The organism is Bradyrhizobium sp. 154, from assembly GCF_023073875.1.
Taxonomy (GTDB): Bacteria; Pseudomonadota; Alphaproteobacteria; order Rhizobiales; family Xanthobacteraceae; genus Bradyrhizobium.
In genome coordinates, this window is the sequence record NZ_JADPKG010000083.1 from 1 (window position 1) to 47,160 (window position 47,160).

38 protein-coding genes, 1 tRNA gene and 2 pseudogenes are annotated in these 47,160 nt (G+C 60.2%); 25 read left to right on the forward strand and 16 right to left on the reverse strand.

Features of this window, described 5'->3' with window-relative positions:
• Positions 1-190 (forward strand): annotated as a pseudogene (locus IVA92_RS19280) (YncE family protein); the annotation flags it as partial.
• A 437-nt stretch (positions 191-627) separates the two neighbouring features.
• On the opposite strand, the pseudogene IVA92_RS19285 reads toward IVA92_RS19280, so the two are convergent.
• From IVA92_RS19285 to IVA92_RS19295, 3 genes and pseudogenes are all read right to left on the reverse strand, one after another.
• A pseudogene (locus tag IVA92_RS19285) lies at positions 628-1,573 on the reverse strand (IS110 family transposase).
• 129 nt (positions 1,574-1,702) lie between these two features.
• The gene (locus IVA92_RS19290) at positions 1,703-2,137 is read right to left on the reverse strand and encodes a nuclear transport factor 2 family protein (RefSeq protein WP_247276710.1); all 435 of its coding nucleotides are present in this window, start codon (positions 2,135-2,137) and stop codon (positions 1,703-1,705) included.
• Between the two features lie 1,830 nt (positions 2,138-3,967).
• The gene (locus tag IVA92_RS19295) at positions 3,968-4,192 is read right to left on the reverse strand and encodes a hypothetical protein (protein ID WP_247276711.1); all 225 of its coding nucleotides are present in this window, start codon (positions 4,190-4,192) and stop codon (positions 3,968-3,970) included.
• A gap of 198 nt (positions 4,193-4,390) precedes the next feature.
• Between IVA92_RS19295 and IVA92_RS19300 the strand changes: the two genes are divergently transcribed.
• Entirely contained in the window at positions 4,391-4,816 is a 426-nt protein-coding gene (locus IVA92_RS19300; protein ID WP_247276712.1) for a hypothetical protein, read from the forward strand.
• A 668-nt stretch (positions 4,817-5,484) separates the two neighbouring features.
• Here IVA92_RS19300 and IVA92_RS19305 read toward each other — a convergent pair.
• The gene (locus tag IVA92_RS19305) at positions 5,485-5,673 is read right to left on the reverse strand and encodes a DUF3606 domain-containing protein (RefSeq protein ID WP_247276746.1); all 189 of its coding nucleotides are present in this window, start codon (positions 5,671-5,673) and stop codon (positions 5,485-5,487) included.
• Positions 5,674-5,823: 150 nt separating this feature from the next.
• On the opposite strand from IVA92_RS19305, the gene ligD reads away from it, so the two are divergent.
• From ligD to IVA92_RS19325, 4 genes are all read left to right on the forward strand, one after another.
• Positions 5,824-7,632 carry a DNA ligase D gene (ligD, locus tag IVA92_RS19310; protein WP_247276713.1) on the forward strand — a complete coding sequence of 603 codons (1,809 nt, stop codon included), beginning with the start codon at positions 5,824-5,826 and terminating at the stop codon, positions 7,630-7,632.
• A gap of 14 nt (positions 7,633-7,646) precedes the next feature.
• Positions 7,647-8,144 (forward strand): hypothetical protein, encoded by a 498-nt coding sequence (locus tag IVA92_RS19315; protein WP_247276714.1) that lies wholly within the window; start codon positions 7,647-7,649, stop codon positions 8,142-8,144.
• Between the two features lie 5 nt (positions 8,145-8,149).
• Positions 8,150-8,893 carry a PIN domain-containing protein gene (locus IVA92_RS19320; RefSeq protein ID WP_247276715.1) on the forward strand — a complete coding sequence of 248 codons (744 nt, stop codon included), beginning with the start codon at positions 8,150-8,152 and terminating at the stop codon, positions 8,891-8,893.
• A gap of 242 nt (positions 8,894-9,135) precedes the next feature.
• Positions 9,136-9,381, forward strand: coding sequence for a hypothetical protein (locus IVA92_RS19325; protein WP_247276716.1), 246 nt, complete (start codon positions 9,136-9,138; stop codon positions 9,379-9,381).
• A 13-nt stretch (positions 9,382-9,394) separates the two neighbouring features.
• On the opposite strand, the gene IVA92_RS19330 is transcribed toward IVA92_RS19325, so the two are convergent.
• A complete protein-coding gene (locus IVA92_RS19330) occupies positions 9,395-10,333 on the reverse strand; it encodes a metallophosphoesterase (RefSeq protein ID WP_247276717.1) in 939 nt (312 codons plus the stop codon).
• A 310-nt stretch (positions 10,334-10,643) separates the two neighbouring features.
• On the opposite strand from IVA92_RS19330, the gene IVA92_RS19335 reads away from it, so the two are divergent.
• Positions 10,644-11,132, forward strand: a complete 489-nt coding sequence (locus IVA92_RS19335; protein WP_247276718.1) for a CDP-archaeol synthase — start codon at positions 10,644-10,646, stop codon at positions 11,130-11,132.
• 7 nt (positions 11,133-11,139) lie between these two features.
• On the opposite strand, the gene IVA92_RS19340 is transcribed toward IVA92_RS19335, so the two are convergent.
• Positions 11,140-12,078 (reverse strand): metallophosphoesterase, encoded by a 939-nt coding sequence (locus IVA92_RS19340; protein WP_247276719.1) that lies wholly within the window; start codon positions 12,076-12,078, stop codon positions 11,140-11,142.
• A 522-nt stretch (positions 12,079-12,600) separates the two neighbouring features.
• On the opposite strand from IVA92_RS19340, the gene IVA92_RS19345 reads away from it, so the two are divergent.
• Complete coding sequence (locus IVA92_RS19345; protein WP_247276720.1) at positions 12,601-14,004, forward strand: DUF4041 domain-containing protein; 1,404 nt, start codon at positions 12,601-12,603, stop codon at positions 14,002-14,004.
• 35 nt (positions 14,005-14,039) lie between these two features.
• On the opposite strand, the gene IVA92_RS19350 is transcribed toward IVA92_RS19345, so the two are convergent.
• From IVA92_RS19350 to IVA92_RS19360, 3 genes are all read right to left on the reverse strand, one after another.
• Complete coding sequence (locus IVA92_RS19350; RefSeq protein ID WP_247276721.1) at positions 14,040-14,498, reverse strand: phage terminase small subunit P27 family; 459 nt, start codon at positions 14,496-14,498, stop codon at positions 14,040-14,042.
• 11 nt (positions 14,499-14,509) lie between these two features.
• Positions 14,510-15,829, reverse strand: a complete 1,320-nt coding sequence (locus IVA92_RS19355; RefSeq protein ID WP_247276722.1) for a site-specific DNA-methyltransferase — start codon at positions 15,827-15,829, stop codon at positions 14,510-14,512.
• A 378-nt stretch (positions 15,830-16,207) separates the two neighbouring features.
• The gene (locus IVA92_RS19360) at positions 16,208-17,107 is read right to left on the reverse strand and encodes a helix-turn-helix domain-containing protein (RefSeq protein WP_247276723.1); all 900 of its coding nucleotides are present in this window, start codon (positions 17,105-17,107) and stop codon (positions 16,208-16,210) included.
• A 124-nt stretch (positions 17,108-17,231) separates the two neighbouring features.
• On the opposite strand from IVA92_RS19360, the gene IVA92_RS19365 reads away from it, so the two are divergent.
• From IVA92_RS19365 to IVA92_RS19405, 9 genes are all read left to right on the forward strand, one after another.
• The gene (locus IVA92_RS19365) at positions 17,232-17,948 is read left to right on the forward strand and encodes a hypothetical protein (protein WP_247276724.1); all 717 of its coding nucleotides are present in this window, start codon (positions 17,232-17,234) and stop codon (positions 17,946-17,948) included.
• Between the two features lie 160 nt (positions 17,949-18,108).
• Positions 18,109-18,294, forward strand: coding sequence for a helix-turn-helix domain-containing protein (locus IVA92_RS19370; RefSeq protein WP_247276725.1), 186 nt, complete (start codon positions 18,109-18,111; stop codon positions 18,292-18,294).
• A gap of 196 nt (positions 18,295-18,490) precedes the next feature.
• Complete coding sequence (locus IVA92_RS19375) at positions 18,491-18,934, forward strand: DUF2924 domain-containing protein (RefSeq protein WP_247276726.1); 444 nt, start codon at positions 18,491-18,493, stop codon at positions 18,932-18,934.
• Positions 18,931-20,310, forward strand: a complete 1,380-nt coding sequence (locus IVA92_RS19380) for a recombinase family protein (RefSeq protein ID WP_256464962.1) — start codon at positions 18,931-18,933, stop codon at positions 20,308-20,310. Before IVA92_RS19375 ends, IVA92_RS19380 begins: the two co-directional genes overlap by 4 nt.
• A gap of 65 nt (positions 20,311-20,375) precedes the next feature.
• Positions 20,376-20,759 carry a hypothetical protein gene (locus IVA92_RS19385; RefSeq protein ID WP_247276728.1) on the forward strand — a complete coding sequence of 128 codons (384 nt, stop codon included), beginning with the start codon at positions 20,376-20,378 and terminating at the stop codon, positions 20,757-20,759.
• 436 nt (positions 20,760-21,195) lie between these two features.
• Positions 21,196-22,152: an Abi family protein gene (locus tag IVA92_RS19390; RefSeq protein WP_247276729.1), complete on the forward strand. Its 957-nt coding sequence runs from the start codon at positions 21,196-21,198 to the stop codon at positions 22,150-22,152.
• A gap of 332 nt (positions 22,153-22,484) precedes the next feature.
• The gene (locus tag IVA92_RS19395; protein WP_247276730.1) at positions 22,485-24,584 is read left to right on the forward strand and encodes a class I SAM-dependent DNA methyltransferase; all 2,100 of its coding nucleotides are present in this window, start codon (positions 22,485-22,487) and stop codon (positions 24,582-24,584) included.
• Positions 24,581-25,744 (forward strand): restriction endonuclease subunit S, encoded by a 1,164-nt coding sequence (locus IVA92_RS36065; RefSeq protein ID WP_247276731.1) that lies wholly within the window; start codon positions 24,581-24,583, stop codon positions 25,742-25,744. Before IVA92_RS19395 ends, IVA92_RS36065 begins: the two co-directional genes overlap by 4 nt.
• Positions 25,745-25,768: 24 nt before the next feature.
• Positions 25,769-29,191, forward strand: coding sequence for a type I restriction endonuclease subunit R (locus IVA92_RS19405; RefSeq protein WP_247276732.1), 3,423 nt, complete (start codon positions 25,769-25,771; stop codon positions 29,189-29,191).
• A gap of 441 nt (positions 29,192-29,632) precedes the next feature.
• Here the strand turns inward: IVA92_RS19405 and IVA92_RS19410 are convergent.
• Positions 29,633-29,722 (reverse strand) — tRNA-Ser (locus IVA92_RS19410).
• Between the two features lie 195 nt (positions 29,723-29,917).
• Here IVA92_RS19410 and IVA92_RS19415 point away from each other — a divergent pair.
• A complete protein-coding gene (locus IVA92_RS19415; protein WP_247276733.1) occupies positions 29,918-30,259 on the forward strand; it encodes a hypothetical protein in 342 nt (113 codons plus the stop codon).
• Positions 30,260-30,373: 114 nt separating this feature from the next.
• Here IVA92_RS19415 and IVA92_RS19420 read toward each other — a convergent pair whose 3' ends face one another.
• The 3 genes from IVA92_RS19420 to IVA92_RS19430 form a co-directional block, all read right to left on the reverse strand.
• Positions 30,374-31,837, reverse strand: a complete 1,464-nt coding sequence (locus IVA92_RS19420; RefSeq protein ID WP_247276734.1) for a trehalose-6-phosphate synthase — start codon at positions 31,835-31,837, stop codon at positions 30,374-30,376.
• Positions 31,838-32,076: 239 nt separating this feature from the next.
• Entirely contained in the window at positions 32,077-32,898 is an 822-nt protein-coding gene (gene otsB, locus IVA92_RS19425) for a trehalose-phosphatase (protein ID WP_247276735.1), read from the reverse strand.
• A gap of 3 nt (positions 32,899-32,901) precedes the next feature.
• Complete coding sequence (locus tag IVA92_RS19430; RefSeq protein WP_247276747.1) at positions 32,902-34,386, reverse strand: MFS transporter; 1,485 nt, start codon at positions 34,384-34,386, stop codon at positions 32,902-32,904.
• A 179-nt stretch (positions 34,387-34,565) separates the two neighbouring features.
• Between IVA92_RS19430 and IVA92_RS19435 the strand changes: the two genes are divergently transcribed.
• Entirely contained in the window at positions 34,566-34,940 is a 375-nt protein-coding gene (locus tag IVA92_RS19435; RefSeq protein WP_247276736.1) for a DUF3175 domain-containing protein, read from the forward strand.
• Between the two features lie 176 nt (positions 34,941-35,116).
• Here IVA92_RS19435 and IVA92_RS19440 read toward each other — a convergent pair whose 3' ends face one another.
• Both IVA92_RS19440 and IVA92_RS19445 read right to left on the reverse strand, forming a co-directional pair.
• Positions 35,117-37,150 (reverse strand): HAMP domain-containing methyl-accepting chemotaxis protein, encoded by a 2,034-nt coding sequence (locus IVA92_RS19440; RefSeq protein ID WP_247276737.1) that lies wholly within the window; start codon positions 37,148-37,150, stop codon positions 35,117-35,119.
• A 254-nt stretch (positions 37,151-37,404) separates the two neighbouring features.
• The gene (locus IVA92_RS19445; protein WP_247276738.1) at positions 37,405-39,444 is read right to left on the reverse strand and encodes a HAMP domain-containing methyl-accepting chemotaxis protein; all 2,040 of its coding nucleotides are present in this window, start codon (positions 39,442-39,444) and stop codon (positions 37,405-37,407) included.
• Between the two features lie 341 nt (positions 39,445-39,785).
• On the opposite strand from IVA92_RS19445, the gene IVA92_RS19450 reads away from it, so the two are divergent.
• The 4 genes from IVA92_RS19450 (at position 39,786) to IVA92_RS19465 (ending at position 44,827) form a co-directional block, all read left to right on the forward strand.
• Positions 39,786-40,271, forward strand: coding sequence for a (2Fe-2S)-binding protein (locus tag IVA92_RS19450; protein WP_247276739.1), 486 nt, complete (start codon positions 39,786-39,788; stop codon positions 40,269-40,271).
• Positions 40,272-40,350: 79 nt separating this feature from the next.
• The gene (locus IVA92_RS19455) at positions 40,351-42,693 is read left to right on the forward strand and encodes a xanthine dehydrogenase family protein molybdopterin-binding subunit (protein WP_247276740.1); all 2,343 of its coding nucleotides are present in this window, start codon (positions 40,351-40,353) and stop codon (positions 42,691-42,693) included.
• Between the two features lie 15 nt (positions 42,694-42,708).
• Positions 42,709-43,509 carry a xanthine dehydrogenase family protein subunit M gene (locus IVA92_RS19460; protein ID WP_247276741.1) on the forward strand — a complete coding sequence of 267 codons (801 nt, stop codon included), beginning with the start codon at positions 42,709-42,711 and terminating at the stop codon, positions 43,507-43,509.
• A 205-nt stretch (positions 43,510-43,714) separates the two neighbouring features.
• On the forward strand, positions 43,715-44,827 hold the full coding sequence (locus IVA92_RS19465) for a CaiB/BaiF CoA-transferase family protein (protein ID WP_247276742.1): 1,113 nt from the start codon (positions 43,715-43,717) through the stop codon (positions 44,825-44,827).
• A gap of 116 nt (positions 44,828-44,943) precedes the next feature.
• Here the strand turns inward: IVA92_RS19465 and hppD are convergent, their stop codons facing one another.
• The gene (gene hppD / locus IVA92_RS19470; RefSeq protein ID WP_247276743.1) at positions 44,944-46,062 is read right to left on the reverse strand and encodes a 4-hydroxyphenylpyruvate dioxygenase; all 1,119 of its coding nucleotides are present in this window, start codon (positions 46,060-46,062) and stop codon (positions 44,944-44,946) included.
• Between the two features lie 121 nt (positions 46,063-46,183).
• On the opposite strand from hppD, the gene IVA92_RS19475 reads away from it, so the two are divergent.
• On the forward strand, positions 46,184-46,663 hold the full coding sequence (locus tag IVA92_RS19475; RefSeq protein WP_247276744.1) for an Lrp/AsnC family transcriptional regulator: 480 nt from the start codon (positions 46,184-46,186) through the stop codon (positions 46,661-46,663).
• A 74-nt stretch (positions 46,664-46,737) separates the two neighbouring features.
• A complete protein-coding gene (locus tag IVA92_RS19480) occupies positions 46,738-47,049 on the forward strand; it encodes a DUF1272 domain-containing protein (RefSeq protein ID WP_247276745.1) in 312 nt (103 codons plus the stop codon).
• Positions 47,050-47,160: the final 111 nt, after the last annotated feature.

Sequence of the window (47,160 nt, forward strand, 5' to 3'; positions counted from 1 at the left end):
GACCGCAGACATTGAGGTCGGCGGCTTGCCCGAGGCTGCAGTCTTCACGCCCGACGGCAAGTACCTTCTCATCGGCAACTATCTGACGCAGGACTTCTCGATTCTGAAGGTCGATGGCAGTAACATCACGGACACAGGCAAGCGCTTCCAGGTGCCCGGACATCCCGCTTCGGCGAGGATGGGACCGTAAAGCCTTCGTCCATCCGTCGAGGGCCCGCTCATCGTGGGCCTTCAGGTTTCGTTGGCGATAGTAATTAGCTGTTGAGCTGGGCAGTTTGCGGTCGACCCACGATCCGGCCCTCGGACGCGAACGCCCGGCCTGTCTCTGTGAACGGGCTCCTAGCTACACCGCGTCAAAGGGTGCGATGGGCCATGTGTGGACGGCTCCGGGTTGGCAAGGAGAATCTTCACTTTGCGGCGTTGGTCGGTGCGGCCATGTGTTCGGCCTGTTTGCGCGGCCGCTGGCCATAATGTCCTCCGCGGATCAGGTCCCGATCAAAAGCACGCATTCAAAGATGCCGTGGCCCGTGTGGGTTGTCCTGATCGCCGGATCGACCGGCGCTGCATTAAGTGCTGTTCGCCCTTCCAACCGTTACGTCACACCGGCATGTCCGACGTGATCTCGTTTTACGCCATGAGAGCGGCGGGTTCCTTGTAGCGTTCGTTCCTCGCCATCATCGCCCAGGCTATCCTGGCGAGTTTGTTGGCGAGCGCGATGGCGGCGACCATGGTTGCTCGCCGCGCCAGCAATGCGGAGAGCCAGGGTCGATGCCCCGTTCCATGGATCTTGGCATGCCTCCGCTCGAGTTCTGCTTCGGCACGAGTCCAACCCAGGCCGAGAAGTCCCGACCTGATCGGAAGGCCTTGGCATCAGCAACGCTCGCGACCAGCGCCGTTGCCAGCGCCGGACCGACACCAGGGATCGCATCCAGCCGTTTGCTCGTCGCGCTTGATCTGTGCCAGGCGATGATGCGTCTGTCGAACTCCAGGATTTTGGCCTTCAGTGCCCGCAACTGACTGCCGAGAGCCTCAAGACACGCGCGGGCCACCTCCGGGAGCCGGCGGTCAGCTGTATCGGCGACGACTTCCAGCAGTTGCTCGACACCTCGGCGACCGACCGGGGCGACAATCCCGAACTCGGCAAGATAGGCCCGGATTAAATTGATGACGGCAGTCTGCTGGCGGATAAAGAGATGGCGCGCGCGATGAAGCATCAGACAGCTCTGTTGCTCGACCGTCTTGGTCGGCACGAACCGCCTGTTGGGTCTCGTGACCGCCTCGCAAATCGCCTCTGCGTCCGTGGTGTCGTTCTTCTGCCGCTTGACGTAGGGCTTCACGCACGCCGGAGGCATCAACCGCACCGTATGCCCCAACGCCTGCAGTTCGCGGGACCAATAGTGGGATGACCGCAAGCCTCGATCCCCACTAGGCATGGCGGCAACTTCTCAAAAAACGACAGCATGAAACGGCTCTTGAGTTGGCGCCGGATCACCACCTGGCCGGCTGCATCGACGCCATGCACTTGAAAAACCGACTTCGAGATATCCAGACCGATCGTCGAAATTGACTGCATAGGCTGCTCCTCCGAATCGTGGGAGCCTCAATCGGCGCCCAATCCTTGGCACTCTCGTGCCCGTGGAGGAGCCGTCCACAGCATCACAAGCGGAATGCTGTAGTCCCGCTTCTGCGGGATCACGGCGGGTCAGGGGGCGGCAACTGCAACCGTTTCTTCGATTATCTTCGGCTGTCCACCTTCGCTAGCAAGGATGGATGAGTAATAACCGTAAAAAGACCGATCTCCTATCTTGGCCTGCCATGTTCCTGCGTTGAAAACGAATTTGCCTTCGGCACGCGAGATGGTTCTTTGAACCGAATAGTCACGCAGTCCCAGCTTGAGGGCGTCGCTGAAGCTTCGGCGAATGGCGTCCCGCCCCTGGAAGATACCGCTGGGCGTCACGCGCACCGCGTTCTCTGCAAATGTCCCGGCCATAGCATCCAGATCACCCCGATTGTACGCTTCTGAAAAATGCTTGTGCATCTCGTCCATGGCAGCATCAGAAAGCGTCTCTCCCGCAATCGAGTTGCATGGAATGGCAAACAGCAAGCAAACTATAAAGGTCGCCAATCTGAATGCCATCTTCCCTCCGTTGCCTTAGCTATTGGTCGCCTCAGCATCTCTTTGCCTACCACGCAGGCGCAATTCGATCGCGATGGAACGTCAGCAGCAAAGAGGGCCGAAGCCCCCTTCAAGATTAGTACCGGCGATAGCCGCGATGGTATCCGTAGCCGCGACGTACATAGGGGCGGCGGACGACGTAGGCCCCACGCCGATACACGGGCCTTGTGCGGACGCAACCGCGCGGACCGCAGACCACTGCAACGCTCTCGACGTTCGAAGACTGGAACTGTCCCAAGGGGGCGAGCGGCATGGCTGAAGCGGCTCCGGTCGAAATTGCTGCACCGCCTAAAGTGGCCAATGCGAGAAGTGCGAATTTGAATCCCATCTGGTTTTCTCCCGTTGAGTGTAGTCGCCTCAGGCAGCATAGAGGTTCCTTGCTGAACGAGGTATGACTGCGAAGATTGAATCGCGGTAAGAAAGCGGCGACTGAAGAGTTCGCTCTTGCTTCGACTGCGAGCATCTATCTCTGCGCCAATTGGTTTGGGGCCAACTCCGGACATTTTCGAGCCGCTCTCGTCGCCGTCGGACAGGACGTCAATGGTGCGTGGCGCACTTGTCGCCGACCGGACCAGCGAGGCAGGTCAGGCGCGCTGACTTGCTATCGAATGCGGTTCTCGGGCGCTGGGTCATGTATAGTGAAGTTGCCCTAACTGGATAACCGAAATTGCGGTCCGGGCTCGAACGAGCAGCCACTGATGCCATCGGCAGGCGTGCTCACTTTGGAAACTGATTCTTTTTCTTCGGTTCGCAGCACGGTTCACCTTCCACAACTGCGCGGGGTCGCTTTCGCGGCGGCTTGTTGCGTGACCTACGGGAGAAGAGCGATGAATAGAATCGATCGAACGTCAGCATTGGGAATCGGGCTGGCCGCGGTCTCTGTGGCCCACGATGAGGCGAGCCGCCGCTCAAACCACGTCCTACAAGGACGAGACGTCTTGGCCCAGGCGTGGTAGTGCGTGCTTACGAGGGCGAGACACCGTCTCTCATCCGTGGCTTCAGGATAGTTTCAATGCGCGACATCATCATGCAGCCGGGATCGAAGATCCATGGGGTCCTCCGATGATGAATGGCATGATCTGCCACATCCCGAGGGGAGCTTCGGATCGGGCAGGAGAGAAAAACTTTTACGGTTAGGAAGAATTTTATGTGGACCTGCAACAAGGACACAAAGGAGCAGGCGTTCAACGATGGGAACGTCGTGGCGATCATGCGCATCACGGACCTGAAGGCTTAAGGGAGAAGCGATCGAGCGAGGGCGCGCTGCGCTTCATGCGTTAGCACGTAGCGCTCGCCTGCTATGCGGTTTACCCTGTGTGGCTACGTGTCAAACCCACTTCGGCAGCATGCGGAATCTTTATCGACTGCTCGGCTACACTCCGAAGCGCAATTACGAATTTCTAGAAGCGCGTCCTCTTTGGTCTGAGCAAAAGACGCAGCTTGCCACTCGCATTGGAGCCGCCATCAGGAGGTCAGGCGGTCGCACAAGCACTGGCAGTTGGACCGATTCGTTGCGTGTGAATGGCACGGTTTGCGTCTCCGTGAGAGCGGCGCGCTGGACGCCAAGAAAAGTGGCGGCTCATTATCCACATTGGACCATCCAATACGATGCACACGTGCCTGCGGGCTGGATCGCTGCCATCAGACTATCGGAGCATAACGAGACTGTGCTTGACTACGTTTTGCTGCCCACAGATGGAAGGGTGAAGAGAACCATTAGATTTTCGGAGAAAGCCCGGGAGCGCCGTCAGATCAGCTGCTTCAAAACGGCTGACGGTCCTGTTCGCGCGATCACCCGGAGGTTAGCCAGGCAAAGCCATACTTCCCGAGCCATGCCAACGCTGCTGAGCAAGCGACCGAAAGCAGGCCAACCCAAAAAATAGAGCGGCCGCGGGCGGCGCTGATCGATCGCAAGTAAAGGAACGCGCCCAGCACCGTCCCATAGTTCCTCTTAAAATCTCCATTGAGCTTTGCAATCTTCGACAGCTCTGAAGACGCCCCGGTTTCATCGGCCATTGACGCTGGTCCTCTCGCGGTTAGAGCCAGCGCCTTATGAACCACTGTTTTGCCCGACGGAGCAAGTCAAATTTCGGGAATTCAAAATTTAGCATTGGCGGGACCGTTGGTCCTTGACCAAGCATTTGGCGCTGTGTGGCGGTAGGCCTCTAGGGCTAGCGGCTTGCCTCTCGCTCGGTTCGCCGGAATCTATCTCGCATGAGCACTAAGTCGCGAGAGGTAATCTGGGGCGGCCGGATCATGGGGGCGAAGATCCATGCTGAGGGAGCGCGAGAGCGTGCCGACCAGGCCATCCGCGCCGCCGACCGGGCCGAGGCCGAGGCTTGGTCCGTCCGCATGGAGGGCTACGGCGGCCCTGCCCGGCCCTCCCCGACGATCGGTCAGTGCCTGAATGGCGGTCTCGCCTGGCTGGAGGTCGAATGCGCCCGCTGCAAGACGCGAGCAAGCCTGCCTCTCGACGCCATCCGCCGTCCTCGCGATACGCCGCTCTGGAAACTCGAAGCTTCGCTGAAATGCCGCTCCTGCCGCACCAACCGCTACGCGCCCCCAGCTCGCGTGATCAAACTGACTGAGACGAGGCAGATCACGCCCTACAAGTGGGTGCACCCGACTGAAGAGCGGTAGGTTGGACCGCGAATCGGGTTAGGTGGAAAAATGTGCAACCTATATTCGATCACTACCAACCAAGCCGCGATCAGCGCGCTGTTCCGCGTGGTCAGCGGCCGCTACCGGACGGGACGCTGCGCCTCGTTGCTCGCGGGGTGAAGGAAGACTTGGCTCCCGGAACGTAGAGTACTGCACGGTGCACTGCGGAAGCTGGACCTACTCGAAGGCAGCTGCTTGCACGAGCATCCACTTCCTGAATTAGGAACGTCGGCTTTCGCTGCGGAATTGGTGATGCGTCGGCTCTTCCCGGAGCCGGCGGAGCGGCCCCGGCCCGTACCTCCAGCCTCCCTTGAGAGCCGGGGCCGTCTGGACGCGAATAGAGCGCCAACATGAACCAGCCCACACCAGGGATGGTGAAGCCAATTAGACACGTCCAGCTTTACGGGTACCTGGTCGAGCGAAATCGAAAGCTATTCCATCCGCGTGGCACGCAGCCCCTGTGCGGAGCCGAGATGGCGAGCCGAATGATCGAGGCAGGGTGGCTAGTCAAAACCGGCGACCGTTACGTGCTGACACCGGAAGCTCAGCGATGGCTCGCTTGATACGGTTCTTGAACGCCTGAGCTCACCCTCATTTCGGTGTGACGTGGCTCAGGCCGCAGACAGAGCGAGCAACAGCAAGAATACCTATTTAGACTGCAGCTGCCACTCTACCTTCTTGCGACTGCTGCCGGCTCTCTTGACGGCCTTCTTCATTGCCGAGGCAGATTTGCGGGTTTTCTTTGCTTCGTAGCGGACCTCGTAGTCCTGCCCGCTCGCGACGCTGGCACGATCCTGCTTGCGGCCCCGGCTCGTTTGCTTCTTCGCTTTGGCGATCTGAGAAGTCCTCCTGGTTCGCCAACGCAGGAAGAAAGGTCGCAGTTCCGGCGCGTCAGGGCGCAGCGCCATCCCCACGGGTTCAGCGTGCCCCTCTGGCCAAAGTGTACGCAATTGCGGAACGAATCCGCCGGCCCGTGTTGAATCGACATGTGTGCCGTGGCGTTGCGTCAGTCTCGTTGGGGAGTATCGCGTGTTCATGGCGCCATCAAAGCCGCTGTTCCTGGTTACATCGAGCCGTGTGATCCCACGCTGCGCGAGAAGCCGCCGCGCGGCGAAGACTGGGTCTACGAGATCAAGGCCGACGGCTACCGCGCACAGCTGCACCTGCAAGATGAGGACGCCAAGGTGTATTCGCGTAACGGCCTGGACTGGACCGAACAGTTCTCCTCGATCGCAGCCGGCGCCCACCTGCTCAAGGCAAACAGCGCGATCATCGACGGCGAAGCGGTGGTGTACGGCCTTGGCGGCCTACCGGACTTCCAGCAGCTCCGGCGAGAACTGGGACCCAAACAAAGCGAGCGCGTGCGCTACCACGCCTTCGACCTCCTCTACTTGGACGGCTACGACCTGCGCGCGGTCGTGTATGAGGATCGCAAGCGCCTGCTGGAGCGCCTCCTGAAGGACGCACCGGAAACTTTTATCTACGTCGAGGCGCTTGCGGCCGACGGCAACGAGGTCTTCGAGGAGGGCTGCAAGCTGGGGCTGGAAGGGCTGATCGCCAAACGACTCGGCGAGCCCTACCGCTCGGGGCGGCAAGAGACGTGGGCCAAGCTCAAGTGCAAGAAGAGCGAAACTTTCCCGATTGTCGCATTCGTGGAGAAGCTCGGAGCTCGCCCGCGCAAGGTCGCCTCCCTGTATGTCGGCCGGCGCGAGAACGGACAGCTGCTGTATGCCGGTAAGGTTCGCACTGGCTACACCGAGACGACGGCGCGAGAATTGCGCGAGCGGCTGGATCCGTTGATCCGCAAGACTTCTCCGCTCGATGTGGCGATCAAGAAGCCGAAGGCCACCTGGGTCGACCCGACCGTTGCAATCGAGGTCCAATATGGCGCCCTGACCGATGATGGCCTCCTCCGCGAAGCTGTATTCAAGGGCTTTCGGGATGATCTCGCGGTGCGCAAGGTCAAGGCGCCGCGACTGGTGCCGTCCGTAACCGGCCGCCCGAAGCTGGGCGTCCCCCGAGAGAACATCCTGCAGCTGCTGCCCGAAGCCGCAGCTCCGTCGAAGGAAGAACTCGCCGACTATTGGACCCGGGTCTGGAAGAAGGCGCTGCCGCACCTCGGGCATCGGCCGCTCAAGCTGGTACGTCACGTGCACGGCACGACCTTCTATCACAAGGGGTCGCTGCCGAAGGACATTCCGGCCGCCGTGCACCAGCTCCGTATTCAGAAGCGCGAGGGCGGCCAAGGAACGCGCCTGTGGGTCGACAGCCTGAATGGCTTCCTAGGGCTCGTCGAGATCGGGGCCGTGGAGCTGCACCCGTGGAATGCGACCGTCGAGGACTTCGAATATGCCGACCGCATCGTGATCGACCTCGATCCCGGAGAGGGCGTTGACTGGGATGCCGTCGTGGAGACCGCACTCGATCTGCGCAACCTGATGAAGCGCGAGGGTTTCGAGACCTGGCCCAAGCTCACCGGCGGCAAGGGCATCCACCTGATGGCCCCGCTGGATCACCCGGTGTTGCACGACAAGGCGCATCGGGTGGCGCATCAGCTGGTCACCGCCCTCGCCGCGCGCCATCCAGACCGCTACCTGCTGTCTGCGCAGGCAAAGCGTCGTGACCGCATCTTCCTCGACTACCTGCGCAACGGCCGCGGCACCACGGCGATCGGCACCTATTCCCCGCGAGCCCGAGAAGGATTTCCGATCGCAGCGCCTGTGACCTGGAAGCGCATCGAGAGCGGGATCGCGCCGGACGCCTTCACCATCCACAGTCCATTCCGTGCCAAATAAAAAAGGTAAACCACATGTCGGATGCGTTCGATCAATGGGTGGAATGGCGCCACAAACCCGCCGGCAATAGGCGCAGCATTCCCGCCGAACTCTACGCCGCGGTGATGTCGCTGCCTGAAAACGACCGCGCTGACCGGCAGAAGGTGAACGAGACGGTGCGCAGGAATGATGAGGCTCGTCGGGAGGGCAGAACCGTATGGCTCTACCTCGACGAGTATCAGGACGGCGAATCGCGCATGATCGGCGATCCCGAGTGGGTGAGGGTGTTTGCATCTGCCGAGGTCGCCGATAGGTGGTTCAAGGAAAACGACCCAGAAGGCGTTGCCTGGGAATACCGAGTGGAAGGCGGCCCAGCCGAAGGATCGGTTTGGCTCTACTCGCCCGATCCGGCGTCCAGAGCGATCGGAGACCCCGATTGGCTCACGCTCTTTGCGTCGAAGGAAGCCGCCAAAAAATGGTTTGAGCAGAACGATTCAAGCGGCGAGATAGGGGAATATCCGGTTCAGGAGTGAGGCGCATGACTGCATTCGTCGACACGTCCGTGTGGTTCGCGGCCGCCGCCAAGCGGGACGCACAGAATGAGCGCGCCAAGTCGATCCTTCGGAGCATCGGCCAGCACATTACCACGGATCTGGTACTGACCGAGACGTGGCAACTGCTCAAGGCAAAATTCGGCAAGGACGTTGCGGACAATTTCTGGGAGCGGCTGCGCGATAGCGGAGTCCAGATCGAACTTGTTATTCGCGCCGATCTAGATGCGGCTTCGGAGATAGAGGCTAGCTTCCCGAACCAGAGCTTTTCCTTCATCGACCGCACGAGTTTTGCGCTGATGGAGCGCCTGGGGATCACCCGAGCAGCGACGTTCAGCCCGGACTTCGCAGCGTACCGACCCCGCCGCGGTCGCAAGCGACCGTTCCAGATCCTGAGCGAAGGCCACAGCGAAGTCTTCACTGCGCTCAGAGAGGCGCTTCTTGAACGCCGGCCCGTTCACGTGAGCAATGACGGCGAACGCCAGACCGTCTGCCCCTACATCGTGGGCCACGCCGCCGGCGAGGAGCGCGCGTTCGCCCTCCTTGTGGAGGCAAGTTCGAGCACGAAGCGTCCCGACCAGGACAGGTGGATCTGCCTTCGGCTGTCGAAGATCGAGGACGTTCGCCCCGCCGATGAGCGCTGGATCGAGCGAGACTATCCGGGACCGGTCCAAAGATGTGTCGATCAGGTGCACTTGGAGTGGAAGCGATTAACGACAGCTCGAGGATGAGCGTCGCTTCCTGTAAATAGTGGACGAACAAGACCCGCGCCATGGCTCACGAATGCCGGACAGGGTCAAAACGGACGGTAAGCTCGCGGCGACGGGCGTCCGCTTTCTCGCCAAGACCTGGCATCATTCGGATATCAGATGTTATGGAAGAAGTTGGCCAACGGCCGACCACGACCGCTCAGTACTTTCGTCGAGTTCAACGCCCCACATCTCATGGGGGCGTCCCCGCAATTGGGAATTGCATGCTTGAGCTCGACAGAATCCTTCAAAACTACGTTGCGACTTCAGAAGAAGAAAATGGAGGCGTGAAGTCAAGACATCTGAGCTCTGCCAAGCTCTCTCCGCTCTGCCAAACTTCCATCGACATCACCATTGCCAAAGAACCACCGGAACTGATCAAGCGCTTCGTTTCGAGCTCAGGAAGAGACCGGGCGAGCGACTTCTCTCTCCGGCTCTGCTGCGGGCTCATGTACGTAATGACGCATTAGGTCAGTGTCAGCGTCAGGCGCGTCGTAAATGGTGCAAGGTAACTTCCGGCGGGCAATTGAGGCGCACAGGAACGACGCTCGAGCCCGCACCCACGGAAGTATAGCCGGTCATATAGCCGTACTGCCAAGGCCCCGCCCCCATCCGTCTTGGCAGCACCGCCTCGAGTTTGATGGGAATGGATCCGGGGAGACAAATCTGACCGCCATGGGTGTGGCCGCTCAGCATGAGATCAAAGTTGGCATGGGCAGCCTGACGATAAACCTCCGGCGTGTGAGACAGTAAGATCGAGAATTCACCGCGAGGTATCGAGAGAGCGGCTTTTTCGATATTATCCACTCTGAAAAAATGTGCATCGTCGATCCCCGCTAGAAAGATCCGTTCGTCCTTGCGAACGATTGTCTCGCATTCGTTGAGCAGCACGCGGATGCCGATGGCTTCGAGACCCGGAACCATCTGAATCGTATCGTGGTTGCCGAGCACGGCATAGATCGGCTGTTTCAGATGAGCTCCCAATCGCGCGACGCCATCCAGCGCGAGCTGGAACGGCCCAAACGTCCGCCCCCGATAATCGCCAGTTAGGACGCACACATCGTACTGCATTTCGCCAACCAGCTCGATGAGTCTGTTCATGGCACCTTCATTCATATCCACGTGAAGGTCGCTAACGTGGAGAATGGTGAAGCCCTCAAAGAGGGGCGGTAATGTCTTGAACCTCATTTCGTTTCGTTTGACGAGAATGCGTTCTGCATTCTGTCGTGCACGCCAGTAGAGCCCCGTTGCCTTCAGAACATTTCGAATGATCCACTCGGCCCAAGATGAGTTTTCAAGGTGGAAAAATGTGAGGCCCTGGCCAAATACCTGAGCTTCGTGATCTCTCTCAATCCCCAATCGCTGCCGGGCATGGAGCGGCCCGAGACGGATCTCGAGCTTGCGCAGAATGTCTTCGTCCACCAGCTAGTCCTTTTGAACGGCCTTCGGATAGATATAGCGTATTCTCATGAGGCCAAGGTCAACCCGACAGTGGCTAATTCCCACGCTTCCACTAAATGTCGCGCTGGGTCATATAGCTCGTGCACTGCAGCAAACTGCATCGCTATTCGATCACGTCGGCGCGGCCGAGCAGCGACAGCGACTTCAGGTTATGGATGAGGCACGACGGGGAGCCTTGGATGACCGGCGCAAGACGTTCCACTGAAGGGGCCCGCAATGGTCGATGAAGATCGAAATACCCTCGGATGCAACTATAAGCTAACCTGAAGAAATGCAATTTCTGCATATTCTGCAATTATTGGTTTTAATGACGTTGGCGAACGGCACACCGATCGTTGCAAAGAAGATTTTTGGCCCACGTTTTTCCTTTCCGGTGGATGCCGGCATCGTATTTTTTGATGGGAGGCCGTTGTTTGGGCCATCGAAAACCATCCGCGGTATTTTGATTTCAGTCCTCATCACGACAGCAAGCGCTCCGCTTATCGGTCTGGATATGATGATCGGTGCAATCGTAGCGGGCGCGGCTATGGCGGGCGATTTGTTCTCCAGCTTCCTGAAGCGCCGCCTAAACTATCCGCCGAGCAGCCAGGCACTCGGGCTCGATCAGATTCCCGAATCCCTATTTCCGATGCTGGCATGCCGCGACGCGCTTTCATTGACGATCGCAGACATAGCGCTCGGTGTCGGGATCTTTTTTATCGGCGCGCTAATTCTGTCTCGTTTTCTATTCCGAGCCAACCTGCGCGACGAACCATATTAGCCCGCCGTCAGCCCGAACGAAGCCGGTGCAGGGTGATTTCTGGTGGACAGTTGAGACGAACAGGAATGACGCTCGATCCAGCACCCACAGAGGTGTAGCCGGTCATGTCGTGATACTGCCAAGCTCCTGCCCCCATCCGTCGAGGCAAGTCTGCATCAAGAATGATCGGAATAGATCCTGGCAGACAGATCTGCCCACCGTGCGTATGCCCGCTCAGCAACAAATTAAAACCGGCATGAGCCGCCTGACGATAGATCTCCGGTGTGTGCGACAATAAAATGGAGAACTCGCCATACGGGATCTGCAACGCAGCTTTTTCGATATCGTCGGACTTGAAGCAGTGGGCGTCATCGATCCCGGCTAGATAGATTTGCTGATCGCCGCGCACAATCGCCTCACTCTCGTTGAGCAGCATACGTATCCCCATGGCTTCCAGCCCCGGAACCATTTGGATGGTATCGTGGTCGCCCAGAACTCCATAAACGGGCTCCTTTAGAAGAGCTCGCACTCGTGCGAGGCCGTTCAAGGTTGCCTCGAACGGTCCAAAGTTCTTCCCCCGATAGTCGCCGGTTAGAACACATAGATCGTAACGCATGTCGCCGACGAGTTCGATCAGGCGCTGCATGGCACCCTCATTCATGTCGACATGCATGTCGCTAAGGTGGAGGATGGTGAAGCCGTCGAAAAGCCGTGGCAATTCTTCGAATACAACATCATTGCGTTTGACGAGAATGTTTCCTGTATTTCGGCGTCCACGCCAGTAGAGACCGGCCAGCTTAAGTGCATTTCGAATGACAGAATGGACCGGATACCAGTTCTCAATGTGAAAGGAGAGAAGGCCGTGGCCGAAGATCCGTGCCTCATGATCCGTCTCGATGGCCAATCGCTGTCTCGCACGGAGCGGTCCGAGACGCCCCTCCAATTTGCGCAGAATATCTTCGTCCATGGAACGACTTCCTCCGAATCGGCTCAACCTTCCATGGGAGCACCAGGCTTGCCAGACTTTCAGAGTATTCCTTTCGGCCGGCTGGCTGGGAGCATCAAGTCCTGGAAGATCTTCCGGCTTTCTTATCAACCTGTTGGGCATAGTGGAAATTGACCATCAGCTCGATGTCGCATTTGGCTCATAAGCGGAGATCAGCTCCCGGCACCTGCTTTCCGGCTCGGGCCAGAAGCGGTCATCGCTCGGCGGCAGGGCTTGCCAGTCGCATATGGTAAGCTGCTATTCGATTGTTGCATCGGCACGCAGCAGATTCGGGTACGAGATGTTATGGAAGACATCGGCCAATGAACGACGTCATGGTCACATTCGGCTGACCCGGCGTTGGACGAAGAAGCTGCTCCAAACAATTTGAAAAACCTTTTGCGTTGAACGCACCATCAGCTGTCGCCCCCGCAATCTGTAGTTACAACCCGCTGTTAATGCGAGCGGCCTACAGTTCGGTAGTATCCGGTCGAGGGCAGTCCCATGTCGCACTTAAAGAGCAGCGAAAGCGCCGCCATACCCTTCTTTGGCGCGCGAAAGTTTGCCGAAAAGCTCATGAGAGAAAAAGAACAATTGAAGCAAGAGCGTGATGACGCCCTGTTACGCTGCCAAGAGTTGAGCGGCTTCGTTACACAGGTCACGGACCGATACGAAGAGGCAGTGAAGCAACTGGAGCAAATCGGAGGGGCCTCCCTGCTGGAAATTGAAGCTCGCCGAAAGTACCTTGAAGCCGAAGCCGAGATATTGAATGAACACATAAGCGAGGAACGTGCGCGGGCCGAGGCAGGAAAGCGCGCGATTGCCGCCGAGCTTGCTGAAGCACGCCGCGCCATTGTCGAGACAAGAGAGATCGCACTTCTTCAGGAAGTTGGCGTTTACGAATATAACCATCCGCTCACCAATGCTGTCGCATACCAGGCTGCGCTCGACCGCCTGCAAGACGCCATCAAGGCAGCAGTCAAAAAGGATGGCGGCGCGATCTTGGCAAGCACCGATTGGCAGGTGAACGGATCCGCCTCCGAGGGTGAAAAGATGGTTCGTGAAGCCTCTAAGCTGATGCTGAGAGCCTTCAATGCTGAGGCGGACAATCTAGTTCGCACTCTAAAGCCCTATAAACTCGACAGCGCAGTTGATCGCTTAAGCAAGGTCGAGGAGACAATACGCAAACTTGGCAAGACCATGCAGCTGCAGGTCTCTCCGGCGTACTTTCAATTGCGTGTTGACGAACTTCGCCTTACTGCCGATTTCCTTCAGAAGCAGTCAGAAGAAAAAGAGGAGGAGAGGCAGCAACGCGAGCGCATGCGCGAAGAGCGGAAAGCTCAACAAGAAATCGAACGGGAGCGGGCGAAGCTGGAAAAAGAGAAGCTTCATTATGAGAATGCTTTTCAGGCGCTGGAAGCTAAGGGCGATCAAGATGCAATGCAGCGGCTGCGCTTGCAGATAGCAGAGGTTAGCAACGCGATCGAGAGCGTCGAGGCACGGGCGGCCAACACGAAGGCCGGATATGTCTACGTCATCTCCAACATTGGCTCCTTCGGCGAAGAGATGGTCAAAGTCGGAATGACGCGGAGGCTCGATCCTATGGAGCGCATACGAGAACTGAGTGACGCATCGGTGCCGTTCAACTTCGACGTCCACGCACTCTTCTTCTCAAATGACGCTGTCGGTATCGAGACTGCCATGCATGAGCGCCTTGGGGACTCGAGAGTGAATGCGGTAAATCGCCGCCGCGAGTTTTTCCGCGCACGCCCGTCGGCCGTCAAAGCACTCCTCTGCGAATTGGCTGGAGAACTTCTGGAGTTCCGTGAGGCTGCCGAGGCTCTCGAATATAGGCAAACGCTCAACTTGCGAGGAGCGGTCTGGCAGTTGCCGCGCCTAAGCAACTAACATAATGGCTTACTGACCTAAATTCGAGAGAGCATTCAGCTCTCCCCATCCTCGCCATCAAAAAGTGGAAGCTGATCTCGCGACGGCAAGGATATTCTACTCCGACTTGCGGGCGTGAAACCGAACTCCGACGCAATGCGCATCATGATCTCCGCCTGTCGATTCGAAATTGCCAGGTAGGGCGACTGTATCGGATATCCTGTCGGCGATTTGACCATCGTACCAAATTTCTGAATCTGCTCCATCGCTTCCGCCCACATTGCATAAGCGCCGCAGTAGGTGGCCAGCGCGCCGCGATCGAGGTGAGTTATGAGACTGAGCTTTGCAAGCTCCCCGGTCAGCCGCGCCCATTCCCGTCTGGCAACCGAATTGAGCTCCGGTGGACACTCGGGTAGCGCAGGTTCAGGCCGCGGCTCGTGCATGTTGAGGGGACGCTTCCCCGGATTACCAGTCAAAGCTTTGATCCTTGTTGGTTTTGGACGACGGCCACGCATGTCCGTTCCGATCAGACCAGCGGACCACGAGCGCCGCCCGCTGATTGCGTCTCCTGCTCCAGCATTTCAAAGACGACGGCATCTCGTTCGCGAATTGCCTTCTCCCCTGTGAAGGCTTGCCATCGGCGGATCGCAACGTCGACGAACAACGGGTCGATCTCGGATGCCAAGCAGATACGCCCGCACGATTGCGCCGCGATCAGGGTCGTTCCGCTTCCAAGGAAGGGTTCATACACCGCCTGTCCGGGACTGGAATTGTTCAGCATCGGCCGGCGCATGCATTCGACCGGCTTTTGGGTCGAATGCTTGGTTTCGGCGTCCTGCCCGCCACTGCTGATATTCCAGACGGTTGTTTGCTTGCGATCGCCGGTCCAGTTTCCCTTCTTCCGGACCGCATACCAACAGGGCTCATGCTGCCAGTGATAGTCTCCCTGACTCATGACTAAGCGGTCCTTGGCCCAGATGATTTGCGCGCGAATCGAAAAGCCGCTCTTGAGAAGGCTTTCGGCTACGATGGTCGACCGTAAAGCACCATGCCAGACATAAGCGATCTCGCCTGGATATAAGGCCCAGGTAGGCGCCCAGTCGGCGATCTCGTCGTTGCGGATTTTGCCAGTCCGCTTCGAATTGTTGACGCCGCGACGATGGCGCCATTCCGGGTCATAGTCGACGCCATAAGGCGGATCGGTGACCATCAATTGGGGCAAGGCACCAGCCAGCAGTGAACGGACGAGAGCTGCATCTCGGCTATCGCCGCAAGCAACGCGATGAGGGCCGAGCTGCCAGATGTCACCGGGCCGGGAGACTGCGACCTCGACGATCGAGGGGGTGTCGTTTTCGTCCGTCAAGCCGTTTTCGATCCGGGACAGCGCGGCCGCCAACTCTTTCTTGCTGAAGCCGATAGATGCGAGATCGGCTCCCAACGCAGACAAGTCGGCCAGCTCGAGGCTTAGCATTTTGCTGTCCCAACCTGAATTTAGCGCAATCCTGTTGTCGGCAAGCACCAACTGGCGGCGTTGCACCTCCGTCAATCCACGGAGGACCACGACCGGCGCCTCCGTCAGGCCGAGCTTGCGAGCAGCGGCAAGCCGGCCGTGACCCGCAATGATATCTGCGTCTTCGCTGACGAGGATCGGATTCGAAAAGCCGAAGGCGCGAATGCTGCCGGCGATCTCGGCGACCTGGGCTGGGCTATGGGTGCGCGCATTGCGCGCATAGGGGATCAGCCGATCAAGCGGCCAGTATTCGATTTGAAGTCGTACGTTCGCTTCTTCTGGGTACGTCGCCTGTGTCATGTCGCGGCCTTTGCACATCGCGCTGTCATCGGGCACCCCCTCCCCCTAGGGAATTTCGCGACATTTTTTCGAAACCAGCGCCATTGAATTGACTCACCTTTTTAAGCGGGGCCGCGCGTGAACATCCTAGGCGCTCAAAGGAAAATAATGGTCGGTTTTGCCTGCTGCTGACTGCGTTGAGGCAGACACGAAGGGCAACAGAACCACCAGTGTACAAATTGTGTTGCGTCTTCAGAGTGTTGCGGTCGGTCGCCGCATGGCTAGCTGCTTGGGAGGGTGAGGCCCCCGAAATGCGCCCCTTTCCAGGCCCGAAAATTCGCCTGCGCCGGAAAAAAATCCCTGAATGAGAGAGGGGCCGGTCTGCCCGCTGCAGATCGACCGACTTTTGACCCGCCCCCCGGTTTGGCCCGAACATCACTGTTCATCCCAACGCGCTATGCGCGAACCCATACCCGCCGCGAACTCAAGGTACTGTTCAACAATAAGCGTGCCGCCAAGGCCTCGGCTGCGAAGCTCCGCCTCTGTTGCCGCAATTCGCAACGCCTCGTCTATGAAATCGACCACGTCCGCATAGACAGCAGGCTGACCCGCGAACTCCCGTAAGAGATCGTCGCTCCAGCGACGCTCAGCTGCACATCTGGCTACATCTGCTGATTGTTGAGATGGCTTAGGAGGTCTGGCTGTCGCATACAACGTCGGCCGGGATGTCCCGGCTGCCGAGCCGTTACGATTTCCAGACATGACTGCGGCGTGAGAGCGAGATTCCAACGAGGTTAGTTTAGATTGGTTATTACGACAGGTTTGGGTGACGGCTTGATCACCAGCACTGTGGCTTGCCGGCCCTGCTGAAGATGACATTCCTGCCCGACGCTTGCGGGCGGCGGCCTCGAAGCGGCTGCGCCATCTGACTTCGAGATCAGCGAACCTGGACCAGATTGGTTCATAGTGGTTTCGGTGTGAATGACCACCATGACGGATCTTACGGAACAACCCACGAGCTTCGAGCTTCGCGGTAGCGCGAATAACCGTGCGGCGGTGGACACTCAAAAGACTCGCGACTCTATCAAGGCTGGGATCGCATTGCCCGGTTTTCCGATTGAAGCTGTCGAGCAGGGTTGCACCGACTCGGCGCTCTACTGCCGACATGTCGTCCGTCAGCGCGAGTACCTTGAAGGCTATTAGTATCGGGAAAGCCCCCGCCCGATTTATGCGATCCATGTTGGCCATTCCTGTTGCACGCATACAGAAGGATTTCGGCACACTGATTGCAAGGTCGCGTGACGGAATGGAGTAGTTGCGGGTAAGGGAGCGCAACCGAATATCCACAATGACATGGGGCAGCCGGCCCCAATGACATATCAACGGCGGGCTAAGATGACGAAAAGGCCCGAATCACCGACGCTGTAAGCCGGTGAAGGGTTAGGCTGAGGAAAAGGCTATGTCGTTGATCCCCAATCGTCCAAAGCGAGGGCTTGATCCGGAAAGCGCCTTCAGGAAATGGACTGACGAAGCGCAGTTTACTCAATTGGTAAGGCTGTCAGGTCAGGCTGAGCCACCCTCTGACATCGCCGCCCATCGCGTCATTGGAGATCCAGTAGCGCTGCGCGAATATCAGAAGCTTCGCGAGGCAGCCGACCAAGCATTCAAGGAACTGCTGTCGAACGCGGACATCATCGGGTCCGGAATTCCGGAAGGTGGCTCCGGGCGTATTCCTATCGAGCCTAGCCTCTGGGATATTCTTGAAATTGACTATGAATTCTTCGAAGCCATTGGAGAACATCGCAAGTTTGAAAAGATCGAGTTTTTCGAGCTTCCGGTCGTGCCCTCCAACGTCAGGACAACCCCGAAATGGCTAGATAACGCGCTCGGTCAACGGGGCCACCACGCTTTTCGCCATGACCGCGACTACCGCCACATATCGCTGCATGGGACAGACTACAGGTTGTCGCCGCAGTTGGCCAAGATCGTGCGAATTCTGCATGATGCCCGTGTCGAAGACGGCAACGGCTGGCGCAATGGCAAGAAACTATTGGAAGCGGTCGGCTCCTCTCAGAGCAAAATGAGCGATGTGTTGAAGACCAAAAAAGGCGGCCGATCGATAATTGAGTCGGACGGTAATGGGATGTATCGGCTGGCGATTGATCCTCCTCCGTAGCCTCCGACCAGCCTCCAGCCGAGTAACAAACAAAGAAAACTCCTTGAGTTTTCAGCGTTTACGTTTCCCGCTAGATGACCTCCTTAGGCTCGCCGACAATAACTCCGCGAATCAACAAACTCCGCTGCGTAGTCACAGGTACTAACACGGAGATTTGGCAATGAATGCGCACCTCAGCGAAAAGGCATTGGCACGGCGCCTCTCGATTTCGCACCGCACCCTGCAGCGTTGGCGGCAAGAGGGCATCGGCCCCGGGTACCTCAAAATTGGCCACCGGGTGGTCTATCCATTGGACATGGTCGAGGCATGGGAGAAGAGCTGCAGCAAGTCGCCCTCTTTCTCATGATCAAAGCCCCAGATTCGAGTCCCATTTCGGATCGCTCGGAACATCTCACAGATATCGCCGAGATATTGGCAGCCGGCCTACTGCGCCTTGACGCCAGGAAGTCCAGTGGAAAATTCGCGAACTCCGGAGAAAGTTCGCTTCACTTCTCGCCCAGCCAGAGCGGTGTTCGACCCGTATTGGAGAATGGAAATCGGCCATGAAATCATCCGTGCTGGCGCAGCTGGCGGCCGTGAAAGGCGCCTCCGCCCCCGCTTTGAAGGCCCGCTGGCGTGAGCTTTTCGATACCGAGGCCCCCGCCTACAACCGCCGTTTCCTAGAGAGCCGGCTCGCCTACCGCATCCAGGAATTGGCCTATGGCGGCCTGTCTCGCGAAACCACCGAGCGGCTTAAGGCCATGGCCAAGCAGTATGCCGACCAGAAGCCGGCGGACCGGAAGGCCAGACCGCTTTTGCGCCCCGTCGCCGGGACAAAGCTGATCCGCGAATGGGAAGGCGTGGAGCACTGCGTGACCGTGCGCCACGACGATTTCGAGTATCTCGGCCGCCCCTACAAGTCCCTCTCCTCGGTCGCCCACCAGATCACGGGCACCAAATGGAATGGCTGGGTCTTCTTCGGCTTAAAGAACTCGGTGGGCAAATGACTTCCCGTAGACCAGCGAAGGGCCGGACTAGCCCATTCGCGAATTCCTTCGAGGCAGCCCGCTCAGCCCCCGGCTCGGTCCGTAAACTCCGCTGCGCGGTGTATACCCGCAAGTCGAGCGAAGAAGGTCTCGATATGGACTTCAACTCTCTGGATGCTCAGAGAGAATCTTGTGAAGCTTATATCGTGAGCCAGCGGGCTGAAGGTTGGACCGCTGTTTCCGATCGCTACGATGATGGCGGATTCTCGGGCGGCACACTCGAACGACCCGCCCTGAAACGACTTCTCGCAGACGTCCAGGCCAGCAAGATAGACGTCATTGTCGTCTACAAGATCGACCGACTTTCGCGCTCAATGCTCGACTTCCTCAATCTTGTCGAGATGTTCGAACGCCATGGGGTGACGTTCGTGTCCGTCACGCAGTCTTTCAACACCAAAGACGCCATGGGCCGTATGGCGCTGAACATCCTGGTGACATTCGCCCAGTTCGAGCGCGAGCTGATTGGCGAGCGGATCCGTGACAAGGTCGCAGCCTCTCGCAAGCGCGGCAAGTGGATGGGCGGCTGGACGCCGCTCGGCTATGAAGTCCGCGATCGCAAATTGCTGATTCACGAAGCCGATGCCGAACGGGTCAGAGCTATTTTTCGGCGCTTCGTGCAGCTCAAGTCCGCGACCCTGCTGGCTCGCGAGCTTGTTGCCGCCAATGAACGCACTCGATACGGACACCTCCTGGATAAGGGGGTTCTCTATAAGATCCTCCACAACCGGGTCTATCTAGGCGAGGCCGTTCACAAAGGTACCTCATACCCGGGCGAGCACAAAGCGATCATCGATCGAAAGCTCTGGGATCAGGTCCACGCGATTCTCAAGGAAAGCCCGCGCAAGCGCGCGAACAACAGCCGGGCACAAACCCCTGCCCTTCTGAAAGGTTTGCTGTTTGGGCCTGACGGCGCGGCGATGTCGCCGACGCACACCCGCAAATCCGGCCGCCTTTATCGCTACTACATCAGCCAGACCGCAATGAAACAGGGGAGATCAGACTGTCCCGTCAAGTTGGTGCCCGCGGCCGAGTTGGAGCGGATTATCATCGATCAGCTTCGCCTACTGCTGCAGACTCCAGAAGTGATCGTCCAGACCTGGCGCGTCCTACGCAAACAAAATGCTAACGTCACCGAGGGCGAGGTACGGAGCGCGCTGCTCGGCTTTGACGAGCTCTGGGATGAGCTATTCCCAGCGGAACAGGCGCGTATTGTCGAGCTGCTCGTCGAGCGCATCGACATGCATGCCGAGCGGATGGACATCACCTTGAAGATCCAAGGCTTGACCTCGCTCTCTTCCGAATTACAACCGCCGCCCTTCCAGCAGGCCGCCGAATGAACCGACCGACTACCCTCACCCTTGGACCTTTTGGCCGACCCAAGCTCAGTCGGGATAGCCGAACAATGGTCGTGAGCATCCCGATCTCGTTCCGCCGGCAGGGCGGACGCAAACGCGTCGTAACTCCTGCGACTGCGGAGGCCTGGTCACCGCCGAAGCCGCAGGTCGACAACACGTTGATTAAAGCCGTGGTGCGGGCCCATCGCTGGCGTCACATGCTGGAGTCGAGCCTGTTTGGTTCGGTGCGAGAACTGGCCAAGGCGGAGAAGATCAACGAGTCCTATCTCTGCCGGGTGCTTCGCCTCACCCTGCTCTCCCCCACCATCACCGAAGCCATCCTGAATGGGCTGCAACCGGAAGGTCTCGAGCTGGCGCAGCTCTTGAGATCCATTCCCGCCGCGTGGGACGAGCAACAGGCTCTGATCAGCTCCCTGGCCCGCGAAGCCTGAAACCACCTAACGCCCCTCTACGGCACCAGGTGGAAGCGGAATTCGCTGATCGAATGTTATGGAATTTGCCTCGTGTTGGTGAGCCGATCGCATGGGGGCGCTATCGACAAGTGCCCATCTCGCTGCCCGAGGGAGGGATCGCGATAAAACAACGCATGCTATTGATACTAAATGGTTTTTCCTGATATGCACTATCTGAAATCGTGCGGCCTGAGCGACGCTAAGCCCACGCAAAAGGTCTCGGATTGCAATTAGTTCTCGACACAACTGTTCACTAGCCCAATAATTAGTCTTAAGGCCAAGTTTAAGAGTTCCGAGTCTATAAAAAAGATACCCCATTGACAGTGATTCCAGCATGACTCATATAAGCAGCAACACGGCCGGCCCCTCTGCATTGAAAGATGTACGGGTCGGTCTTCGTTTTTGAAGCCCTATTGTGGCTTACGCGAAGCCCTTTCTAACGCTGAACCAGCAAATCGCTCTTATAAAAGGGCGAGGCTTGGCCATTTCAGATGATGCGAAGGCGAGTTCTTACCTCGGTAAAATCGGGTACTACAGGTTAAGTGGCTACTGGTACCCCTACCGTCAGTCGAACGTAGCCGCTGGAAAACTTATCGTTGGCGACAATTTCAAGCCTGGTTCCGAGCTTGCAGAAATCGTCGACCTCTACGTCTTCGATAAGAAGTTCCGGTTATTGCTATTGGATGTGATCGAGCGAATCGAAATCGCTCTTCGAGTCCAGATAACACTGCAGCTCGGCCAGATGTCGGCAGATGCGCATCGCGATCCTGCCCTCCTGCATGGCAATTTTGCGCGACGACCGAACCCAAAAACGGGGCTCGTGAAGCATCGCGAATGGATCCGCCGGCAAGACGAAGCTTTTGACAAATCAAAAGAAGAGTTCGCCAAACACTTCCGGAGCAAATACCCCGGTGAAAATCCACCTATTTGGATAGCAGCAGAGGTTTGGGATTTTGGCGCGATGTCCATGCTCTTCAGTGGGCTGAACAAGATTGATCAGTCGGCGATAGCTTCAGTGTTTAACGTGCGCTCATTCGACATCATGGAGAACTGGCTCCACGCAATCAACGTTGCAAGGAATGTCTGCGCTCATCACAGCAGACTCTGGAACAAACCAAGCCCTGTCCAGCCGAAATGGCCTTCAAAGCAAGACTGCCCAGATTTGGCGCATCTGCTCGGTAATACGCATGCGCAGACGCGCGTCTATGGCATGGCTTGCATTTGTGCGTTTCTACTGAAATCAATAAACCCGGGCTCCGGCTGGACCAGCCGGTTCACGCAACTGGTTGGCGGATTTCCGAAATCAAACATTGTCTCACTTTCTGGAGCCGGCTTCCCGGCTGGGTGGGAAAGAGAATCGATTTGGCAATAGCCGTCCGAATTCCATCCAAACAGCGCTGGCCGCAAGAGGCGAGCTTGCCGTTCGACATTGCGTTTGTCTTCTCCACCAAAGCCTGCAGGCGGGCCCGTTCCCATTCACCGAACAGCGTCCCCTATCCCCAAGCTCGTTACTACCAAGACGATGCCACAAGCGGCCGCGCGTGCTGGTCGGCAATATCCAGGATCTGCTAAACGACCGGACGTCTACGGCCTTGAAACCGAGGCGCGCCCGATAAAATCGTCGAAAATATTAGGGAAAAAAGCTGAGAAATGGACGTTAGCGTAAGGAACCCGAACCCTGCCAACATCAATCCAGGCGCGTCGGTGGCTGACCATCTGGAGGGACTCGGAAAGTTTGAAGCCGGGCTCTGGAAGATCGCCGACAATCTACGGGCGAACTCCAATCTGGCGTCAAACGAGTATTTCATGCCCATCATGGGGCTGATCTTCCTGCGCCATGCGACGAACCGCTTCTATCAGGCGGAGGCCTCCATCGAGGCCGATAAGGCCGCCGGCAAGATGCCGGACCGGGCGCTGGTCGACGCCGACTTCACTCGCCGTCGCGCCCTGAACCTGCCCGAAAGCGCACTGTTCGACGTGATTCTGAAGACGCCGAAAGACGGGAATCTCGGCGCGGCGCTCAATGCCGCCATGGAAGCAATCGAAGCCGCCTTCCCGCCGCTCGCCGGCCAACTACCAAAGGATTACGCACGATTCGAGGGTGGCGTGCTGGAAGACATGATGCGCATGTTCGACTCGGAAGGCTTGCGTAAAGCGTCCGGCGATGTGTTTGGCCGCATCTACGAATACTTTCTTGCCGAGTTCTCCAAGCAGGGCGCGCATGACAACGGAGAGTTTTTCACCCCGCCCTCAATCGTGCAGACCATCGTCAACGTCATCGAGCCGGATCACGGGACCATCCTTGATCCAGCCTGCGGCTCGGGCGGCATGTTCGTGCAATCGAGCCACTTCATCGAGGACGAAGGCTTGGATACGATGAAGCGCGTCACCTTCTATGGCCACGAAAAAAACGAAACGACTGCGCGGCTCGCCCAGATCAACCTCGCGGTCCACGGCCTAGAGGGCACGATCCGGGCCGGCAATGAAGCCATCACCTACTACAAGGACCCCCACGAACTCACGGGGAAATGCGATTTCGTGATGGCCAATCCACCGTTCAACGTGGACGAAGTGGACGCAGACAAGATCAAGAGCGACAAGCGCTTGCCGTTCGGTCTGCCCAGCGTCAACAAGGCGAAGAAGGTCTCAAACGCGAACTTTCTCTGGCTATCCTATTTCTACAGCTATCTGAACGAGACTGGCCGCGCTGGCGTCGTGATGTCCTCGCAGGCATCGAGTGCTGGAGGCGGCGAGGCAATCGTGCGGCAGAAGATGGTCGAGACCGGCGCGGTCGACGCGATGATCGATATCCGCGGTAACTTCTTCTATACGCGCACGGTTCCCTGCCAGCTCTGGTTTTTTGATCGCGCGAAGGAGAAAGAAGAAGCGAGGGCCGACCATGTGTTGATGCTCGATGCGCGGAACATCTTCCGCAAGGTGTCGCGCTCAGTCTGCGATTTCAGTCCGGAGCAGCAGAAAAACATCGCGGCCATCGTCTGGCTCTATCGCGGTCAGGCGAACCGCTTCCTCGAGCTCGTCGAATCCTATTTGGCGCAGGCGATCAAGGGCGGCCAAGCGGCAACTGAGCCGCTCGCTAACTTCGAGGAGACAATCGGCAAGCTCATCACCCAGATTTCTCCCTTTGCCAAGCTCAAGCGCGAGAACGATCCGCTGGCGGAGCCGTGGGCCGAACTAACCGCCACCTGCAGAACTTTGGCGGAGGATATCGGGACCTTCGGCGAAGAGTCGACGGCGCAAGTGACCGCTTGGCCGGCTATTAGCCGTGACAATACTGGTCTCAATGCGGCGCGCCTCGCCCTGCATCCACTGGCGGACCGATGCCGCGACCTGACCAAGCAGATCGACCTTGCGGCGAAGCTCGCGGGTCGCGCGATCGATATCGCCGTGAAGGAGCTCGATGCGCGAGATTCAGAGGCATGGGACAATGCCGACGTGACCAAGGCCCGAAAGGCGCTGGAGGGGGCGCGCGCCGACGCTGTCGAGGCGCTGCGGCTCGCGCGTTACTTCGTGCGGCAGGCCGACTGGCTTCAGGAGCGCTTTCCCGAGGCGGCGCTGCGCGACGTGGAAGGTCTGGTCAAGCTTGTCGATCGGGCGACAATCAAGGCGCATGACTGGAGCTTGACGCCCGGCCGCTATGTCGGGGTGGCACCGGAGGAAGAAGATGAGGATTTCGATTTCGAGGAGGCGCTCCGCGCCATCCACATTGACCTGAAGGAGCTAAACGAGGAGGCAGCGGAACTGGCCGCGCGCATTTCGAAGAACTTTGAGGGATTGGGTGCGTGAGTTGGGTTGAAAGACAGATTGGTGATTTCGCTGACGTCAAGCATGGCTTTGCATTCGAAGGGCAGTACTTTGCGGACGACGGCGGGCTGGTTCTGTTGACCCCAGGAAACTGCCACGAGAATGGCGGTTTCAGAGACAAGGGCGACAAGGAAAAGTTCTATGTTGGCCCTGTACCAGAAGGCTATCTGCTCACCGAAGGTGATTTGCTTGTCGTTATGACTGATTTGATTAGCCGTGCGCCTGTTCTAGGCGGTGCCTTCTTCGTGCCAGCTAGTGACCGGTACCTGCACAATCAACGACTCGGTCTGGTACAAGTTACTCGATCAGAGATGATCGACCGCAAATTTCTATACTATCTTTTGAATACGCATAGCTACCGGGGACAAGTGCGCGGCTCAGCAAGCGGCTCCACGGTTCGTCACACCTCGCCAACTCGCATCAAAGCTTGCCGAGTTAAGATTCCGTCGGGTGTTCGCGAACAATCTGCCATCGCAGATATCCTTTCAGCCTACGACGACCTGATCGAGAACAACCGGCGGCGGATTGCCCTGTTGGAGGAGGCGGCGCGGATGCTCTACCGCGAGTGGTTCGTCCACTTCCGCTTCCCCGGCCACGAACACGTCAAGATTGCCGACGGCATTCCCGACGGTTGGGAGCGGCGGACTTTAGGATCAGTACTCAATTTGCAGCGTGGTTTTGATCTCCCGATAGGTGACCGCATTCCAGGCGGCATTCCTGTTTATGGATCAACTGGGATCGTTGGTGAACATGACACCGCGAAAGTGAATTTTCCGACGCTCATCACCGGCCGTTCGGGATCACTTGGAACTGTTTGCTTTGTTGATGATCCATGTTGGCCCTTGAATACGAGCCTTTGGGTTACCGAGTTCAAGGCTGCCTCCATCTATTTCGCGTACTTCCTGCTTTCTGAAATGAACCTCGCGAAACTTAACGGTGGGGCATCGGTGCCGACTCTGGATCGAAAAGTCGCCCATGCTGCAAACGTCGTGATCCCATTGCCGCGCTTGACATCGCTGTTTGATGAACAGGTTCGAGTTGTGTTCGCGCAAAGGAAGCTACTTGAGCAGCAGAACAAAAAACTCGCCCAAGCTCGCGACTTGCTCCTTCCACGCCTAATGACCGGGGCGATTGCCGCATGACGTCTAAGCGAAGGACCTCGTGACATGGCGGTAACCGGCATCAACAGCGAGGACCGGTTGGTTCAGGCGACGTTTGCCGCGCATCTGAAGGAGAAGCTCGGCTGGGAGAGTGTCTATGCCTGGAACGACGAGAACTTCGGACCGGGGGGTACGCTCGGCCGCAAGGATACGGCTGAGGCGGTCTTAACCCGCGACCTCCGCGCTGCGCTTGAGCGCCTTAATCCCGATCTGCCGTCAGCCGCCATCGACGCGGCTATGCGGGCGCTGACCGTTCACAATTTCAGCCGCTCGATGGTGCAACACAATCAGGACTTCCATCGCCTGATCCGCAACGGAGTTCTGGTCTCGTATCGCGATGCAGCCGGCCATCTCCGCAACGCACGCGCCCGCGTGATCGACTTCGACAACAAGCCGGGCTCGAACCGCTTCCTCGCCGTGCGTGAATTGAAGCTCACCGGGCTGCGAACGCCGAACTACAACCGCCGCGCCGATCTCGTCTGCTTCGTCAACGGCCTGCCGCTAGTCTTCATCGAGCTGAAGGCCGTCTACAAGAACATCCGCGCAGGATTCGACGGCAATCTCTCCGACTACATGGACCAGAACGTCATCGCGCATGCTTTCCATCACAATGCCTTCCTGATCGTCTCGAATGGGGATCGCGCCCGCTACGGCTCGATCACCAGCGAATGGGAGCACTTCTACGAGTGGAAGCGCCTCGACGAGACCGACAAGGGCAAGGTTGATGCCGAGGTGCTTCTTGATGGCATGCTGGCGCATGACCGGCTGCTCGACATCATCGAGAACTATGTGCTGTTCGATGAGAGTAAGCCGGGCGCAACGCGCAAGGTGGTGGCGCGCAATCACCAGGTTCTCGGCGTCAACCTTGCGGTGTCATCGGTCGAGCGGCAGGAGGCATTGAAGCGCGAGTTTCCGCCCGAGAAGCGGCTGCGACATCGCGTCATCGAACTGCCACTGGAGAAGCGACCGACCAAGGATCGGCGGCGCCTGCCGGCGCCGGTCGGGATGGAGGAAGCTCCTCAGTCGCCTTTCATCCCCGAAGGGCCGGTGAGCATTGTCGAGCGTGCGCATCCTGATCTCGGTCGTCTCGGCGTGTTCTGGCACACGCAGGGCAGCGGAAAGTCCTATTCAATGGCCTTCTTCGCCGAGAAGGTGCGGCGGAAAGTGGAAGGGAATTTTACCTTCCTTCTAATGACCGACCGGCACGACCTCGACGACCAGATCTACAAGACCTTCGCGGGCAGCGGCGTCACGGGCAAGGAAACGCCGCGCGCCGCAACGGGAGATGATCTTGAACGCCTCCTGAAGGAAAACCATCCGTATATTTTCAGCCTGATTCACAAGTTCAACAGGGACGTCGATCCCAAACACCCCTACAGCGAGCGCGACGACATCATCGTGATTTCCGACGAGGCGCACCGCACTCAATCGGGGCGCCTGGCGCGCAACATGCGGCTCGCGCTGCCAAATGCCGCCTTCATTGGCTTCACTGGAACGCCGCTGTTCAAGCAGGATGAGATCACCAAGCGCATCTTTGGCGACTATGTCTCGCGCTACGACTTCAAGCGCTCGGAGGAGGACGGCGCCACCGTCAAGCTCGTTTACGAGAACCGCGGCGAGAAGCTTGGCGTCGCCCGGCAGGATCTCAACAGCCGGATCGCGGAGAAGATCGAGGAGGCCGAACTCGATCCCGACCAGGCGGCGTTGCTCGATAAGCTGCTCGGCAAGGATTACGAGATCATCACCGCCGACGAGCGTCTCGACAAGATCGCGGCGGATTTCGTCGAACACTGCGCGACCCGATGGGAGTCAGGAAAATCGTTGCTGGTCTGCATCGATAAGATCACCTGTGCCCGCATGCATCAGCGCATCATCCCGCTCTGGGAGGCGAAGGCGGCGCAGGTGCGGCTTGCCGGCGACGCAAAGCAGGCGGAAGCGACAGCAACTGCCGACGAAGCGGCGCGCGCCGTGCTATTCGAAGAAGCGGCGAAGCTGAAGCGCCAGTCGGACTGGATCAACGAGACCATCATCGAGATCATCATCAGCGAGGCGCAGAACGAGGTCGCCGACTTCAAAAAATGGGACTTCGATATCATCCCGCATCGTGCTCTGATGAAACAGGGTTTCGATACGAACGATGGCAAGCGTGTCGATGTCGAAACGGCCTTCAAGACGCCGGAACATCCGTTCCGTGTAGCGATCGTGTGCGCAATGTGGCTGACGGGCTTTGACGTGGAGTCCTTGTCGACTCTCTACATCGACAAGCCGATGAAAGCCCACACCCTGATGCAGGCGATTGCACGGGCGAACCGCGTCTGTCCAGGCAAGGATTTCGGCCTGATCGTAGATTACAACGGGATGCTGGCAAGCCTGCGCGCCGCTTTGGCGCAATACGCGCTCGGCGAGGACGGCGCTGGCGGCGACGACATCCTCGCGCCGGTCGAGGAGCGGGTGCAGGCGCTCATCGAGGCCATCGAGGCGACCGAGGCGCATCTTCGGAACGTCGGCTTCGAACCCGGCTCGCTCATCGGGGCCAGGGGGTTCGCGCGAATCCGAGGGTTTGCCGATGCAGTGAATGCCGTCTATTCAAGCGACGACGCCAAGCGGCGGTTCGAAATACTGGCGCGGCAAGTGTTCATCCGCTTTATGGCGCTGCTCATGGAGCCGACGGCGTTCGCCTACGCCGAGCGGCACGACAACATCGAGGCGATTTACAAGAAGTTGACCGAACGCCGCGACACCGCGGATGTGACCGATCTGCTCAAGGAACTGCACCGGATCATAAACGAGGCGATCCGGACGCAGGCGCCAGGGGATGATCAGGCCGAAGGGCTGACGTTCGATCTCAGCCAGATCAATCTGGAAAAGCTGCGTGAGGAATTTGCGAAGAAGGTCAGCCGCAAGGCGACAGCAATTCAGGACATCCGGGACATCGTCGAACAGAAGCTCGCCGAGATGCTTGCTCGCAACCCGACGCGGATGGATTACCAACGCAAATACGAGGATATCGTCGCCGACTACAACCGTGAGAAGGATCGCACGACAATCGAGGAGACATTCCGCCGGCTCGTCGAACTGGTGAACAGTCTCGACGAGGAACAAATGCGCGCAACCCGGGAGGGGCTGCGCGAGGACGAGTTGGCCCTGTTCGACCTGCTTCAGAAGGAGGGCCTCGATAGGGGGTCCCGCGAACGAGTGAAGCAGGCCAGCCGCGAGTTGCTTGCCTCGATCAAAGCCCAGCTGGCGGAACTCGACCGCTTCTGGGAAAAGGAGCAGACCAAGGCAGACGTCGAGGTCTTTATACTCGATCAGATCTACGCCAGCCTGCCAACGCCACCCTTCACGGCCGAGGAGAAGAAGCTGGTAGCCAACAACGTCTATTCGTACGTTTGGCAGCAGGCAGCCCGCGGCACTTTTGGCGCGCTCTGACCGGTTCTGGTGTTTGACAGTTCGCTTCCCGACGAAAATGGAGATTCGTAAATTCCAGCAAAGCACCGCCTGCTCAACCTGGGCCTGTCGCAAAAAATGAGCCGCGAACTTCGCGTTGGAGGAGCTTCGGTATCAGCCGGTTGCAAGGTAATAGCTAGGAGCTTTGCAGCCGGAGTAAGGCCAAGGCTTAGCGTCATGGTCTGAGGGTATTGGATGAGGGAGAGAGATTCAAACCGCTGTCCTAATAAGCCATTGATGTTCCGAAAAATCCCGTACTAGACCAATTTTGCGAGTTCAAACATTCGGAGAAAATTCGGTTCTCCAGACCTATCCAGCGCCAAGTTCGATAGGTGGTGAGAATTCTCCGTTGGTTGAAACAGCGGGAAACGGCCGCATTTCTGGCCTGTCTCCAGTCTGAAGTACGAAGTGATTTTGGTGGGCTGGCGGAGAGAGTGGGATTCGAACCCACGGTACGGTTTCCCGCACACACGCTTTCCAAGCGTGCGCCTTAAGCCACTCGGCCATCTCTCCGGAGCGCCCTCTCTTGAAGGGGCGCCGACGATTTTGCAAGGGATCGCGGTAAAATCGGGTGAAATTTTCCGCAACATATTGGATTTACGAGAGAATATCTCGCGCCGGCCAACGTCCTGACGCGCCGGTCGGCTGAACCATCGGTGGGTTTGGGGCGACGATTCACGTGAGGACGCCAGACATGCCAGGGACGCCATGACCATCTGCAAGACCATCACCGCGCTGAGCTTGATTTCGGGCTTGGGTATCGCCCTCGCCGCGCCGGCCCTGGCGCAGGTCTGCACGCGGCAGGGCGTCGATGTGAGCTGCGACGACGGGCGGCGCGGAATGCTGTCGGGCGATACCATCATCTGGCCGGACGGCACGCGCTCGAGCGCCTCGCCGCATCCGAGCGTGATCATCGGCAAAAAAAGCTCAGTGCATGTCGGGCCAGGCGTGTTCGTCGGTCAGGGTAAGGGTATGGCGCCGATGGATGATCCGAACGCGCCGAACAAGCGGCAGTGCGCGATTCTGGATGGCGTGTCGTATTGTTATTGACGCCGCGGGCCGCCCTCGCAGTGCACCGTCATGCCCCAGGCTTGTCCCGGGCATTCACGTTCAAGCCGAGGCGTCAGACGTGGATGGCCGGGACAGGCCCGGCCTGACGAGACCTTAGATCAACCTCACGCCTGAGATCGCCGACTTCAGCCAACGTAGCGCCTGCGGCGGTTGCGCGGCAAGCGGCGCGACAGCGGCCTTCTCCGTCCGGCACTTCTCGAGCTCAGCCACGAAATCGGCGGACCATTGCTGGATGGTGTGGCCGCGCAGCTTCTTCATCATCGCGTCCCAGCGCATCTTGCGCTCGGTGAGCGGCATTGAGGCCGCGACGGCGATCGCGCGCGCCATGCCGTCGATGTCGTGCGGATTGACCAGCAAGGCGGTGTCGAGCTCGTTGGCCGCGCCCGCGAACTTCGACAGCACCAGCACGCCGGGATCGGCCGGGTTTTGCGCGGCGACATATTCCTTGGCGACGAGGTTCATGCCGTCATGCAGCGGCGTTACCACGCCAATCTGCGCGGTGCGGTAGAGGCCTGCGAGCACGGCCTGGCTGAAGCCCTTGTTGAGGTAGCGGATCGGCGTCCAGTCCACTTCGCCGTGGCGACCATTGACGTCGGTGACGAGACGAGCGACCTCGTTCTGGAGGTTGCCATAGGCCTCGATGCCACCCCGCGAGGGATTCGCGATCTGGAGCAGCGAAATGCTGCGCGCAAACTGCGGCTGCTCGGTCCAGAGCCGGTCGAACGCGCTGATGCGGTTGACGAGGCCTTTCGAATAATCAAGGCGATCGACGCCGATCGCGAGGCGCTCGCCGTTGAGGCTGCGCCGCAACCGAGACACGTCGGGATGCGACACCGATTTCGCGGCATAAGCTGCGAACTTTTCCGCATCGATGCCGATCGGAAACACTTCACAGCGGGTGCGGCCATGCTGAGAGATCGCAACACCGTTCTCAACGGCGAGGCCGAGCTCACCGCCGACATAACCGAGGAAGTTCTGGCAATCCTCATTGGTCTGGAAGCCGAGCAGATCGTAGGCCAGCATCGCCGTGATCAGCTCGCGATGATTGGGCACGCCCTGCATCACCGCGGCGACCGGCCACGGCGTATGAAGGAAGAAACCGATCGGATCATCGACGCCGAGATCGCGCAATTCCGCACCGAGCGCAAGGAAGTGATAATCCTGCACCCAGAACGCAGTTTTTGCTTTTCGGAAGCGCATCAAGGCGCGCGCCATGAAGGCGTTGACCTCGCGATAGCTGACATAATCCTCGCGCGAGACGCGGATCAGATCGCTGCGCGAATGCAGTGCCGGCCATAACGCCGAATTGGCAAAGCCTTCGTAATAGCCGCCGTAATGCGCCGCCGGCAGATCCAACGTCGCAATCGCGCCCGACCCCAGCGCTTCGATCTCGGCGAACGGTTCCTTCTGATGGCCATCGCGCACGCGGCCTGAAGAACCCACCCAAATAGCTCCCGAATGTTCCACGACCGGCAGCAAGGCCGCCGCGAGGCCACCCGTCATGGGCTCATTGGGTTTGCCGCGCGCGACGCGATTTGAAACGACGACTAAGTTCACAGGCCGTCCCCTCCTGTTTCATTCCACCCGTTTAACTGCCGTTCATCAATATGGTTCCTGATCATCGTTTCAACGAATTGAAACCAAAATCAGGCGTGCGCGTTGGAACTGGTTTCGCTCGCGGAACCAAGGATTTCAGCGCAAAGAGAGCTCGTGCGCCCGGAATTGCGCAGGATGCATTGCGATGCGCCACGAAAGGGTGTCGCGCATTGTGTTTGCGAAGTGGCGCTGCCTTTGTTTCACCTCGGATCGAGCAGGTGCGCAAGGAACGCGCGCACATCGCTTGGCGCATCGAAGTGACCGTTCACGCCCATGGCGCGGCGGCCGACCGAGAAGGCGAGCCCGTTCATATCAGGCATGATCGCGAACACGGTCTCATCTGTGACGTCGTCACCGATGAACAGTGGACGACGCCCCCTGAAGGGCTCGTGCTTCATCAACTCGCGCACGCCGCTCGCCTTGGTGAAGCCTGAATGCTTGATCTCGCAGACGAACTTGCCAGGCAGCACCTCGATCGGCGCACTGGGCAGGTCCGCGCGGATCAGCGACACGGATTCGTAGATCGCCTTCTCCGCATGTGGCGCCAGGCGGTAATGTAGCGCAAGCGAGTAGCCCTTGTCCTCGAGCAGAATGCCCGGGCTGAGCTTGGCAATCGCAGCCAGCCGCCGCTTCAGCTCCTTGTCCAGCGGCGGCGCATGCACGGCATCAGCTTCATTGTCCGCGGACAGCCGCATCTCTGCGCCGTGACCGGCGACGGCGCAAAACACGTCGGGGGCGAAAATCAGATCGATATCGTTGAGTGAGCGGCCGCTGACCAGCGCCAGCGCGCCTGACGTACATTCCACCAATCGGTTGAGCGTGTCCGAAAGCCCCGGCGGCACCCACACCTCGCGCGGCGTCGGCATCAGGTCGAGCAGCGTGCCGTCGATGTCGAGCAGGATCGCGGTCTCGTTCAGATGCGGCACGAGCGCGTGCGGCACCGGCACCGTTTCCGGCGTCTCGTCGTCACCAGGGATGGTGAGCTTCTCGTCCAATTCCATTTCCGCCAGTTCCGATTTCATAGTCTACTCCATAAAGGCAAGCGGCCGTGCGATTTGTTCGAGCGATTTGCGCTCCGCCGAGACGGCATAGCGCCACGCCACGATTGCAGCCGTGATCATCAGGGCTGCCCCCAGCAGATAACCGGCGAATACGCTGGTGCGCGATCCCGTGTCGATCAGAACGCCGAACAGCGCCGGCCCGATCACGCCGCCGATGCCCGTGCCGACTGCATAGAATACCGCGATCGCCAGCGCGCGAACCTCTAAGGGAAAGTTCTCGCTGACGGTGAGATAGGCCGCGCTCGCGGCGGGCGAGGCGAAGAAGAAGATCACCATCCAGGCGATGGTCTGCCCCTGCGCGCTGAGCGCGCCGATCGAGAATAGATAGCCTGACAGCGCCAGCAGCAGGCCTGACATGCCATAGGTGAACATGATCATGGTGCGGCGGCCGAGCGTATCGAAGAGACGGCCGAGCAGCAGCGGGCCGAGGAAGTTGCCGGCGGCGAAGGGTAGCAGGTACCAGCCGACGTGATCGGCGCTGATGCCGTAGAAATCGGTCAACACCAGCGCGAAGGTGAAGAAGATGGCGTTATAGAAAAATGCCTGCGCGCTCATCAGCATGAGGCCGACCAGCGCGCGCTGTCGATAAACCGAGAACAGCGTGTGGATGACCTCGGCGATCGGCGTGTGATCGCGCATCCTCAGGCGGATCTTCGTAAAGCGACCGTCGCTCGTATCCTGGCCGTGTCCAATGACCGAACGCTCGATCTCATCGGCGATCGCATGAGCCTCGTCGGGCCGACCATGGATCATCAACCAGCGCGGACTCTCCGGAATCCACATCCGCATCAACAGCACGACGAGGCCGAGCGTCGCGCCGATCAGATAGGCGAGGCGCCAGCCCATGTCGGGCCCCATCGCGGCAGGATCGAGCAGAACGATGGCTGCCACCGCGCCCATCGCAGCGCCGATCCAGAAGCTGCCGTTGATCACGAGATCGGTCCAGCCGCGATACCGCGCCGGCACCAGCTCCTGGATGGTTGAGTTGATCGCGGTGTATTCGCCGCCGATACCGGCACCGGTGAGGAAACGGAACACCGCGTAGCTCGCCACATCCCATGACAGAGCCGTCGCAGCCGTCGCCGAGAGGTAGAGCGCAAGCGTGATGAAGAACAATTTCTTGCGGCCGATGCGATCGGTAAGCCAGCCGAAGCCGAGCGCACCCAGCACCGCGCCGGCGAGATAGGCGGAATTGGCAATGCCGAGATCGAGATTGGAAAAATGCAGCGAGGGACTCTGCTTCAGCGCGCCCGAGAGCGCGCCGGCCAGGGTCACCTCGAGCCCGTCGAGGATCCAGGTGATGCCGAGCGCGAGCACGACGCGCGTGTGAAAGCCGCTCCACGGCAGCGCGTCGAGCCGCGAGGGGATGCTGGTCTCGACGATGCGATCCGTCGCCACCGCCGAGATCGCAGGTCCATAATTCAGCGCTGGGCTTTCCTGCAATTCCATCGCGTTGTTGCGTCTGATCAATGGAAGCGGCCCCGGTTCACATGGCGTGGACGGGGTCGATCCGATCATGGGGGTGCGGCATTCCGCCTGCCTGCGACAACGTCTGCCACGAGGTCGAGTTCCCTTGGGAACAGCCTCCAAGAACATCCGTTTCCGATGGAGCTGCAAGGAGTTGACGCATGGCTCAGGTCAGAAAGACGACACATTCGCGGAAGACAGGCGCGAGCAGCACCGCGCGCCGCAAGGCCAGCACGACACGCAAGAGGTCAAGCCGCCGCGCAGCACCGAAGCGATGGTCGCAACGTGTGACGAAGGAGAGCAACGCGCTCGATCTCAAGCACGGTGTGTTCAAGCTCAAGGACCCCAGGAAAATCGCGGGCTCCCTGAAGCGCTCGGCCGAGCACAGCTCGCGCCGCAAGACCGGCGCCTATCGCTCTGCGCTGTCGATGCTGACGTTCTACATCAACCGCGCCGGCAAGACGCTACCGAAGACGCAGCGCACGCGACTGGAGCGCGCAAAGGTGGAGCTGAAGCGGGCTTTCGGGAAGGAGTGAGTTTCAGAGCTCCGCAGTCGTCCTGGACAAGCGAAGCGCTGATCCAGGACCCATCATCACAAGACGTGGTTTGGCGAAGACTCGGAGTTACCCGCTTCGCGCAGCAACGGTTTCCGGGGGGAATGGGTCCTGGCCTTGGCCAGCACGACGACGGAGGAAGTGGCGCGGTCCGAGCGTCACGCCGCGCGGATATTGGCCATGAAGCGGTCGAGTTCGGCGCGCAGGCGGGTGCTTTCGCTCGACAGCGTCTTGGCCGAGTTCAGCACCTCTTCCGAGGCCGAGCCGGTCTCGGCGGCGCCGCGGTTGACCTCGCCGATATCGGTGGCTGCGGTCTGGGTGCCCTGCGCGACGGTCTGGACGCTGCGGGCGATCTCCTGCGTCGCCGCGCCCTGCTGCTCGACGGCGCTCGCGATCGAGGTCGAGATCGACGAGATCTGGCCGATGGTCGCGCCGATCTCCTTGATCGCGGCAACCGATTCGGCCGTGGCGCCCTGCATGCCGGTGATATGCGAGGAGATTTCATCGGTCGCCTTCGCCGTCTGGCTCGCCAGCGACTTCACTTCGCTCGCAACCACGGCAAAGCCGCGGCCGGCCTCCCCGGCGCGCGCCGCCTCGATGGTGGCGTTGAGCGCCAGAAGATTGGTCTGCTCGGCAATCGCCGTGATCAGCTTGACGACCTCGCCGATCTGCTGGGCGGCATGCGACAGCTTGCCGATGCGGCCGTCGGTCTCCTTGGCCTGCACCACGGCGGCCTCGGCGATCCGGCTGGAATCGCGGACCTGGCGGCCGATCTCCTCGACCGAGGCCGAGAGCTCTTCGGTCGCGGTCGCAACCGACTGCATGTTGGAGGACGCCTGCTCGGAGACGCCGGCGACCTGGCTCGACAGGCTCTGCGTGGTCTCGGCGGTGCGGGTCAGCGTGGAGGCTGCCGATTCCAGCTGCACGGCGGAAGCCGAGACGTTGGAGACGATGGCGCCGACCGCGTTCTCGAAATCGTCGGCGAAGCGAATCAGCTCGGCGCGCCGGCTTGCAGCCTGCTCCCGGTTCTGGGCTTCGCTGGCGGCGGCATCGCGCTCGGCCTTGGCCACCGCCTGAACCTTGAACTCCTCGACCGCTCCGGCCATCTCGCCGATCTCGTCCTTGCGACCAAGACCCGGCAGCACCACGTCGAAATTGCCCGAGGCCAGCTCCCGCATCGCCTTGCACATCGCAATCATCGGACGCGAGATGCCGTTCCCGAGCATCCAGGCCAGCGCGACACCGACGGCAAGGCCACCGAGCGCCATCATCAGCATCAGCCGCTCGGTGTCCCCGATCGTCGCATTGGCGCTCGCCTCGATGCGCTGCTGGTCGGCAGTCAGATCCGAGCGCAGTTCGCCCGAAAGTTTCACGATGGACGCGGCCGTCTTGGTCATCTCGCCATTCAGCTTGACGATGACCTTCACGTTTTCGGTCAGCTTTACGAAGGAAGTACGATACTGCTTCAGGAGATTGCCGATCTCGGTGACGCGGTCGGTGATCTTCTGGTCGTTCGCGTAGATCGAGACCAGCAAGGTCTCCAGGAACTTGATGCGGGCGATCACGCCATCGGCGGTCTTCGGCTCCGGCTTGGCAACGAAGGCGCTGACCGAGGTGGAGACCGCCAGATATTGCGAGGTGATGTCCTTGGCTGTGGTCTGGACGGATGCAAGACCCGCCAGCGCCGCCGTGTCGCCGAGATCGTCGAACTTGAAGCGGATCTTGTTGCCGACGCTGTTGAGCTCATCGGCCGCGATCTTGTTGTTTTCGCGTGTCAGAGTGATGATCTCACTGAACACCTTCGTGAAGCGCTGGAACTCGGCCTCGAGCTTGCCGACCTGCTCGCGGCGCGCGGCGCCGGTCGTGGCGGACAACGACTTGCCGATCGCGCCCCTCAGATTCTCTTCGGCGGCCTTGGCCGCGGTCTCGTCGTCGGCGGCCCCGGTCAGGGTGTAGGCCCGCGCCAGCCCCTGATAGGCGATCAGTTCACGATCGACGGTCCGCGCCAGATCGGCTTCCGATACGCTGGTCCGATACGAGGCCACGGCGCCTGCGATCCGCTCGAAGCCGAAATAGGCGAAAGCCATGCTGACGGCGAGGATGGCTAGCACCGCCACGAAGCCGAGGATGATTTTTGCGCGAAAACGCAGCGTTGGCAGCTTCGATGGTTTCGACTTCGACTTGACCGACATTCCCCCACCCCATTCCATTCGCGGAAAACCAGGCGCAGCCCGGAAGCAGCCCGCTTCCTGACCCTCCGGCACGTTACGGGGCAAAGGATAAGCTGTGGTAAATTTGTGGCACCGCAACTGGCGGTTAGCTGACGCGGGGGGATAGTTCACTCAACTCGTCATCCCGGATGAGCAGAGCGCCGATCGGGACGACCGGCCGAATGTGAGGCGATAGCGAGGGCTTCGGCCGCAGAATGGCTTGACGCGCAGCGAACTCACGCCGCGCGGATATTGGCCATGAAGCGGTCGAGTTCGGCGCGCAGGCGGGTGCTTTCGCTCGACAGCGTCTTGGCCGAGTTCAGCACCTCTTCCGAGGCCGAGCCGGTCTCGGCGGCGCCGCGGTTGACCTCGCCGATATCGGTGGCTGCGGTCTGGGTGCCCTGCGCGACGGTCTGGACGCTGCGGGCGATCTCCTGCGTCGCCGCACCCTGCTGCTCGACGGCGCTCGCGATCGAGGTCGAGATCGACGAGATCTGGCCGATGGTCGCGCCGATCTCCTTGATCGCGGCAACCGATTCGGCCGTGGCGCCCTGCATGCCGGTGATATGCGAGGAGATTTCATCGGTCGCCTTCGCCGTCTGGCTCGCCAGCGACTTCACTTCGCTCGCAACCACGGCAAAGCCGCGGCCGGCCTCCCCGGCGCGCGCTGCCTCGATGGTGGCGTTGAGCGCCAGAAGATTGGTCTGCTCGGCAATCGCCGTGATCAGCTTGACGACCTCGCCGATCTGCTGGGCGGCATGCGACAGCTTGCCGATGCGGCCGTCGGTCTCCTTGGCCTGCACCACGGCGGCCTCGGCGATCCGGCTGGAATCGCGGACCTGGCGGCCGATCTCCTCGACCGAGGCCGAGAGCTCTTCGGTCGCGGTCGCAACCGACTGCATGTTGGAGGACGCCTGCTCGGAGACGCCGGCGACCTGGCTCGACAGGCTCTGCGTGGTCTCGGCGGTGCGGGTCAGCGTGGAGGCTGCCGATTCCAGCTGCACGGCGGAAGCCGAGACGTTGGAGACGATGGCGCCGACCGCGTTCTCGAAATCGTCGGCGAAGCGAATCAGCTCGGCGCGCCGGCTTGCAGCCTGCTCCCGGTTCTGGGCTTCGCTGGCGGCGGCATCGCGCTCGGCCTTGGCCACCGCCTGAACCTTGAACTCCTCGACCGCTCCGGCCATCTCGCCGATCTCGTCCTTGCGACCAAGACCCGGCAGCACCACGTCGAAATTGCCCGAGGCCAGCTCCCGCATCGCCTTGCACATCGCAATCATCGGACGCGAGATGCCGGTACCGAGCAGGAAGGCGAGGACCGCCCCCAGCAGCGTGCCGCCGACGGCGAGCATCAGCACCAGTTGCTCGGTCTGCCCGATGGTTGCTTCCGATTCCGCCTCCAGCCGCTGCTGTTCGGCAATGAGGTCCGCCTTCATGGCGGTGGCGCCCTGAAGGATGGCGCCGGCCGAGCCGCTCATTTCGGTCACGAGCTCATCGACCAGCTTGGCGTTGGCGATCAGCTTCTCCAGCGCTTCCCGATAAGCCCCCAGCAGCGCCTTGGCGTCCTTCAGCCCGGCGACGATCTTGTCGTCCATGGAATAGATCGCACCGAGCGAGTTCTCGACGAATTTCAGCCGCGCCAGCGCGCTTGCCGCGACCGCCTGGTCGGAATTGAGGATGAAATTGCTCGCGGCGGAGCTTGCGGTCTGGAACTGGGCATTGACCTGCTTGGTGCCGAACTCGATCGCCTGCGCCTCCGCGTCGGAGGCGTTGTTGCCGATGTCATCGAGCTTGTATTTCAGGAGATTGGCGTTGCGCTGGAGCTGGTTCTGGACCAGCAGCACGCTGTCACGCTTGGCCTGCAGGATCTTGGCAAACGTCGCGGAGAAGTTGGAAAACTCCTTGGCGAGCTTGTTGAGGCCCTCTTGCCGCGCCGGCTTCTTGGCGTTCTTGATGGCCAGGTCGATCGCGCTCTTGAGGCTGGCTTCTGCCTCCAGCGCCGCCTTGGCGTCGTCCTCCTTGCCGGTAACGACAAAGTAGCGGGCAGCCGAACGATAGGCGAGCAGCTCGCGGTCGATGTTGCGGGCAAGGTCGGCCTCGGAAACGCTGGTGCGGTAGGACCCGACCCCGGAGGAAACCCGCTCAAAGCCGAAATATGAGAAGGCCATGCTGCCGGCGGAGATCACCAGCACTGCGGCAAAGCCCAGGATGATCTTGGTACGGAACCTGAGAGCCGGAATTAGTGTTCGCTTCGACGGCGACCCGATACGCCCGGACATTCCCACCCCCATTTTCATTCAGCCGCGACCGGGAGGCGCCCCGCCCCAGACCTGGATGCGCAAAACTAAGGCACAATCGATAAGGGGCGGTAAACTCAGTGCATCTCCTGATTCCGAAGTCATCGGGCCAAGGCTGACCGGCTACAAAAAGGCGACGGCTGGCATCCCATGGTTAGACAGGCCGCGCCGTCCGGGTCCAGCGGCTCGGTGGCAACTCATTGCACGCCCTTCTGGATCAATGACTTTTCCATGACGCCGGCGACCAAAATCCCAGTTGCAAAGTTCCGGGTCGCCGGTCTCTAATTGGAAACAATCAAAATCAATCCCGGGAGGACTTCACCGTGTCTACTGTCAAACTGACGGTCAACGGCAAGGCCGTTGCCGTTGACGTCGAGGACCGCACGCTGCTGGTCCAGCTGCTGCGCGACCACCTCAACCTCACCGGCACCCATGTCGGCTGCGACACCAGCCAGTGCGGCGCCTGCGTCGTCCACATGGACGGCCGTGCGGTGAAATCCTGCACCATGCTGGCGGGACAGGCAGACGGCGCGAGCGTCACCACGATCGAAGGCATCGCAAAGGGCGACGAACTACATCCGATGCAGGCCGCTTTCCGCGACAATCACGGCCTGCAATGCGGCTATTGCACGCCAGGCATGATCATGTCGGCGATCGACATCGTGCAGCGCCACGGGGGCCAGCTCGACGAGGCCACCGTGCGTCAGGAGCTCGAGGGCAATATCTGCCGCTGCACCGGCTACCACAACATCGTCAAGGCCGTGCTGGATGCGGCCGGTCGCATGAAGGTTGCGCAGGCGGCCGAGTAAAGGCCGCAGCGAGCAAGAAAATCACTGGCGCTTTCGATGGAAAGCGCGGGTCAACAAATTCCGGTCGGGAGGACCAGACATGGGTGTTGAAGGCATCGGCGCACGCGTGCTGCGCAAGGAAGACAAGCGTTTCATTACCGGCAAGGGCCGCTACGTCGACGATATCAAATTGCAGGGCATGACCCATGCGTATTTCATTAGAAGTCCGCACGCGCACGCCAAGGTGAAGGGGATCGACTCTTCCGCCGCGCTGAAGATGCCGGGCGTTGTCGCGGTGCTCACGGGACAGCAGCTCGTCGACGACAAGGTCGGCAACCTGATCTGCGGCTGGGCCATCACCTCCAAGGACGGCAGCCCGATGAAGATGGGTGCATGGCCGGCGATGGCGCCGGAGACGGTGCGCTTCGTTGGACAGGCCGTCGCTGTCGTGATCGCCGAGAGCAAGAATCTGGCGCGCGACGCGGCGGAAGCCGTCGTCGTCGATTACGAAGAGCTTCCGGCGGTCGCCGACATGCACGCTGCCATCAAGCCCGGAGCACCGCAGCTTCACCCCGAAGCCCCCGGCAACCAGGTCTACGACTGGGTGATCGGCGACGAGAGTGCGGTGGATGCAGCCTTCTCGAAGGCCGCCAATGTGGTCAAGCTCGACGTCACCAACAACCGCCTCGCGCCCAACGCGATGGAGCCGCGCGCGGCGATCGCCGATTACGACGCGGCGGAGGAGCATTTCACGCTCTACACGACGTCGCAGAACCCGCACGTCGCTCGCCTCGTGCTGTCGGCGTTCTACAACATTGCCCCCGAGCACAAGCTGCGCGTGATCGCGCCCGACGTCGGCGGCGGCTTTGGCTCGAAGATCTTCATCTATCCCGAAGAGATGGTGGCGCTGTGGGCCTCCAAGAAGGTCGGCCGTCCCGTGAAATGGACCGGCGACCGCACCGAGGCCTTCCTCACCGACGCGCATGGCCGTGACCACGTGACCCATGCCGAGATGGCCTTCGACGCCAACAACAAGATCACCGGGTTGAAAGTGAAGACCTACGCCAATTTCGGCGCCTACATGTCGCTGTTCTCGTCGTCGGTGCCGACCTATCTCTACGCAACGCTCCTGTCCGGCCAGTACAACATCCCGGCGATCCATGCCGAGGTGATCGGGGTCTACACCAACACCACGCCGGTCGATGCCTATCGCGGCGCCGGCCGCCCCGAGGCCAGCTATCTGCTCGAGCGGCTGATGGAAACGGCAGCGCGGCAATTGAACGTCGATCCGGCCGCACTGCGCCGGACCAACTTCATCACTCAGTTTCCGCACCAGACGCCTGTCATCATGGCCTATGACACCGGCGACTTTAATGCTTCGCTCGATGCGGCGATGAAGGCGATCGACTATGCCGGCTTCCCTGCCCGCAAGGCACAAGCAAAGGCACAAGGCAAGCTGCGCGGCATCGGCGTATCCTGCTACATCGAGGCCTGCGGCATCGCGCCGTCAAAGGCCGTCGGCAGCCTGGGTGCCGGCGTCGGCCTGTGGGAATCGGCTGAGGTGCGCGTCAACCCGGTCGGCACCATCGAGATCCTGACCGGCTCGCACAGCCACGGCCAGGGTCACGAGACCACCTTCTGCCAGCTCGTCGCCGATCGCTTGGGCGTTCCCATCATCCAGGTCTCGATTGTCCATGGCGACACTGACAAGGTGCAGTTCGGCATGGGCACCTATGGCTCGCGCTCGGCGGCCGTAGGTCTCACTGCGATCCTGAAGGCAATGGAGAAGATGGAATCCAAAGCCAAGAAGATTGCCGCGCATGCGCTGGAGGCTTCCGAGGCCGACATCGTCATCGAGAACGGCGAGTTCAAGGTCACGGGCACCGACAAGGCGATCGCCTTCCCGATGGTCGCGCTCGCGGCCTACACCGCGCACAATCTGCCTGAAGGAATGGAGCCCGGCCTGAAGGAAAGCGCCTTCTACGACCCGACCAACTTCACCTTCCCGGCCGGCGCCTATATCTGCGAGCTCGAGGTCGATCCCGGCACCGGCAAGACGTCCTTCGTCAACTTCGTCGCGGCCGACGATTTCGGCCGGCTGATCAACCCGATGATCGTCGAGGGACAGGTTCATGGTGGACTCGCCCAAGGCATCGGGCAGGCGCTGCTCGAGCACGCGATCTACGATGCCAACGGCCAGCCGGTCACGGCCTCGTTCATGGATTACTCCATGCCGCGCGCCGACGATCTGCCCTCGTTCAATCTCTCCCACACCACGACGCTGTGCCCAGGCAATCCCCTGGGCATCAAGGGTTGCGGTGAGGCCGGCGCGATCGGCGCTTCTGCAGCCGTGATCAACGCGATCACGGATGCGATCGGCAAGAACAATCTGGAAATGCCCGCAACCCCGGACAGGGTGTGGCGCACGATCCACGCGGCTTAAGAGGGAGGAACGAAGATGTACCAAACCACCTATCATCGGGCTTCCTCGGTCGAAGAAGCCGTGAGCCTGTTCGGCAAGAGCAGCGAGGCGAAATTTCTCGCCGGCGGACAGACACTGCTGCCGGTCATGAAACAGCGGCTTGCCAGTCCCTCCGACGTGATCGACCTCGGCAGGATCAAAGAGTTGCAGGGCATCGAGCTGTCAGGCGATACGCTGACAATCAAGGCCGCCACGACCTATTACGACATCATGCAGAATGCCGATGTGAAGAAGGCGATCCCCGCGATTGCCTATCTCACCTCGGTGCTCGGCGACCCTGCCGTGCGCTATCGCGGCACGATCGGCGGCTCGATTGCCAACAACGATCCTGCCGCAGACTTTCCGGCCGCGCTGCTGGCGCTCGGCGCGACCGTAAAGACCAATAAGCGATCGCTTGCGGGGGAGGATTTCTTCCAGGGCCTGTTCACCACGGCGCTCGAAGACGGCGAGATCATCACCGCTGTGTCGTTCCCGGTTCCGGCAAAAGCGGGTTACGAAAAAATGCGGCACCCGGCCTCGCGCTTCGCACTGACCGGTGTGTTCGTCGCGCAGACCAAGTCCGGCGAGGTTCGGGTGGCCGCCACCGGCGCCTCGCAGTCTGGTGTGATGCGCGTGCCCGCAATCGAAGCCGCGCTGAAGGCGAACTGGTCGCCATCGGCGCTCGACAGCGTCAGTATTTCTGCAAGCGGATTGCTGGCTGACATCCACGGCACGGCCGAGTACCGGGCCAACCTCGTCAAGGTGATGGCGCAGCGCGCGGTAGCCGCGGCTGGGTGACGTTCGCGCTTCAGCGCCTCGACGCAATTTTTCCGCGGCGCGCACTTCGGTGCGCGCCGCTTTTATTATGCGCCCATGCATGAAAAGCGCTTGCCTCGTTCGGTGTAAGGCGGGAAAAGTTAATTGACCAATTAACTCGATAGAGGAAACGTCCAGGCGAATGCGCTCATCGCGCACGCGCGCTGCGATCCGAGGAAACAACAACGTGCTCGACAAACCAGCCCAAAACTCCTCCGTCCGCACCTCCGGCCCGCTGTCGGGCTTTCGCATCGTCGAATTCGCCGGCATCGGACCCGGCCCGTTCGCCTCCATGATGCTGGCCGACATGGGCGCCGACGTCGTCACGCTCGATCGCGTCGGCGCGAGGAAGAGCATGAAGTCGGTGGCGGGCCGCGGCCGCAAGGTGATCGAGCTCGACCTCAAGGACAAGGCGGCGATCGCGCAAGTGCTCGACCTGCTGGCCAGCGCCGATGCGCTGGTCGAAGGCTTCCGTCCCGGCGTGATGGAGCGGCTCGGGCTCGGGCCGGACGTGGTGCTCGCGCGCAACCCCAAGCTGGTCTATGGCCGCATGACGGGCTGGGGCCAGGAAGGCCCGCTTGCCAACGCCGCCGGCCACGACATCAACTACATCTCCATCACCGGTGCGCTCGCCGCGATCGGCACCAAAGAGGCACCGGTGCCGCCGCTCAACCTGGTCGGCGATTTCGGCGGCGGCGCGCTTTATCTCGTCGTCGGCGTGCTGGCCGCACTGCTGGAGGCGCAGAGATCCGGCAAGGGCCAGGTGGTCGATGCCGCGATGTGCGACGGCGCGGCGTCGCTGATGTCGTTCTTCTTCGATATGACCACGATGGGACGCTGGACCGAGGAGCGCAGCCAGAACTTCCTCGACGGCGGCGCGCATTTCTACGGCGTCTACGAATGCGCCTGCGGCCATTTCGTCTCGATCGGCTCGATCGAGCCGCAATTCTACGCGCTGCTGCGCCAGCATGCGGGCCTGACCGACGCCGATTTCGACGCGCAGATGGATCGGAACGCCTGGCCGGCGCTGAAGGAGAAGCTGAAGGCGGTGTTCAAGAGCAAGACGCGCGAAGACTGGTGCAAGATCATGGAAGGCACCGACATCTGCTTCGCGCCGGTGCTGACCATGTCGGAAGCCACGCAATACCCGCACATGGTCGCGCGCAACGTCTTCATCGAGCGCCATGGCGTGAAGCAGCCCGCGCCCGCGCCGCGCTTCTCGCGCACACCCTCCACGGTTCGCGAGCCGGAAGCGGCGGAGATCGGTGCGGTCACGAAGGCGTGGAAGGCAGCGAAGTAGCCTCAGCGCACGAATCCGTAGGGTGAAAAAGGCGCATAGCGCCGTGCCCACCATCTCTCGGAGATCGCTACAGAACTGGTGGGCACGCTTACGCTTGCCCACCCTACGGCACTGAGCTATGCCGCGCTGTCCACCTTCAACACCCCGCGCCGGATCTGATCCTCCTCGATCGATTCGAACAGAGCCTTGAAATTGCCCTCGCCGAATCCATCGTCGCCCTTGCGCTGGATGAATTCGAAAAAGATCGGCCCGATCGCGTTGGCCGAGAAGATTTGCAGCAGCACCTTGGTCTGACCGCCCTCGACCACACCCTCGCCGTCGATCAAAATGCCGTTGGTCTTGAGACGTGCGACGTCCTCGCCGTGTTTGGGCAGGCGCGCGTCGATCTTCTCGAAATAGGTATCGGGCGGAGGCGGCATGAAGGGCAGGCCGGCCTCGCGCAGGCCTTCGATGGTTTGGTAGATGTCGCGGCAGCCGCAGGCGATGTGCTGGATACCTTCGCCGCGATAGGTCTTCAGATATTCCTCGATCTGGCCGGAATCGCCGGCATCCTCGTTGATCGGAATCCGGATCTTGCCATCCGGGCTGGTCAACGCGCGCGAGAACAGGCCCGACGCGCGGCCCTCGATGTCGAAGAAGCGGATCTGGCGGAAGTTGAACAGCTTTTCGTAGAAGCCGGCCCAAACATCCATGCGACCGCGATGGACGTTGTGGGTGAGATGGTCGAGATAGAACAGGCCCGCGCCGAACGGCCGCGGATCGCGCGCCCCTAACCATTCGAATTCGGCATCATAGGCCGAGCCGTTGTCCCCATAGCGATCGACCAGATACAGCAGGCTGCCGCCAATACCCTTGATGGCGGGGACGTCGAGCGTCTTTTGCGAGGACGATACGTCGGCCGGCTCGGCACCGAGCGCGATCGCGCGATCATAGGCCGCCTTCGCATCGACAACACGGAACGCCATCGACGGCGCACAAGGGCCGTGCGCGGCGACGAAGTCGTGGCCGTGGGTGCCGGGCTCTTCGTTGACGAGATAATTGATGTCGCCTTGGCGATAGACCGTGATCTTCTTCGCCTTGTGGCGCGCCACGGCCGTATAGCCCATCAGCTTGAACAGCGCGTGCAACTCTTCCGGGTTGGGATGCGCATATTCGACGAACTCGAACCCGTCGGTTCCCATCGGATTGTCGGCGCTGATCCTGGCCGGCGGCGCATCGTGCGGAAACGGACCCATGGTGTTCTCCCAAATTGCTGCTGGGCAGAACTATCCTTCATGTAGCGCGCAATGAGCGTGCAAATCCGCCGCTATTTCTCTATCTTACACACGATCCATGCACAGAATGGGCGAAATACGCATGATCTCAGTTGATGCCTTCGACCTCAAGATTCTCGACGCACTCCAGGACGATGGCCGCCTCACCAACCAGGAGCTCGCCGGCCTCGCTGGCCTCTCTGCCTCACAATGCTCGCGGCGTCGGATGCGGCTTGAAGAGGAGAAGGTGATCGCGGGCTACCACGCTGATCTCTCCAGCGAGACGCTCGGCTTCAGCGTGGTCGCCTTCATCCAGGTGACGCTGGCGACGCACTCGCCGGACAACGCCAAGCGCTTTCGCGCGCTGGTCAATCGAATCGACGAAATCCAGGAGGCCTATTCGCTCACCGGCGATGCCGACTATGTGCTGAAAGCCGTGCTGCGCGACCTCAAGGGTCTCTCCAACCTCGTCAACGACGTCCTGATGCCGCATCAGAGCGTCGCGCATGTGCGCTCCTCAATCGTGCTCGACAGGCTGAAGGAGAGCACGCGGCTGCCGCTCAAGGAGATCAAGCCCGGCTGAAATCGAGGGAAATCCGGCATTCGTGCTAGGCATGGGATCTGCGATGATTGAGGCCAGTCCGCGGAGATTCGACCATGGCCCTCCAGCTTCGACCGAATTGCGAATATTGCGACCGCGACCTGCCGCCGAATGCAATCGAGGCGCGGATCTGCTCCTATGAATGCACGTTCTGCGCGCACTGCGTCGAGACCAAGCTCTTCAATGTCTGCCCAAACTGCGGCGGCGGCTTTATGCCGCGCCCGATCCGCCCCACGCAAGAATGGCGGCCGGGCGTCTGCACGACCAGGCAGGCGCCCTCCGACAAGCGGGTGCATCTGAAGTACAGCCTGGAAGATGTCGCTGCGCATTGCGCGAGGATACGCGAGGTGCCGCCGGAGAAGCGGTGAACTCTCTCCGCGCCGTCATTGCTGTGCATGTTCACTAATTCGCTGATTGGATCGCTCCAGCGGAGGACGATCCGATGCGCGACAACAGCTATGACCGGACGATTGAGCGCA

Excerpts from the sequence above, each read along its gene's own strand:
- IVA92_RS19290 (WP_247276710.1), bottom strand. The coding sequence starts at position 2,137 with ATGGCATTCAGATTGGCGACCTTTATAGTTTGCTTGCTGTTTGCCATT.
- IVA92_RS19295 (WP_247276711.1), bottom strand. The coding sequence starts at position 4,192 with ATGGCCGATGAAACCGGGGCGTCTTCAGAGCTGTCGAAGATTGCAAAG.
- IVA92_RS19300 (WP_247276712.1), top strand. The coding sequence starts at position 4,391 with ATGAGCACTAAGTCGCGAGAGGTAATCTGGGGCGGCCGGATCATGGGG.
- ligD (WP_247276713.1), top strand. The coding sequence starts at position 5,824 with ATGTGTGCCGTGGCGTTGCGTCAGTCTCGTTGGGGAGTATCGCGTGTT.
- IVA92_RS19315 (WP_247276714.1), top strand. The coding sequence starts at position 7,647 with ATGTCGGATGCGTTCGATCAATGGGTGGAATGGCGCCACAAACCCGCC.
- IVA92_RS19320 (WP_247276715.1), top strand. The coding sequence starts at position 8,150 with ATGACTGCATTCGTCGACACGTCCGTGTGGTTCGCGGCCGCCGCCAAG.
- IVA92_RS19325 (WP_247276716.1), top strand. The coding sequence starts at position 9,136 with ATGCTTGAGCTCGACAGAATCCTTCAAAACTACGTTGCGACTTCAGAA.
- IVA92_RS19335 (WP_247276718.1), top strand. The coding sequence starts at position 10,644 with ATGCAATTTCTGCATATTCTGCAATTATTGGTTTTAATGACGTTGGCG.
- IVA92_RS19340 (WP_247276719.1), bottom strand. The coding sequence starts at position 12,078 with ATGGACGAAGATATTCTGCGCAAATTGGAGGGGCGTCTCGGACCGCTC.
- IVA92_RS19345 (WP_247276720.1), top strand. The coding sequence starts at position 12,601 with ATGTCGCACTTAAAGAGCAGCGAAAGCGCCGCCATACCCTTCTTTGGC.
- IVA92_RS19350 (WP_247276721.1), bottom strand. The coding sequence starts at position 14,498 with ATGCGTGGCCGTCGTCCAAAACCAACAAGGATCAAAGCTTTGACTGGT.
- IVA92_RS19365 (WP_247276724.1), top strand. The coding sequence starts at position 17,232 with ATGTCGTTGATCCCCAATCGTCCAAAGCGAGGGCTTGATCCGGAAAGC.
- IVA92_RS19370 (WP_247276725.1), top strand. The coding sequence starts at position 18,109 with ATGAATGCGCACCTCAGCGAAAAGGCATTGGCACGGCGCCTCTCGATT.
- IVA92_RS19375 (WP_247276726.1), top strand. The coding sequence starts at position 18,491 with ATGAAATCATCCGTGCTGGCGCAGCTGGCGGCCGTGAAAGGCGCCTCC.
- IVA92_RS19380 (WP_256464962.1), top strand. The coding sequence starts at position 18,931 with ATGACTTCCCGTAGACCAGCGAAGGGCCGGACTAGCCCATTCGCGAAT.
- IVA92_RS19385 (WP_247276728.1), top strand. The coding sequence starts at position 20,376 with ATGGTCGTGAGCATCCCGATCTCGTTCCGCCGGCAGGGCGGACGCAAA.
- IVA92_RS19405 (WP_247276732.1), top strand. The coding sequence starts at position 25,769 with ATGGCGGTAACCGGCATCAACAGCGAGGACCGGTTGGTTCAGGCGACG.
- IVA92_RS19415 (WP_247276733.1), top strand. The coding sequence starts at position 29,918 with ATGACCATCTGCAAGACCATCACCGCGCTGAGCTTGATTTCGGGCTTG.
- otsB (WP_247276735.1), bottom strand. The coding sequence starts at position 32,898 with ATGAAATCGGAACTGGCGGAAATGGAATTGGACGAGAAGCTCACCATC.
- IVA92_RS19430 (WP_247276747.1), bottom strand. The coding sequence starts at position 34,386 with ATGGAATTGCAGGAAAGCCCAGCGCTGAATTATGGACCTGCGATCTCG.
- IVA92_RS19435 (WP_247276736.1), top strand. The coding sequence starts at position 34,566 with ATGGCTCAGGTCAGAAAGACGACACATTCGCGGAAGACAGGCGCGAGC.
- IVA92_RS19440 (WP_247276737.1), bottom strand. The coding sequence starts at position 37,150 with ATGTCGGTCAAGTCGAAGTCGAAACCATCGAAGCTGCCAACGCTGCGT.
- IVA92_RS19445 (WP_247276738.1), bottom strand. The coding sequence starts at position 39,444 with ATGTCCGGGCGTATCGGGTCGCCGTCGAAGCGAACACTAATTCCGGCT.
- IVA92_RS19455 (WP_247276740.1), top strand. The coding sequence starts at position 40,351 with ATGGGTGTTGAAGGCATCGGCGCACGCGTGCTGCGCAAGGAAGACAAG.
- IVA92_RS19460 (WP_247276741.1), top strand. The coding sequence starts at position 42,709 with ATGTACCAAACCACCTATCATCGGGCTTCCTCGGTCGAAGAAGCCGTG.
- hppD (WP_247276743.1), bottom strand. The coding sequence starts at position 46,062 with ATGGGTCCGTTTCCGCACGATGCGCCGCCGGCCAGGATCAGCGCCGAC.
- IVA92_RS19475 (WP_247276744.1), top strand. The coding sequence starts at position 46,184 with ATGATCTCAGTTGATGCCTTCGACCTCAAGATTCTCGACGCACTCCAG.
- IVA92_RS19480 (WP_247276745.1), top strand. The coding sequence starts at position 46,738 with ATGGCCCTCCAGCTTCGACCGAATTGCGAATATTGCGACCGCGACCTG.